This window comes from Dactylosporangium sp. NPDC000244 (genome assembly GCF_040300725.1).
In the GTDB taxonomy this organism is placed as follows: domain Bacteria; phylum Actinomycetota; class Actinomycetes; order Mycobacteriales; family Micromonosporaceae; genus Dactylosporangium.
On record NZ_JBEPEH010000002.1, the window covers coordinates 399,630 to 457,300 of the forward strand.

Consider the following 57,671-nt stretch of genomic DNA (forward strand, 5'->3'; position numbering starts at 1 on the left):
CACCTTCTTGAACATGTGCGAGAAGGTGACCCCGAACCCCTTCAGGGTTCCACCAATAGACACGTCAGTTCTCCTTGCCGGTCGGGACGGTTTCCCGCTCGACGATCACGCGCTTGGCCCGCGGGCTGGGCGGCACCTCGAGGTTCATCGGCGGCAGCGGGAAGCCGTTCGCTCCGCCGACGCGGCCGCCCGGGTGGACCTTCGGCAACTCGACGACGCTCCGGCGGGAGCGCTGCAGCGCGACGAGCGCCAGGACCAGCACCACCAGGACGACGATGCCGATGATCACGCCGGTGCGGGCGCCCGTGCTGATGCCGCCGTTCTGCAGCACCCGGATGCCGGACAGCGCCAGGATCCAGACCAGGTTGGCCGGGATGAGCACCTTCCAGCCGAAGCGCATGAACTGGTCGTAGCGCAGCCGGGGCAGGGTGCCGCGGAGCCAGACGAACACGAACAGCAGCAGCAGCACCTTGATCGTGAACCAGAGCACCGGCCACCACCCGTGGTTCGCGCCGTCCCACAGGGACAGCGGCCACGGGGCGCGCCAGCCGCCGAGGAAGAGCGTCGTGCACAGGCCGGAGACGGTGACCATGTTGACGTACTCGGCGAGGAAGAACAGCGCGAACTTCAGCGACGAGTACTCGGTGTGGAAGCCGCCCACCAGCTCGGACTCGGCCTCGGGGAGGTCGAACGGCGCCCGGTTGGTCTCACCGACCGCGGAGGTGAAGTAGATCAGGAAGCTCGGGATGAGCAGGACGCCGTACCAGGCCGGCAGGTGCCAGGTCATGCCGAAGACCTCGGCGGTGCCGTTGCCGGCCTGCGCCGCGACGATCTGCGAGGTGGACATCGTGCCCGAGACCAGGAAGACCGAGACGATCGACAGGCCCATCGCGACCTCGTAGGAGATCATCTGGGCGCTCGATCGCAGGCCGCCGAGCAGCGGGTACGTCGAGCCGGAGGCCCAGCCGCCGAGCACGATGCCGTAGATGCCCATCGAGGAGCAGGCGAGCACCAGCAGGACGGCCACCGGGATGTCGGTGAGCTGCAGCGGCGTGTGGTTGCCGAAGACCGAGACCACCGGGCCGAACGGGATCACCGAGAACGCGGTGAACGCGGTGATCGTCGAGATGACCGGTGCGAAGAAGAAGACGACCTTGTCCGCGAGGCGCGGCATGATGTCTTCCTTGAACGCGAGCTTGAGCCCGTCGGCCAGCGACTGCAGCAGACCGAACGGGCCGTTGCGGTTCGGGCCCGGCCGCACCTGCATGCGGGCGACGACGCGGCGCTCGTACCAGATGGCGAAGAGCGTCATGACGACCAGGAACGCGAAGATGATGACGACCTTCGCGAGCACCAGCCACCAGACGTCTTTGCCGAACTCGTCGAGGTTGCCTGCAGCGGATGTCATCGTGCGCTACCCCCAGTGCTGATCTCGACCAGCGCGCCCTCCGTGACGCCGAGCGTCCGGCGCAGGGTCGAGCCCGGTGAGTTCGTCGGGATCCACACGACCCCGTCGACCATGTCGGTGACGAGCGCCGGCAGGGTGATCGCACCCCGCTCGGTGCCGACGGTCACCGCGTCCCCGTCCACCACGCCGAGGTCGGCCGCGGTGCTCTTGGAGATCCGGACCACGGCGGGGCGAGCGGTCCCGGCCAGGTGGCCGTCCCCGTCCTGCAACGAGCCGCCGTCGATCAGGTGGTGCCAGGAGGCGAGGATCGCCTGGCCGCTCGCGGGCCGCGCGGGCGCGCCCGGGGCGACGTCCGGCGCGGTGCCGCGGACCAGGCTCGGGTTGCCCGCGCCCACGGTGCCGACCGCGACCGTGCCCGGCAGCGGCAGCTGCGCCAGGGCGGCCAGCTGGGCCCGAATCAAGGCTACGTCGCCGACGCCGAGCTGCACGCCGAGCTCGCGGCCCAGCGTGTCCAGCACGCGCGCGTCGGTCATGGCCTGCGTCTTGAGCACGGTGCCGAACGGGCGGACCCGGCCCTCCCAGTTGACGTAGGAGCCGGACTTCTCGACCGCCGGGGCGATCGGCAGGACGACGTCGGCGCGCTTGGCGACGGCGCTCATCCGCAGCTCCAGGCTGACCAGGAAGCCGACCTTGTCGAGGGCCTCCTCGGCCGCGGCCGGGTCGGCCAGGTCCGCGGGATCCACGGCGCCGACCACCAGCGCGCCGAGCCGGCCCTCGCGGGCGGCGGCGACGATGGCGTCGGTGTCGCGGCCGGAGGCGCTGGGCAGCACGCCCGCGTCCAGCCCCCACGCGGTGGCCACCTCGGCGCGGGCGGCCGGGTCGAAGACCTGGCGACCGCCGGGCAGCAGGGTCGGCAGCACGCCGGCCTCGACCGCGCCCCGGTCACCCGCGCGGCGGGGGACCCAGGCGAGGCGAGCGCCGGTGGACTCGGCCAGGCGCGCGGCGGCGGAGAGCCCGCCGGGCACGCTCGCCAGGCGCTCGCCGACGAACAGGAGCGCGCCCTCCTCCGACAGCGCGGTGCGCAGCTGCTCGGACTCGGCGAGCACCTCCGCCTCGGCGCCCGGGGTGGTGAGCAGGACCGTCGCGCCGAGCTTGGTGTAGCCGCGGCTCACGAACGGGGCGACCGCGTAGCTGGGCAGGGCCCGCTTGAGGTACGCCTTGCGCGCCCGCAGGAAGATGATCGGGCACTCTTCCTCGGGCTCCAGCCCGACGAAGACGACCGCGGGGGCCCGCTCGATGTCGGCGTAGGTGACCTCGGCCCGCCCGACGACGTTGGAGCCGAGGAACTCGGTCTCCTCCGTCGACAGCGGCCGGGCGCGGAAGTCGACGTCGTTGGTGCCGAGGGCGACGCGGGCGAACTTGGCGTACGCGTAGGCGTCCTCGACCGTGAGCCGTCCGCCGGCCAGCACGCCGACGCCGCCCTGCTCCTTCGCGGCGGCCAGGCCGGCCGCGGCGACGCTGAGCGCCTCGGGCCAGCTGGCGGTGCGCAGCTCGCCGGTCTTGCGGTCGCGCACGAGCGGCGTGGTCAGGCGGTCGGTGGCGGTGACGTACTGGAACGCGAAGCGCCCCTTGTCACAGTTCCACTCCTCGTTCACCGCCGGGTCGTCGCCGGCCAGGCGCCGCATGACCTTGCCGCGGCGGTGGTCCGCCCGCTGGTCGCAGCCCGCGGCGCAGTGCTCGCACGTGTTGGGCGTCGACACCAGGTCGAAGGGCCGGGCGCGGAATCGGTACTGCGAGCTGGTGAGCGCCCCGACCGGGCAGATCTGGATCGTGTTGCCGGAGAAGTAGCTGTTGAAGGGAGCGTCGTCCTCGGGCGACTCCGGGTTGCCCCGGAACACGCCGATCTGCTCGTTGCTCGAGCGCTCCATCAGGTCGATGAACTTGTCGCCGGCGATCTCGTCGGAGAACCGGGTGCAGCGCTGGCAGAGCACGCACCGCTCACGGTCGAGCAGCACCTGGGTGCTGATCGGCAGCGGCTTGGGGTACTCCCGCTTGTGCTCGACGAACCGGGACTCGGACTGGCCGTTGCTCATCGCCTGGTTCTGCAGCGGGCACTCGCCGCCCTTGTCGCAGACCGGGCAGTCGAGCGGGTGGTTGATCAGGAGGAACTCCATGATTCCCTCCTGGGCCTTCTTGGCCACTTCGGAGGTCATCTGGGTCTTGACCACCATGCCCTCGGCCACCGGCTGGGTGCACGAGGCGACCGGCTTGCGCTGGCCCTCGATGTCGACCAGGCACTGGCGGCAGGCGCCGGCCGGGGCGAGCAGCGGGTGGTCACAGAAGCGCGGGATCGAGATGCCCACCTGCTCGGCGGCCCGGATGACGAGCGCGCCCTTCGGCGCCTCGACCTCGATGCCGTCGATGGTGAGCTTGACGGTTTCGACCGCCGGCACTACGTCCGTCATCAGTGAGCTCCTACCAGCTCGCCGTGGAACATCGGCGCCTTGCGACCCTCGATGTAGTCCAGGTAGTCCTGCTTGAAGTACTTGATCGAGGACGTCACCGGGCTGGTCGCGCCGTCGCCGAGCGCGCAGAACGAGCGGCCCAGCAGGTTGTCGCAGGCGTCCAGGAGGGTGTCGAGGTCCTGGTGAGTGCCCTGGCCGGCCAGGATGCGGTGCAGGATGCGGACCATCCAGTAGTTGCCCTCGCGGCACGGCGTGCACTTGCCGCAGGACTCGTGGTGGTAGAAGGCGATCCAGCGGTACGTCGCGTAGACGATGTCGTCCTGGTCGGAGAAGACCTGCACGGCGGTGGTGCCGAGCATGGTCCCGACGCTCATCATGCCCTCGAAGTCCATCGGGGTGTCGAGGTGCTCGTCGGTCAGCATCGGCGTGGAGGAGCCGCCCGGCGTCCAGAACTTGAGCTGGTGGCCGTCCTGCATGCCGCCGGCCAGGTCGATGAGCTGCCGCAGCGTGACGCCGAGGCCGCACTCGAACTGGCCGGGGTGCTTGACCCGCCCGGAGATCGAGTAGATCTTCGGGCCGGGGGACTTCTCGGAGCCCATGCTGCGGAACCACGCCGAGCCGCCGAGCACGATGTACGGCACGCTGGCGATCGTCTCAACGTTGTTCACGACGGTCGGGGAGGCGTAGAGGCCGTGCGTCGCCGGGAAGGGCGGGCGGAGCCGGGGCTGGCCGCGGTAGCCCTCCAGCGAGTCCAGCAGCGCCGTCTCCTCGCCGCAGATGTAGGCGCCCGCGCCGCTGTGCACCACCAGGTCGAGCGAGAAGCCGCTGCCCAGGATGTTGTTGCCGAGGTAGCCCTTGGCGTAGGCCTGCTCGACCGCCGAGCGCAGCCGCCGGGCCGCGTGCACCGCCTCGCCGCGGATGTAGATCGCGGCGAAGTTCGCGCGGATCGCGTAGGAGGCGATGATGACGCCCTCGACCAGCGCGTGCGGGTCGGCCATCATCAGCGGCAGGTCCTTGCAGGTGCCCGGCTCGCCCTCGTCGGCGTTGACGACGAGGTAGTGCGGCTTGCCGTCGTTCTGCGGGATGAAGCCCCACTTCATGCCGGTCGGGAAGCCGGCGCCGCCGCGGCCGCGCAGCCCGGAGTCCTTGATCAGCTGGATCAGGTCGTCCGGGTGGGCCTTGAGCGCCTTGCGCAGGCCGGTGTAGCCGTCGAGCCGCTCGTACACGTCGATCTTCCACGCGTCCGGCGAGAGCCAGCGCTTGGTGAGCACCGGCGTGAGCTTCGACAGCGCCTCCTGCGAGGGCTGGTAGTCAACCGTCATGACTTCGCCTCGTCCTTCTTGGCGATGGGCGTCTCCGGGTCGAAGCCCGGCACCGAGATCCCGAAGCGCTCGGCGAGCCGGTTGCCCGCGAGGGTCGGCTCGCCGGCGGGGCCGTCGGCCATGACCTCGTCGCCGCGGTCGTCGGCGAAGCCCGCCAGCTGCACGGCCATCTCCTTGAGCGTGCAGAGCCGGGTGCCGCGCGAGGGCTGCGGGCGCTCTCCGTCCTGCAGCTGCTTGACCAGCTTCAGCGCGGTGTCGTCGCTCACCTGGTCGAAGAACTCGTAGTTGACCGTCATGACCGGCGCGTAGTCGCAGGCCGCGAGGCACTCGGCGTGCTCGAGGGTGATCTTGCCGTCGGCCGTGGTCTCGTCGTGCCCGACGCCCAGGTAGTCGCTCAGGGCCTCGTACGCCTTGTCGCCGCCGAGCACGCCGCACATCGTGTTGGTGCAGACGCTCACCAGCCAGTCGCCGGTCGGCTTGCGCTTGTACATGGTGTAGAACGTCGCGACCGCGCCGACCTGGGCCTTGGTGATCCCGAGGGTCTCGGCACAGAAGGCGATGCCGTCCGGCGAGACGTACCCCTCCTCCGACTGCACCAGGTGCAGCAGGGGCAGCAGCGCCGAGCGCGAGCGGCCCTCGGGGTAGCGCGCGATGATCTGACGCGCGCGTTCGCGCGTGAGCTCACTGAACACCATTAACGATCACACCCACCCATGACGGGGTCGAGCGAGGCGCCACCCACGATGACGTCGGCGAGCAGGCCGCCCTCCGCCATCGCCGGGATCGCCTGCAGGTTGACGAAGCTGGGCTCGCGGTAGTGCACCCGGAACGGGCGCGTGCCACCATCGGAGATCGCGTGCACGCCGAGCTCGCCGCGGGGCGCCTCGATCGGCACGTAGACCTGGCCGGGCGGCACCCGGAAGCCCTCGGTCACCAGCTTGAAGTGGTGGATCAGGGCCTCCATCGACTGGCCCATGATCTTCGCGACGTGCTCGAGCGAGTTGCCGAGGCCGTCGCCGCCGATCGCGAGCTGAGCCGGCCACGAGATCTTCTTGTCGGCGATCATGATCGGGCCCGGCTCGAGCCGGTCCATCGCCTGCTGAACGATCTTCAGCGACTCGCGCATCTCGTTGAGCCGCACCTTGTACCGGCCCCACGCGTCGGCGGTGTTCTCGGTCGGGACCTCGAAGTCGTAGGTCTCGTAGCCGCAGTAGGGCTGCTGCTTGCGGATGTCCCAGCCGAGGCCGGCCGAGCGCAGCACCGGCCCGGTGATGCCCAGGGCCAGGCAGCCGGTGACGTCGAGCACGGCGACACCCTGGGTCCGCTCGCGCCAGATCGTGTTGCCGGAGAGCAGGTCCTCGTACATGTCGATGCGGTCCGGCATCCAGCCGAGCAGCTCGCGGATCTTGACGATGGCCTCGTCGTTGAGGTCCTGGGCGAGTCCGCCCGGGCGCACGTAGGCCATGTTCATCCGCAGGCCGGAGACCAGCTCGAAGATGTCGAGGATGTACTCACGCTCGCGGAAGCCGTAGATCATCATCGACAGGGCGCCGAGCTCCATGCCGGTTGTGGCGAGCCAGACCAGGTGCGAGGAGATCCGGTTGAGCTCCATCATCAGCACGCGGATCGTCTTGGCGCGCTGGGTGATCTGGTCCTCGATGCCGAGGAGCTTCTCGACCGCCATGCAGTAGCCGGTCTCGTTGAAGATCGGCGCCAGGTAGTCCATGCGGGTCACGAACGTCGTGCCCTGGGTCCAGTTGCGGAACTCCAGGTTCTTCTCGATGCCCGTGTGGAGGTAGCCGATGACGGTCCGCGCCTCGGTGACCGTCTCACCCTCGAGCTCGAGGACCAGGCGGAGCACTCCGTGGGTGGACGGGTGCTGCGGGCCCATGTTGACGACGATGCGCTCTTCGGAGCCGGCCTCGTTGACGACCGTGTCCCAGTCCCCGCCCGTGACGGTGAAGACCTTGCCCTCGGTGGTCTCGCGAGCGGCCGCGTAGTCGGTGGTCACTGGTAACTCCTCCGCTGGTCCGGCGGCGGGATCTCCGCACCCTTGTACTCGACCGGCACGCCGCCGAGCGGGTAGTCCTTCCGCTGCGGGAAGCCCTCCCAGTCGTCCGGCATGAGGATCCGGGTCAGGTTCGGGTGGCCGTCGAAGATGATGCCGAACATGTCGTAGGTCTCCCGCTCCTGCCAGTCGGCGGTCGGGTAGACCTGGGTGACGCTCGGCAGGTGCGGGTCCTCGGCGGTCACGGCGGCCTCGAGGCGGATCCGGCGGCGGAACGTCATCGACGTGAGGTGGTAGACCGCGTGCAGCCGGCGGCCGTCGCTGCCCAGGTAGTCCACGCCGGAGACCGAGGAGCACAGCTCGTAGCGCAGCGCGTGGTCGTCCCGCATCGCCTGGCAGACCTCGGCGATGCGCTCCGGCACGATGTGCAGCGTCAGCTCGCCGCGGTCGACGACGATCCGCTCGATCGCGTCGTGGAAGCCCGGGTAGGCCTCCTCGAGGGCGTCCACGACCTCGTCGTGCTCGCCGCCGAAGGGCCGCGGCGAGTCGAGGTCGCCCGTGCGACGGCGGCGCAGACCGCCGAAGCCGGAGGTGTCGCCGGTGCCCTGCACGCCGAACATGCCGCGCCCGGCGCCGCCCGCGGGCGGGGTCTGGGCGGCGGACCCGAGCTGGGCGCCGACCGGCTCTACATCAGTCACTTCATGCCCCCTTGTTCCCGGGGTTCGCCAGGCTCGCCCGCTCTTCCATCCACTTCTGGATGCGCAGCTGCTCCTCGTTGCCCGCGGCCACGGCCTTGGTCCACTCGGCGCGCTTGACCTTGTCGTAGCGGTAGCTCGACGGCATCGCGCCCGGCGCCACCACCGGCGCGCCGTCGCGCTCGACCCGGGCCTCGATCATGCGGCGGCGCCGGTCACCCAGCGGCTCGGCCATGACCTTCTCGTGCAGGCGCAGGATGGCGTCGATGAGCATCTCCGGCCGCGGCGGGCAGCCCGGCAGGTACATGTCCACGGGCACGACGTGATCGACGCCCTGGACGATCGCGTAGTTGTTGAACATGCCGCCGCTGGAGGCGCAGACGCCCATCGAGAGCACCCAGCGGGGCTCCGGCATCTGGTCGTAGATCTGGCGCAGGACCGGGGCCATCTTCTGGCTCACCCGGCCGGCCACGATCATCAGGTCGGCCTGGCGGGGGCTGGCCCGGAAGACCTCCATACCGAAGCGCGCCAGGTCGTAGCGGGCGGCGCCGGTCGCCATCATCTCGATGGCGCAGCAGGCCAGGCCGAACGTGGCCGGCCAGAAGCTCGCCTTGCGAGACCAGTTGACCAGCTTCTCGACCGTCGTCAGCAGGACGCCGGTCGGAACCTTTTCCTCGATGCCCATGGCTCAGTCCCAATCCAGCCCGCCGCGACGCCAGACATAGGCGAACGCGACGAACACGGTGACGATGAACAGCACCATCTCCACGAACCCGAAGAGGCCGAGCGCGTTGAAGTTCACGGCCCACGGGTAGAGGAAGATGATCTCGATGTCGAAGACGATGAACAGCATCGCGGTCAGATAGAACTTGACCGGGAAGCGGCCACCGCCCACGGGCTGCGGAGTCGGCTCGATGCCGCACTCGTAGGCGTCGAGCTTCGCGCGGTTGTACCGGCGGGGGCCGACGAACGGGGCGGCCGCCACCGAGAACAAGGCGAATGCGGCGGCGAGGGCGAAGAGCCCAAGAATCGGTACGTACGGCGCGAGCGACATCGTGCTGCTCCGTCCTTTCGGCGAGCCCGAGGGGCATTCAGCCCCGGGGGACCACTCAAGCTGTATGCGGTTTAACACTATTCGGTGAGCCCTGGACGGCTTCGTCCGGGGCACCCCAAATGCGGCTTTGGCCAGTGCCTTTGGGGTTCAGGCAGCCGGCGCGAGCCGGGTCATCGCGTTGATCACGCGGTCCATGGCGTCTCCGCCTCGCGGGTCCGTGAGGTTGGCGAGGAGCTTGAGCACGAACCGCATGAGGGTCGGGTGGGGCATGCCGTGCTTGGTGGCGATCCGCATGACCTGTGGATTGCCGATGAGCTTCACGAACACGTTCCCGAGCCGGTAATACCCGCCGTAGCGGGCCTTGAGCTCGGTCGGGTAGTTGGCGAGCACCCGCTCGCGCGCGGTGCCCTGCGGCCGGGCCAGCGCCTGGACGGCGATCTCCGCCGCCAGCTCGCCGGACTCCATGGCGTAGGCGATCCCTTCGCCGTTGAAGGGGTTGACCATGCCGCCGGTGTCGCCGACGAGGAGCACGCCCCGGGAGTAGTGCGGCACCCGGTTGAAGCCCATCGGCAGCGCCGCCCCCTGGGCCTTGCCGTCGGCATTCGCCGGGTCGGACAGGCCCCAGTCGGCCGGCGTGTTGTCCAGCCAGTCGGCGAGCAGCGTCTTGTAGTTGGTCTTGCCGTAGGCGACGCTGCTGTTGAGCACGCCCAGGCCGACGTTGACCCGGCCGTCACCGAGGCCGAAGATCCAGCCGTAGCCCGGCAGGAGCTTGTCGCCGGACTCGCGGCTGCGCAGCTCCAGCCAGGACTCCAGGTAGTCGTCGTCGTGGCGGGTCTCGCTGCGGAAATACTGCCGGACGGCCACGCCCATCGGCCGGTCGTCGCGCTTGGTGATGCCCAGCGCGAGCGCGAACCGCCCGGAGACGCCGTCGGCCGCGATGACCAGGGGCGCGCGATACTCCCGCGGCTCCCGGTCCGGCCCGACGGCAGTGACGCCCACCACTCGGCCGGTCCGGTCGAGGATCGGCCCGGTCACGTTCGTGCCACTGCGCAGCTCGGCGCCGGCGTCGGTCGCGGCCGTGGCCAGCATGTGGTCGAAGTCCATGCGGGTGCGGGTCAGCCCGTAGTCGGGGAAGCTCGCGAGCTCCGGCCAGTCCAGCTCCAGGCGCACGCCGCCACCGATGACGCGCAGGCCGCGGTTGCGCAGCCAGCCCTTCTCCTCGGTGGTGTCGATGCCCATCTTGACCAGCTGCTTCACCGCGCGCGGGGTGAGGCCGTCGCCACACACCTTCTCGCGCGGGAACTCGGTCTTCTCCAGCAGCAGGACCTTCAGTCCGTGCCGGGCGAGATGAAACGCCGCGGCCGACCCGCCCGGTCCGGCGCCAACGACGATGACATCCGCGTCTTTTCCGGTGTCGGTCACAGCCGTCACACCTCCAACCGTTCTGCTTCTGCCCGGCTCGTGAAAGTCTTCACAAAGTCATCCGTGGAGCAGTCTAGAACCGTGAAGTGCGCCGCTGTCGGTAAGGCGACCCTAATTTTTCACCCGGTCGGGGGGACGCTTGACCGGTCCACCCGACGCGCGTTTCGTGATCCACTGACCCAGCTTGTCGCCGACAGCAAGTAGCCGCACGGTTATTGTGAGTAACCGCGCGGCGTGAACGTGAAAGAATTCAGATCCGGAAGCCGCGGTGGAGCGCCACCACGCCGCCGGTGAGGTTGCGCCAGGCGACCTTGCGCCAGCCGTTGTCGGCGATCTTCGCGGACAGCCCCGCCTGATCCGGCCACGCCTTGATCGACTCGGCCAGGTAGACGTAGGCGTCCGGGTTGGACGAGACCCGCTTGGCGATCGGCGGGATCGCGCCCACCAGGTAGCCCTGGTAGACGGCCCGGAACGGCCGCCACGTCGGGGTCGAGAACTCGCAGATCACCAGGCGCCCGCCCGGCTTGGTCACGCGGGCCATCTCGGCCAGCGCGGCGTCGGTGTCCGCGATGTTGCGCAGCGCGAAGGAGATCGTGACCGCGTCGAACGTCTGGTCGGCGAACGGCAGGTGCAGCGCGTCGGCGGCCAGCAGCGGCACCTCGGGGCGCTTGGCCTGCCCGGCCTGCAGCATGCCGACCGAGATGTCGGCGCCCACCGCGTAGGCGCCTGAGCGGCTCAGCTCCAGCGTCGAGACCCCGGTGCCGGCGCCGAGGTCGAGCACCTTCTCGCCCGGCTTGAGCCCCAGCGCCAGCCGGGTCTCCTTGCGCCACATGCGGTCGCGGCCGCCCGAGAGGACCGTGTTGGTCAGGTCGTAACGGCGGGCCACGCCGTCGAACATCGCCGCAACCTCGTGCGGCTCCTTGTCCAGGCTGGCGCGCGTCATGAGTTCACCGGAGTCAGAGGAAGGCTGCGGCCCGTGCCGCCGCCGGGGATGGCGATGGAGGAGAAGTGCGACTGGACCCGCTCGTCGGTCGGGTCGTCCGCCTCGGTCCAGTGGACCTGCAGGTGGCGGTACTGCGTGTCCCGCTGCGCCGGGATGCGATCGGCCCCGCGGATCATCTGCACGAGCTCGGTCAGCCGCGAGCGGTGCCGGGCGCCGGCCGAGGAGATCACGTTCTCCTCCAGCATGATCGAGCCCAGGTCGTCGACGCCCAGGTGCAGCGACAACTGGCCGACGTCCTTGCCGGTGGTCAGCCACGACGACTGCAGGTGCGGGATGTTGTCCATGAACAGCCGGGCGACCGCGACGAGCCGCAGGTATTCCATGCTCGTGGCCTGCGTGCGCCCCTTGAGGTGGTTGTTCTCCGGCTGGTAGGTCCACGGGATGAAGGAGCGGAACCCGCCCACCGTCCCGGCGAGGTCGGCCTCGACGGAGTAGCCGTTGGCGACCGCCTTGTCCTGCACCTCGCGGATCAGCCGCAGGTGCTCGATGCGCTCGGCGTTGGTCTCGCCGGTGCCCATCATCATGGTCGCGGTCGAGGACACGCCGAGGCGGTGCGCGACGGTCATGACCTCCAGCCAGCGGGCGCCGGACTCCTTGAGCGGCGCGATCGCCTTGCGGGGCCGCTCGGGCAGCATCTCCGCGCCGGCGCCGGCGATCGAGGCCAGGCCCGCCGCCTTGATGCGCAGGATCGCCTCCTCGATCGTGGTGCCCGAGACCTTCGCCATGTGCAGCACCTCGGACGGGCCGATCGAGTGCACGACCAGGCCGGGGAAGGCCTCGTGGACGGCGGAGAAGAGCTCCTCGTAGTACTCGACGCCGTAGTCGGGGTGGTGCCCGCCCTGCAACATCACCTGCGTCGCGCCGAGCTCGACCGCCTCCGCGCAGCGGCGCAGGATCTCCTCGGTGCTGTGCGTCCAGCCCTCGGCGTGCTTCGGCGCCCGGAAGAAGGCGCAGAACTTGCAGGCCGTGACGCACACGTTGGTGTAGTTGATGTTGCGGTCGATGATGTAGGTGACGATGTTGTCCGGGTAACGGCGGCGGCGCACCGTGTCTGCGGCCTCGCCCAGCGCGTGGAAGGGCGCCTCCGTGTAGAGCAGGAGCGCCTCGTCCGGGCCGATCCGCCCGCCGTCGGCGGCACGCTGCAGAATCTCGCTGATCACCGGAGCAGTCACACCCAGAGCGTACCCAGCTCGCCCGGCCGGTCGAGCAGGCGTGCCTAGGATCATAGGAGTGACTGATATGCGCTACCGGCGCCTCGGGCGCTCCGGGCTCACCGTCTCCGTGGTCGGCATCGGCTGCAACCAGTTCGGCCGGATCGACGCCGCGAGCAGCGCGGAGGTCGTCGGGGCGGCCCTCGACCACGGCATCACCCTGTTCGACACCGCCGACATCTACGGCGCCATGCCCGGCGCGTCCGAGGAGGCGCTCGGCGCGGCCCTCGGCAAGCACCGCGACGAGGTGGTCGTGGCCACCAAGTTCGGCATGGACGCCCGCGGGCTGCACGGGCCGGACTGGGGCGCCCGCGGCGGCCGCCGCTACATCGTGCGCGCCGCCGAGGCCTCGCTGCGCCGGCTCGGCACCGACTACATCGACCTCTACCAGCTGCACCAGCCGGACCCTGCCACCCCGATCGAGGAGACCCTGGCCGCGCTGGACGACCTGGTCCGCTCGGGCAAGGTCCGCTACATCGGGCACTCGAACTTCTCCGGCTGGCAGACCGCCGACGCGGCCTGGGTCGCCGAGACCGGGCGCCTGACCCCGTTCGTGAGCGCCCAGAACCGGTACTCGCTGCTCGACCGCTCGGTCGAGGCCGAGCTCGTGCCGGCCCTGGAGCGCTTCGGACTCGGCCTGCTGCCGTTCTTCCCGCTCGAGATGGGCCTGCTCACGGGCAAGTACCGGCGCGGCGACGCCCCGCCGGCGGGCACCCGCCTGGCCCGCGAAGGCATGGAGCGCGTGCTCGCCGAGGCGCCCTGGGACCGCATCGAGCGGTTGGCCGCGTTCGGCGCCGAGCGCGGGCTGGACCCGCTGACCGTCGCGATCGGCGGTCTCGCCGCCAAGCCGGCCGTGACCAGCGTCATCGCCGGGGCGACCCGGGCCGAGCAGGTCGCGGCGAACGCCGCCGCGGCGGACTGGCAGCCCACCGCGGACGACATGGCCGAGCTAGCGCAGATCTAGCTTCCCGACGACCTCGGTCGGGGTCTTGGACCCGCCCTTCGGTTCCTTGCTCAGACCGAAGGTCGGGGCCAGACCCCGGATGTAGAAGCGGCCACTGCCCGACTCCGTCAGGCCGACCGGACGAGCCGTGGCGTCGATCATCCACAGCTGGTACGAGCCCTTCGGCGGCTTGAGGTCGGACAACAGCGCCACCGCCGCGTCGTGGGACGGCGAGATGATCATCGTGATCCTCCCGCCCTCGACATCCTGGGTGACCGCGCGGGCGTCGGCCGCCGCCAGCACCGCGTCGACCTGCGAGGTCTGGTTGATGAAGTGCTGCCGCGTGATCGCCCATGTGCCGGTGCCCACGCCGCCGGCGAACAGGACGGCGGCCGCGACGGAGGCGACCCAGGCCCACCGGCGGCCGGGCTCCGCGCGCCGCCCCGCCGGCTGCTTCGGACGCTCCTGCGGCGTGTGCGCGACCCGCGCCAGCACCGAGTCCCGCAGTCGCGGCGGCGGCGCCTCGGCGACCGGCTCCGCCAGCCGGGCCGCGGTCTCACGCAGCTCGGCGACCTCGGCCGCGCAGGTCGGGCAGTTGCGCAGGTGCCGCTCGAACGCGACCCGCTCGAGATCGTCGACGGCGTCGAGGGCGTACGCGCCGACGAGCGAGTGAATGTCCACGGCGGTCATGCGAGCGTCACCCCCAGGCAGTCGCGCATGCGGATGAGTCCGTCGCGCATTCGGGTCTTGATCGTCGGCAGGGCCGTACCCAGGAGATCCGCGACCTCCCGATAGCTGTTCCCGCCGTAGTAGGCCAGCGTGATCGCCTCGCGCTGCAGCTCCGTCAGCGTGCCGAGGCACCGGCGCACCTGCTGCTGCTCGATGCGGGCGGTCGCGGCCTCGACCACGTCGTCGTAGGGCGTCTCGGCGCTGACCGCGGCGGCCCGCCGGACCCGCTCGACCCCGGCCTGCTCGGAGCGCACACGGTCCACGGCCCGGCGGTGCGCGATGGTGAAGACCCAGGCGGTGGCCGAGCCGCGCCCGGGGTCGTAGCGGGCGGCGTTGCGCCAGACCTCGACCATCACCTCCTGGGCGACCTCCTCGGACTGGGCCGGGTCCCGCAGCACCCGGCGGATCAGGCCGAAGACCCGCGCGGACACCAGGTCGTAGAGCTCGGCGAAGGCCCGCTCGTCGCCGCGGGCCACCCGGGCCAGCAGCTCGTTCGCGTCCGGCCCGCGAACTTGGGGCGGGGGCACCGCGACGAGCCGCTGCGTGGGCAGCTCCTGTTCCGGTCTCATGCCGCTCATTCGGGGCGGCGGTCGACGCGGATGGGTGTGACTCCCGTCATACGTCGAAGTCGACCACGACCCGGTCGGTGATCGGCATCGCCTGACAGGTCAGGACATATCCGGCGGCGATCTCGTCGGGTTCCAGCGCGAAGTTGCGCGCCATCTCGACCCGGCCCTCGATCACCTTGGCGCGGCAGGTCGAGCAGACGCCGCCCTTGCACGCGTAGGGCAGCTCGGGCCGCGCCCGCAGCGCCGCGTCGAGCACCCGCTCGTCGTGCGCCATCGTGAACGTCGTCGCGCGCCCGTCGAGCACGATGCCGACCTCCGCGCGCTCCGCGGTGTCCTCGGGGGCCGCGGCGGGGCGGGCCGCCGGGGGCGCGTCGTCCACGTGAAAGAGCTCAGTGTGTACCGCCGAATCATCGACGTCCCGCGTGGACAGCGCGACCTTCGCGTCCAGCACCATGCCGTGCGGCCCGCAGAGGAACCACTCGTCGACCGTCCCGGCCGGCAGGAGCGCGTCGAGGACGGCGCCGATGCGCGCCTCGTCGAGCCGGCCGGACAGCAGCGGCGACTCCTGCGCTTCCCGGGACAGCACGTGCACCACGTGCAGCCGCTCCCGATACCGGTCCTTGAGGTCGGCCAGCTCCTCGGCGAACATCACCGTGCCGGCCGCCCGGTTGCCGTAGACCACGGTGACCCGGCTGTCCGGCTCGGTCTCCAGGGCCGTCGCGGCCAGCGAGAGCACCGGGGTGATGCCGGAGCCGGCCGCGATCGCCGCGTAGTGCCGGGCCCGGGCCGGGTCGAACGCGGTCGTGAAGTGCCCGAGCGGGGGCAGCACGTCGACCTCGTCGCCGGGGGCGAGCCCGGACAGCGCGTAGGTCGAGAACGCCCCGCCGACGACCCGCTTGATGCCGACCCGTAGCTCGCCCTCGTCGCGCAGGCGGGACGGGGTGGAGCAGATGGAGTACGACCGGCGGATCTCCTCCCCCGACTCGGCGTGCCGCCGGACGGTGAGGTGCTGGCCGGCCCGGAACGCGAACAGCTCCCGCAGCGCGACCGGCACCGCGAAGGTGACGGCCACGGCGTCGTCGGTCAGCCGCTCGACGTCGAGCACGGCGAGGCGGTGGAACATGGGCCGCCGCTTTACCGGCCGCCGGATCTCGGAAACGGTCATCGGCTCAGATCGCCTTCACGCGCTCGAACGGTTCGCGGCAGGCCCGGCAGCGCCAGAGCGCCTTGCAGGCCGTGGCGCCGAAGCGGGACAGCTCCTCGGTCTCGGGCGACCCGCAACGGGGGCAGCGCACGGTCAGCGTCAGGCGCGTTCTCGTCGAGCTGGGCGGCGCGATCCCGGCCGCGGCCAGCTTCTCGAGGCCCGCGGGCGTGATCCAGTCCGTGGTCCACGGCTCGGTCAGCGTGGTGTCGACCTGCACGTCGCCGTACCCGTCGGCGTGCAGGGCCGCGGTGATGTCGGCGCGGATCGCGTCCATCGCGGGGCAGCCGGAGTACGTCGGCGTGATCGTGACCGTCACACGCCCGTCCCGCTCGGCGACATCACGCAGGATGCCGAGCTCCTCGATGGTGACGACGGGCAGCTCCGGGTCGAGCACCGCGGCCACCGTCGAGCGCGCGCTCACCAGGTCGCCCCGGGGTGTGCGCGGTGCAGGACCTGCATCTCGGCGAGCAGTTTGGACAGAGCCTCCGTGTGTACTCCACGCCGCCCGCCCGAGGGCGCCCAGCCGTCGGCCGGCCGGCTCAGCGTCGCCTTCCGCAGCACCTCGGTGATCTCGGCCACCCAGGCATCCCGCAGGCTCGCCGCCTCGCCCTCGAACAGCTCGTGCGTGTAGGGCCACAGCGCGTCGACCGCGGACTGCATGCGCCGGTGCGACTCCTCCGTGCCGTCGCCGAGGCGCACGGTCCAGAGGGCGGCGTGCTCGGCGTGGTAGAGGGACTCCTTGCGCGCCTTGGCCCCGATCTCGGCCAGCCGCTCGTCCTCTCCGGCGGCCAGGCGCTCGTAGCGCAGGCGCTGGTACACCGCCAGGAACAGCAGCTTGCCGATGGTCACCGCGAAGTCGCCGTTGTCCAGCTCGACCAGCAGCGCGTTGCGGAACTCGCGGTCCTCGCGCAGGAACGCCAGGTCGTCCTCGGTCCGGTTCTGGAACTCGCCGGCGTAGGTGAGCAGGAGCCGGGCCGCGCCGAGCTGGTCGAGGGCGATGTTGGCCAGCGCGATGTCCTCCTCCATCTCGGGCGCGCGCGAGCACCACTCGGCGAGGCGCTGGGCCGCGATGAGCGCGTCGTCGCCGAGTTCGAGGGCGATGTCCGGGCTAGTCATAGGGCTGGTCATATGTGTTCCGCACCCTCGGGGACGGCGTAGAAGGTCGGATGGCGGTACACCTTGTCGGCCGCCGGCTCGAAGAACGCGTCCTTCTCGTCGGGGCTGCTCGCGGTGATGGCCGTCGCCGGCACCACCCAGATCGACACCCCCTCCTGGCGGCGGGTGTAGACGTCGCGGGCGTTGCGCAGGGCCATCTCGGCGTCAGGCGCGTGCAGGGAGCCGACGTGCGCGTGCGACAGCCCGCGGCGCGGCCGGACGAACACTTCCCAGAGCGGCTCAGACACCGACGGCCCTCTTCTCGGCGTGCTTTCTCGCGGCTTCACGGACCCATGCGCCCTCTTCGTAGGCGCGCCGGCGGTGATCCATCCGCTGACGGTTGCAGGGACCCTCGCCCTTGATGACGCGCATCAGCTCGTCGTAGTCGGGCTGGGTGTAGTCGTACCTGTTCTCCTGCTCGTTCCACCGCAGGTCGGGGTCGGGCAGGCGCAGGCCCAGGATCTCGGCCTGCTGGACGCACATGTCCACGAACCGCTGCCGGAGCTCGTCGTTGGAGAAGCGCTTGATCTTCCAGGCCATCGAGCGCTCGGAGTGCGTGGAGTCGCCGTCGGGCGGGCCGAACATGGCCAGCGACGGATACCACCAGCGGTCGACGGCGTCCTGGGCCATGGCCTTCTGCGCCTCGGTGCCGTGCGAGAGCGTGTGCAGGATCTCGTACCCCTGCCGCTGGTGGAACGACTCCTCCTTGCAGATGCGGATCATGGCGCGCGCGTAGGGCCCGTAGGAGCAGCGGCACAGCGGGACCTGGTTCACGATCGCGGCCCCGTCCACGAGCCAGCCGATCGCCCCGATGTCGGCCCAGGTCAGCGTCGGGTAGTTGAAGATCGAGCTGTACTTCTGGCGCCCCTCGACCAGCATCTCGACCAGCTCCTCGCGGGACACGCCGAGGGTCTCGGCGGCCGCGTAGAGATACAGCCCGTGCCCGGCCTCGTCCTGCACCTTGGCCAGCAGGATCGCCTTGCGCTTGAGCGTGGGCGCGCGCGAGATCCAGTTGCCCTCGGGCTGCATGCCGATGATCTCGGAGTGGGCGTGCTGGGCGATCTGCCGGATCAGCGTCTTGCGGTACGCCTCCGGCATCCAGTCCCGCGGCTCGATCTTCTGGTCGGCCGCCACGATCGCGTCGAAGTACTCCTGCAGGTCGCCGTCCTTGACCAGGACCCGCTCGTTCGTCAGCTCGCGCTCGGCGCTGTCGACCTCGTCGTCGTACACCCCTTCAGTGTTACAGCTTCCGACACGAGCGGCAAGAAGGTGTCACATCGCATCGAGCCAACTACCAGGGACTTTTGAGCGCGTCCGGGCTGCGGGTGATTCGGTTGAACGACAGGATGAGTGGGCAATAGCCCACGCCGGGTGAACATTCCGTTCGCTTACGTCGTGTTAACACCGGGAACACCTGTTCATGACCGGCGGTCGATGGAATTCGATCTCACGCACCGCCAGGGAGGGACTACCGACTCATGCGCAAGCGTGTCGGACTGACCGCATTCGTACTGTTCGCGGCGGCGCTGCTGGTCGGCGTGCCCTTCGTGTGGGGCAGCGACCTGCTCGGCGCCACCGCCGACTACGCGGCACCGGCGGCTCCGGCCGTCGAGAGCCCGGCGGCCAGCGAGGTGCCCACGCGCAAGGCGGCCCCGGCCCCGCCGACCGCCCCGGCGCTCCCGCCCGCCCTGCTCCATCCGGCGACCGTCGCCGTCGACGCGACCGGCTTCTGGTCGTGGACCGTGCTGGACCGCCGCACGGGCGCGATGGCCGGCTCGGACAACGCGAACTCCGCGCAGCGCACCGCCTCGATGATCAAGGCCTGGCTCGCGTCGGACTACCTGCGCCGCAACCCCAATCCGAGCAAGTCGAACCTGTCCGAGCTCAGCGAGATGATCCGCAACAGCGACAACGACGCGGCCTCGTACTTCTGGGGCCTCGACGGCAAGAACGCCAGCATCACGCGGCTGATTCAGACCTGCGGGCTGACGGACTCGAAGGCGTACATCGACTGGGCCTCGACCCTCGTGTCGGCACGTGATGCCGCTCGGATGGGCGCGTGCATCGGCGACGGGCGCGCGGCCGGGCCGAAGTGGACGGACTGGCTGCTCAACGAGATGCGCAATGTCGCCAAGGATCAGAAGTTCGGGATCACGCCGGCGCTGCCCGCTTCGGAGCAGGCGGGGACGGCGGTGAAGAACGGGTGGATCGCGCGCAGCGACGGGAAGTGGCACGTGAACTGCCTGGCCATCGGGGGCGACTGGGTGCTGAGCGTGCTGACGGTGTACCCGGCCTCGAAGGGGCAGGGCTACGGCGAGAACATCTGCTCCAGCGTGACCAAGCAGTTGCAGGCTTGATGCGGGCGCTCGGCGTTGGCGCGATATGTCGGGCGCTGCGCGCCACGACATATCGGACTTATCGCCTGTCGGGTTATATATCGGAGAAGTCGCGATGCGGAGCGCCCGACTTTTCGCAAAGCGCACTTTTCGGGCGCCGTGAGCACCGAATCCGCCTTCAAACACCGGGCCGCCTGCGCCGGGTCAGCCCCGAAGAGCGCCAGGCCGAGGGAGAGCAGCGCGAACTCGCGCCCGCCCGCACCGCGAGTCAGCCCGCGAAGAGAAACGCGGAGCAGCGGGACGGCAGCGTCAACAACACTCGCCCCGCGAACGCGGCCGCCCGCGCCCCCGGGTCAGCCCTCGGAGAACGCCGGGCCGCCGGAGAGCAGCGCCGGCAACGCTCGCCGCGCGAACCCGCGGCCGCCCGCGCCAAGTCAGCCCCCAGAAGGGCAGCGCGGCCCCGGTCAGCCCTCGAAGAACGCCGGGCCGCCGGACGGCAGCGCCGGCACCGCCCCACGCTCCGCCGCCCGCCGCGCGAACTCGCGCACGCCCGCGACCTGGCGCTCGCCCAGCGAGAAGTCCAGCACGCGGAAGTAGGTCGCCAGCGTCTCGGCCGACAGCGTCTCCCAGCGCGCCGCCGCCGCCGCGACCTCGTCCAGCTCGGTCAGGCACAGCTCCCGAGACCGGAGGAACGCCTCGTGCACGTCCTTGACCAGGCCCGGGTGCGCCTCGGCGAAGTCCTTGCGCACGGCCCAGGCCGCGAAGACCATCGGCAGCCCGGTCCACTCGCGCCAGGCCTGACCGAGGTCGGTGACCCGCCAGCCCTGCTGAGGCGCGTCGTGCATGGCGCGCAGGGCCACGTCGCCGATGATCACCGCGGCGTCGGCCTCGTCGAGCATGCGGGCGAGGTCGGGCGGGCTGTTGAAGTACGTGGGGCGGACGCCGACGTGCGACTCGAGGTACATCTGCGCGAGCATCACACCGGTGCGCGAGGTGGCGCCGAGCGCGACCCGGCGGCCGTCCAGCGACTCCAGCGGCACCGTGGACACGAGGTTCACGGACAGGACCGGGCCGTCGCTGCCCACCGCGAGATCGGGCAGCAGGAGCAGGTCGTCGGCGTTTCGGAGGTACTCCACCAGCGAGATCGGCCCGATGTCGAGATCGCCCGCGACCAGCGCCGCGTTGAGCCGCTCCGGAGAGTCCTTGAACAGGTCGACGTCGATCAGCGCACCCGATCGCATCAGGCCCCAGTAGATAGGAAGGCAGTTCAGGAACTGGATGTGGCCGACGCGGGGCCGCTGCAATGCAGGCACAACGCCCATGTTGCCCCAACGGCCGGGCGGCACACGGGCAGGGCGGCGATTCTCACAGCGGATACCCTCATCTGATGCGACGCCCCCTCGCTGTGCTCGCACTCGTCCTGGTCACCGCGACCGGGTGCTCGGTCAACGCCACGCCGAAGGCCACGGGCAGCCACGTCCCCGCCGCCGCCGACACCTCTGAGTCGCCGGTCGCCGAGCCCAGCGCCGCCCCGAGCACGGCGCCGAGCGGGCCGCTGTTCACGCCGACCCAGCCGGTCACCATGAACGTCAAGGGGTTCTGGTCGTGGGCCTACTACGACCACAAGACGGATCAGATGTACGGCTCCACGCCCTACACCACCAGCGACACGGCATCGATGGCCAAGGCCTGGGTCGCCGCGGACTGGCTGCGGCGCCAGGCGGAGTCCAACAAGCAGCCCGGAAGCGCCGCGCTGAACGAGTTGAGCCGCATGATCCGCGATTCCGAGACCGAGAACACGTTCAAGTACCACGTGCAGAACGGCAATCTCACGTCGATCAAGCGCATGATCTCGCTCTGCGGCCTGACCGAGACCAAGGGCACCCAGAACTCGTGGAGCCTGACCCAGATGTCGGCCCGCGACGTGGCGCGCCTGGCCAAGTGCATCGGCGACGGGCGCGCGGCCGGCCCGAAGTGGACGGGCTGGCTGCTCAACGAGATGCGCAGCGTGCGCGGGCCGGGGCGGTTCGGGCCGATCGAGGTGCTGCCGGCCGACGCGCAGAAGACCACGGCGATCAAGAACGGCTGGCTGGCCCGCGACGACGGCCAGTGGCACATCGCGTGCATGGCGCTCGGCGACGGGTGGAGCATGGCGGTCATGGCGCATTACCCGAGCTCGCTGGGCAAGGACTACGGGGTCAAAACCTGCCGCGAGGTCACGAAGCAGCTGCTGACCCAGCACTGAGCGGCCGCCCGGTAACGCCAGGGATTCACGTGAAACGGTCCCTTCAGACGATCAAGAACATCTGACGTTTTGCTTACCCTGCTTCCGTGCGAGTACGAGGCTATGCGCCCGCGACGCCCTGCTGGTCGGTGCTGACCAGCCCCGACCCGGCCGCCGCGGCCGCGTTCTACGCCGGCCTGTTCGGCTGGACGACGAGCGAGGCCGAGGACGGGACCACGCTGCTCCTGCTGCGCGACCTGGTCGTGGCGGGCGTCGCCGCCGGCGATCGGGCGGCGTGGCTCACGTACGTGGCAACCCTGGACACCGATGGGACCGCGCGCGCGGTCCTCGACGCGGGCGGCACCGTGCTCGGGCAGTCGGCCTCGGGCCTCGGCCGCGCGGCCCTGTTCGCCGACCCGGCCGGCGCGGTCTTCGGCGCCTGGCAGAAGGAGCGCTTCGCCGGCGCCCAGGTCCACAACGAGCCGGGCTCGATCTGCTGGAGCGAGGTGGTGACCCGCGACATCGCGGCGACGGCCGCCTTCTACGGCAAGGTCTTCGGCTGGGTCGACCAGCAGGGCGCCTCTCCGGGAACGATCCACGAGTACCACGAGTGGATCTCCAACAACCGCGTGGTCGGCGGCCTGAGCATCATGGACGCGAACTACCCGCCGGCGACCCCGCACCACTGGCGCACGATCTTCTCGATCGACGACTGCCTCGGCTTCATCGCGCGCGCCGGGGAGCTGGGCGGGCGCGTGCTGGCGGGGCCGGTGGACGCGGGCATCGGCCAGGCCTGCCAGATCCTCGACCCGACGGGCGGCCCGTTCCTGGCCATCGAGGTCATCCCCGAACTCCGCGACCTGATGGGCTGACCCACCGGCCGTCACCGTCGACGCAACAGCGCTCGCGTCTCGATCTCGATGGCGAAGGGCCCGTCCGCGGTGAGCGTCTCGCCGTCCTTCGCCACCGCGTGCTCGACGTAGTGGTGGCCGTCGAGCCGGAGCAGCCGCAATGTGATCGAGCCCGTCTGCTCCGGCTCGACGAGCAGATACCACTCGATCCGCGCGGCCGCGTAAAGCTGCATCTTGAGCACGCGATCGGCACCCGCATTGCCCGGCGAGACCACCTCGCCGACCAGGACCACGTCAGCAGCATCGAAGACCGTGGCGTTCTCGACCGGCGTCACCACCAGATCGGGAATGAAGATCCGCCCACTGGCGAGACGAACGTTCACCGCCTCGTAGACCCACAGATCGAGCGCATCCGCTGCCTCATCGATCAGACCCGCCAGCCGCCGGGAAATGTGCTGATGCCGCGAGGTCGGCGCCGGGCTCACCAGCAGACTCCCATCGAACAACTCGATTCGATTCGAGGTCTCGCCGAGGGCGAGATACTCGTCTTCGGTCCATGGGCCGACGTGTTCCAGCACGGCCACGCTCATCGGCGACTCACCTCCTGACGGATCCTTCCATAAGGTTGCCACGCCCACCGCCCTGAATCTGCGGAAAACTCGGTGGACAGGCCGAGAAGATCGCGTAGGATGAATGGCCGCTTGACGGCCGCGGTGAGACAGCCACCGCAGCGGACGTCCCCAGGCGCCGGGTGGAGCAAGGCCCCGGATACGCGAGCGAGCCGAACGCGACCTCGAAGAGGATCACCGTGCCCTCACTCGAAACGGAGCTCGCCCAGGAGCGAGCGCACCTCGACGCCTCCCGGCTGGCGCTCAAGCGCATGCGCGAGCGCGCCGAGGACCTGTTCGCGACCGGAGATCAGGTCGCGGGAGATCCGTTCGCGGCCGAGACGCTCGGGCGGGCACTCGCGCGGAGGATCGCCGATCTCGCCGACAACCCCGACACCCCGCTGTTCTTCGGGCGGCTCGACATCGACGAGCACCAGTACCACGTCGGCCGGCGGCACGTCACCGACGCCGTCGGGGAGCCGATGGTGCTCGACTGGCGCGCGCCTATCAGCCGCAAGTTCTACCAGGCCAGCGCCGTCGACCCCCAGGACGTCGAGGTGCGGCGGCGCTTCGGGTTCGTCAAGGGCGAGCTCACCAGCTTCGAGGACGAGCACCTGGGCCGGGGCGAGGAGCAGGGGACCAGCCAGATCCTGCTCGACGAGATCGAGCGGCCGCGCGTCGGGCCGATGCGCGACATCGTCGCCACCATCCAGCCGGAGCAGGACGCGCTCGTGCGCGCCGAGCTCGACGAGTCCATCTGCGTGCAGGGCGCGCCCGGCACCGGGAAGACGGCCGTGGGGCTGCACCGCGCCGCGTACCTGCTGTATCTGCACCGCGAGCGCCTCCGCCGCGCCGGCGTGCTCATCGTGGGGCCCAACTCGGCGTTCCTGCAGTACATCGCGAGCGTTCTGCCCACCCTCGGGGAGCTCGAGGTGCGCCAGTCCACGATCGACGGCCTGCTCACCACGCCGGTCCGCGGCACCGATTCCGAGGCCGCCGCCGAGGTCAAGAACCAGGAAAAGATGGCAGCCGTACTGCAGCGGCGCCTGCTGGCCAAGATCGGGCGCCCCGAGGAGTCGCTCACGGTGTCGGACGGCTCGTACCGCTGGCGGATCTCGGCCGACGCGCTCCGGCGGGTCGTCGACGACGTGCGGCGGGAGGCGCCGCCCTACGGCATCGGCCGCGAGCGCGTCCGCGCCCGGATCGTGAGCCTGCTCATGCGCCAGTCCGAGGCCCGCCGCGGCGACTCCCCCAGCGAGGGCTGGCAGCGCCGGATGGGCAAGGCCACCCCGGTGACCGACGTGCTCGACGCGGTCTGGCCCGCGGTCACGCCGGAGCAGCTCGTGTTCGAGGTCCTGACCGACCCTAGCGACGACGAGCTGGACGAGGCCGAGCGCGCGGCGCTCACGTGGGCCAAGCCGCCGAAGACGGCGAAGTCGGCGCGCTGGAGCCTGGCCGACTCGGTGCTCATCGACGAGGCCGCCGGACTGATCGACCGGGTGGCGAGCTTCGGGCACGTGGTCGTCGACGAGGCGCAGGACCTCTCCCCGATGCAGGCCCGCGTGATCGCGCGGCGCAGCGAGCACGGCTCGATCACGCTGCTCGGCGACCTCGCGCAGGGCACGGCGCCGTGGGCCGCGCGGGACTGGCGGGTGCTGCTGGCGCACCTCGGCAAGCCGGAGGCCCGGGTGGTACCGCTGACCACCGGTTTCCGGGTGCCCGCGGCCGTCATCGCGCTCGCCAACCGCCTGCTGCCCGCGCTCGGGGTGCAGGTGCCCGAGGCGCGCTCGCTGCGGACGGATGGGGCGCTCACGGTCAGTACCGTTGCCGCCGTCGAGGAATCCGTCGTGGACGCCACCCTCGCCGCGCTCGGCCACCTCGGCTCGGTCGGGGTCATCGCCGCCGACGCGACCGTCGACCTGCTGGCCGAGTCGCTGCGCAAGGCCGGCGTGGCACTCGCCGACGACGACCCCGAGGCCCGGGTGACGGTACTGCCCGCGACCCTGGCCAAGGGCCTCGAGTACGACCATGTGATCGTGGTCGAGCCGGCCGACATCGTGTCCGCCGAGCCCCGCGGCCTCAACCGGCTCTTCGTGGTGCTGACGCGCGCCGTCTCCCGGCTCGATGTGCTGCACTCCCGCCCGCTGCCTACCGCGTTGGAGGGCTCCGCCGTCTGATGACACCATCTCGCCATGCGAATTCGGGGTTATGCGCCGGGCACGCCGTGCTGGGCGGAGCTGGTCAGCCCTGACCCGGCCGCGGCCGAACACTTCTACGGGGAGCTGTTCGGCTGGGCGCGCAACGCCGACGGGCACTTCACGCTGGGCGGGCGGGCCGCGGCCGGCCTGCGCGCCGGGCGCCCGGGCGGCTCGGCGGCCTGGCTGATCTCGATCTCCACGGACGACCCCTCGGGCACCGCGGAGGCCGTCGAGCGCTCCGGCGGGGCCGTGCGCGTCCCGCCGGCCAGCGTGCGTGATCTCGGTACCGCCGCCACCTTCTCCGACCCCGGCGGAGCGCTCTTCGGCACCTGGCTGCGCAGCCGGTTCGGCGGGGCCCAGGTGTCCTTCGAGCCCGGCGCGATCTGCTGGTACGAGCTGGCGGCCCACGACCTCGACCGGACCGGCGCCTTCTACAAGGAGGTGTTCGGCTGGCACACCGTCGAGGCGCCCAGCGACGGTCAGCCGTACTTCGAACTGCACCACCACAACGACACCGTCGGCGGCCTGCTGCCGATCGACGGCCGCTTCCCGCCCGGCATCCCCGACCACTGGACGGTCTGCTTCATGGTCGAGGACGCGGCCGCCGCATGCGCACGGGCCACCGAGCTCGGCGGCTCGGTGGCCCGTGCGGCTGAACCGGCCTCGGCCGGCCGCTATGCGCGCCTGGCCGACCCGACCGGCGGGCACTTCGCGGTCATCGAGTTCACCGAGGACTGGGGGCTGTAGCGCACAGCTGCTGCTTGCCGATCACGCGGTACGCGCAGTCCGCGTACTCGGCGAGCGTCAGGCTGGCGTCCCTGTTGCGGGCGGTCTGCGCGTCGATGACGCTCGCGGGCGGGTAGAAGCCGCCCTTGGACGGCGAGTTCGGGTACATCTCGAACGTGAACGCCCAGACGCCCTGGGTCGCCCAGAGCCAGTCGATGATCGAGCCGTCGGTGATGTACAGGCTGCTGGACTGCTCGGGCGTGTACCCGTTGCTCCGGGCGAACGCGTGGCCCAGGGCCGAGAAGGTCTTCTGCTGGTCCGAGCCGAGCCCCGCGGCCGTGGTGTTCATCGTGTACCCGTACGGCCAGAGGATCAGCTCGGAGTACGTGTGGAAATCGATGGCCGCCTTGATCTGCTGCACCCCGCCGACCCGGCGGCTCAGCACGAAGTCGCGCAGCCGCTGGGTCTCGGGAGCGGAGAACGCCTGCGGGCCGTGGTAGGTCTCCGACGACAGCGACGAGCTCGACCCGTTGCAGCAGGCGAACTTGTAGCCCCAGTTGCGGTTGAGGTCGACGCCCTTGTAGCCGCCGCCGACGGGCTGACGGTTCTTGCGCCAGTCGTGGTACTTGCCGCCGGTGAGGTCGTACTCGCCGCCGTCCGGGTTCATGTCCGGCACGATCCAGATCTCGCGGGTGTCGACGAGCCTGGTGATGCGCGGGTCCTTGCCGTAGCCCTCGGTGAACATCCTCACCAGGTAGAGCGCCATCTCGACGGTGAGGTGCTCCCGGGCGTGCTGGTGGGCGTCGTAGAGGATCTCGGGCTCGTCCTCGTCCTTCGCCACGTTGTCCGAGATCTTGATCAGCGGCAGGTCCCGGCCCTCGTACGACTTGCCGAGGCTGAGCTTCTGCATGATCTTCGGGTACGCCTTGGCCGCCCTGTCGAGCTCGGCCTGCATCTCGGCGTAGTCGTGGTATCCGGAGTCGGCGGCCGGGAAGCCCTCGGTCCGGGTCCGGCTGATGCTGAACCCGAGCCGCTCGATCTGCCTCGCCTCGTCCGGCGTGGCCGTCACGGTGGCCGCGCCGTTCTCGATGCTGTCGATGCTGGCCCCGGTACCGCCGACACGGTTGCGATCCGCGGCGCTGTCGACACCGCGGACGACGTAGGGTCCGGACTTCTGCTGATATTTCGGACTAGCCGGGCTCGCGTCGGCCGGGTTGACCGCGAAGAGCGTCACCACCCCGACGACTGCGAAGGACACCACCGACACGAACCTGCGACCCATCAAGCCCCCTGGAGTGACTAAGCGCCATCCAAGGCTTAAGTGGTTTTAGTCCGATTTGGTGGCGCTTTCACCCCCATCATCATCCCCGTTGAGGGCGGCACGCAGCCGTTCCTTGTTATCGGAGCGCTTCTGCGCCATGCCGACGGCCTGCACGGAGGCCTCCTCGCGGAGCCCGCGGAGCAGGAAGAACGCGGCCACGGCCGAGACGATCACGGCGATCATGAGCTTGAGGAGCACGCTGACGTCGAGCGGAATGGAGAGCATCACGAGCGCGGCGAGCCCGAAGAGGCCGAGCCGCGCGAGCGTGTACTTCAGAAACGGTGACATGGTGACCCCAGCCTAGCCTCAGGCCCAGACCTTCTGCGGTTCGCTGCGGCGCTCGGCCAGGGGCGTCGGCCTGTCGTACTCGCGCACGACCTCGTATTTCGTGTTGCGCTCGACCGGCTGGAAGCCCGCGTCCCAGATGAGGTGCAGCAGGTCCTCGCGGTGCATGGTGTTCGGCGTGCCGTAGCTGTCCGCGTCGTGCGTGATCTTGTACTCGACCACGGAGCCGTCGAGGTCGTCCACGCCGAAGTTCAGCGACAGCTGGGCGACCGAGAGCCCGTGCATGACCCAGAAGCACTTCACGTGCGGCACGTTGTCGAACATCAGGCGCGACACCGCGAAGGTCTTCAGGCTCTCCGCCGGCGAGGCCATCTTCGTGCGGGCCTGCAGCCGGTTGCGGATCTTGCCGTCGGCGGAGTCGACGAAGTCGTGCTGGTAGCGCAGCGGGATGAAGACGCTGAAGCCGCCGGTCTCGTCCTGCAGCTCACGCAGGCGCATGACGTGGTCGACGCGGTGGCGGGGCTCCTCGATGTGGCCGTACAGCATCGTCGAGGGGGTCCGCAGGCCCTTGCTGTGGGCCAGCCGGTGGATGCGCGACCAGTCCTCCCAGTGCGTCGCGTGATCGACGATGTGCTGGCGGATCTCCCAGTCGAAGATCTCCGCGCCGCCGCCGGTCAGCGACTCCAGGCCGGCGTCGATGAGCTCGTCGAGGATCTCGTCGGCGGGCAGGCCGGAGATCTTCTCGAACCACTGGATCTCGGTCGCCGTGAACGCCTTCAGGTTCACGCCGGGCAGGGCGCTCTTGAGCTCGCGCAGGACCTTCGGGTAGTACTTCCACGGCAGCGTCGGGTGCAGGCCGTTGACGATGTGCAGCTCCGTGAGCTGCTCACCCTCCATCTCCTTGGCCTTCTCGACGGCCTCGTGGATGCGCATGGTGTACGCGTCCTTCTCGCCCGGCTTGCGCTGGAAAGAGCAGTACGCGCAGCTCGCCGAGCACACGTTCGTCAGGTTGAGGTGCCGGTTGACGTTGAACATCACCCGGTCGCCGTTCTTCTCGGTGCGCACCTGGTGCGCGAGCCGGCCGAGCCAGACCAGGTCGTCGGACTCGTAGAGCGCGACACCGTCCTCCCGGCTCAACCGCTCACCGGCGGTGACCTTGGCCTCGAGTTCGCGCTTCAACCCTGCATCCACGGCCGCCAGCCTACGTCGGACCGCTCGTTACCCCTGCATTCACCTCGCGACGACGAAGCTGACATTGATCGCCACTCGACGCATGTCGCTTCGTACGGTAAACAAAAGTGGGCAGGAACACGGTCGGGCGGCAGACCGGCTGATCGATCGGTGACGATCGACCATGTGGCATGGCTAACCGACTGGGGACGGTGGCGATGAGCGGGTTGGTACTGAGGGCTGCGTATCCGGGCGAGATCCCGGCAACGCCTTCGGTTGAAAAGGCGCGTCCACCTGCGGTTTTGCGGCAACGCACCCGCATGCGGCCGGGACCGGTGAGGACCGCGGTCGTGGTGTGCGGGATGCTCTGCGCCCTCATCGCGCGCCCCGCCTACGCCGACCCGGGAAGCGACATTCCGGACACCGGCTCGCGGCCGGTCGCCTCCGGCGAGCTCCTCCTGCCGGGCGCCTCCGGTGCGGCCACCCTGCCGCCGGCCACCACGACCACCCAGCGCGGGCCCAAGGCCGCCGAGCTCGCCCAGCTCGAGCTGACCGTCGCCCAGCTCGGGGAGAAACGCAACCGGGCCTCGACCGACCTCGACACCGCGCGCAACACGCTGGCCGACGCCCAGGTCAAGCTCACCGAGGCGGGCAAGCGCGTCGAGGAGCAGCGGCAGCGGGCCGACGACGCCGCGGCCGAGGCGTACAAGCGCGCCCAGCAGCTCGGACCGCTGAACGGCTACGCCAACGATCTGCACCAGTTCGGGCTGATCGCGCCCGGGCTCGGCGGGCAGCCGGGCGGCCAGGGGGCGGCCCGCGACCTGCTGCGTGCCCAGGAGGCCGAGTCGGCCGCACGCCAGGAGGTCCAGGCGGCCCAGGACGCGATGCAGGCCGCGCAGGGCACCTACACGCCGGTCGACACCGAGTTCCAGGCCAAGAACACCGAATACGTCAACCTGCGCGCCCAGAACGACCAGCTCGTCCTCCAGCTCGAGGCCGAGCAGGACGCGGCCGAGCAGGCGCTGAGCCCCAACCTGGCCGACAACCCGAACATCGACGGGATGGTCGCCAACCCGAAGGCCGTCCAGGCGCTGAACTACGCGCTGAGCAAGGTCAACATCGCCTGGTACGTCTGGGGCGACGAGGGCCCCGACACGTTCGACTGCTCCGGTCTCGCCTACTGGGCGTACGGCAAGGTCGGCGTCCGCGTCCCGCGCGTCGCCGCCGACATGTACCACGGCACCCACGCCATCCAGGTGACCAAGAACAGCCTCGGCGACCAGCTGCTCCCCGGCGACCTCGTGTACTTCGCCACCGACAAGAGCGACTGGCGCTCGATCTACCACATGGGCATCTACATCGGCGGCGGCAAGATGGTCAACGCCCCGACGAGCGGCCAAAAGGTCAAGATCGCCGAGGTACGCTGGTCGAAGCTGTACGGCGCGACCCGGATCTTCGACGCGGTCCCCGGCCCCGGCGCGAACCCGACGACCTCCGCACCGCCGACCAACGGTGGCGGCGGCGGGACGAACCCGTCGAACTCGGCCTCGCCGACGCCGTCCAACTCGACGTCGCCGTCGCCGACGCAGAGCACCTCGCCCTCGCCGTCGACCGAGCCGTCTTCGTCGGCGCCGCCCTCACCCACGGCCAGCCCGTCGGAGAGCCCGTCGGTGAATGAGTCGGAGCCGCCGAAGACGCCGACCAAGCCCTCCGCGGGGGCGGCGTCCTCGCAGCCGGCCACGGCCCAGTCCTCGGCGGCCGGCGCGAGCACGGAGGCCAAGACGTCGGCGAGCGCCTCGGGAAGCTGACCCCTTTCCGGGGGTTGTGATGCGAACCCTTGCTAAGGGTTGTGATCCAAAACCCGACGGACTCCGATCCAGCGCTGCGTGACTCGATGTGGCACCGTGGACCCGTTGACTGACGGACGGGGAGCCCGTCGGGCACGTAATGATGCCCGTCTCATGGAGGCAGCGATGGACGATCGGGAGACTCGGGACGGAACACGCGGCGAGGCGGCTCGCAGCGGCCCGCCGCCGGGCGACGGCGCCGACCTGCCGCCGTTGCCGCCCCCGCCCCCCGTGGGCGCGGAGCTGCCGCCGGAGCCCTCGGACGAGGAACTGCCCGACCAGGCGTACGAGCCGCCGCCGACCCCGGTGGACGGCGCGCTCTGGCCAGGGGCGAACCCGTTCGAGTCGGCGGGTGGCCAGGAGGAGGACGACCCGGAGCTGGCCGCGATGATGGCCGCCTTCGGCGACACCTCGGCCCCTGCGGCCCCTGCGCCTGCGGCCCCTGCCCCTTCAGCGGCGGCCCCTGAGTCGGCCCCGTCCGCGTGGGACCCGTTCGCGCCGTCGTCCGCACCCCCCGCGTCCTCTTGGGATGCGTTCGCCCCACAGGCTCCGGCGCCCTACTCGGTGCCGACCTCGGAGCCTTTTGCGGGTGGACAGCAGGGAGCCCACGCCGACGAGCCGAGCTCCGCGCCACCGGCTTCCGCGCCACCGGCCTATGAGCCGCCGGCTTACGCGCCCTCCTCGGCGCCTCCGTCTTACGAGCCGCCGGCTTACACGCCCTCCTCGGCTCCTCCCGCCTACGAGCCGCCGCCCTTCGCGTCCTCCTCGGCACCACCGGCCTACGAGCCGCCGGCTTACGCGCCCTCCTCGGCTCCTCCCGCCTACCAGCCTGGTGCCTATGAGCCCGACGCCTACGCGCCCCGCTCCTCGTCGCCGGCCCCCGATCCCGACTCCGAGGTGATCTCGGCCGCGGTCGACGACTCCCCGGCGTTCCAGCTGCCGAGCCTGAACCCGTCCGCCGGCGTGTACGGGCCGCCCCCGACCGACCCGACGCCACCGCCCCCGTCGGCCCCTGAGCCCTACGCCGCGGACGAACCTTCGGACGGCCTGGCTCCCCCATTCGCCCCGACGCCGCTGGAGGGCTTCGCCCCGGCGGCCGAGGAGTCGGACTCATCGGACATTTCTGGCTCGTCGACCCCGCTGACCCCGATGGTGGGCCGCGCCACAGTGGCGGGCATCACGTCCCCGAACGCGGACTACGAGGAGATGCGGCACGAGGCCGGCACGTACCGCGCCACCGTCTACTCCTCCTCCGAGCCCGAGCCCCCGGCCTCTACTTCGGCGGAGCCGCCGCCCTACCAGCCCTTCGGCACGTCCTCGGCCGAGCCGGACGCCTCGTCGGAGCCGCCGCCCTACCAGCCCTTCGGCGCGACCCCCGCAGAGCCGGACGCCCCTTCGTCGGCGCCCGCCGAGGAGGAGCAGCCGCCGCTGCCGAGCCGCTCGCGCGCCCCTCGCCCCGCAGTGGAGTCGTCGTGGGACGCGTTCGCACGCCCGTGGAAGGCTCCCGAGCAGCCGGCCGCCGAGGCCGAGCCCCCGGCCTACAACCAACCGGCCGACCCGGCCCCGTCTTACGGCCCGCCGAGCGACCCGGCCCCGGCATACGGCGCGTCCAACGACCCCGCACCGTCATACGGCCCGCCGAGCGACCCCGCACCCGCCTACGGCCAGAGCGGTGACCCGGCCCCGTCCTACACGCCGGGCGAGTCGGCACCGTCCTCCGCGCCTCCCGCGTATGACCCGTTCAACGACCCCGCACCGGCATACGGCCAGGCCGCCGAGCCCGCGCCGTCGTACAGCCCACCGGGCGAATCGGCCCCGTCCCACTTCCCGCCCGGCGAATCGGCCCCGTCCTACTCACCGCCCGGCGAGCCGGCGCCCGCGTATGGGCAGGCCGACGAGCCGGCTCCCGCGTTCGGTCAGGTGAGCGAGCCGGCGCCGGTGGTCCACCCGTTCGCGATTCAGCGGTCGCAGGTGCCCCCGGCCGATGCGCCGAGCGACGGTCTCCCCAACGCCGGTTCGCCGTTCGCCGGAGCCGGAGCCGGAGCCGGGGCTGGTGCCGCGGTCGCTGGGGCTGCTGTCGCGGCCGCGCGGGCCAGCGCTTCGGTGCCGGGCCTGCACACGGTCAGCGCCGAGGAAGCGGCTCAGGCGGCCCGGGGGTCGACGCCCACCGTGTATCGCGGTGGCGGCGCCGTCCCCACCGACCAGTCCGCCGCGAGCGATTCGCCGTCCGAGGACGAGCCCGCCGAGCCGATCCCCGGCCCGACGCCCTCACCGTTCCCGAGCCCGGAGCCGACCCCGCAGCCCGAGCCCTCGCCGTTCCCGCCGGCGCCGACTCCCGAGCCGATCCCGCACCCGTACCCGCCCGCGCCCGAGCCGGAGCCCATCCCCCAGCCGGAGCCCACGCCGCAGCCCGGCCCGGAGCCGGGGCCGTTCCCGCCGCCCCAGCCGCAGCCGCCGTTCCCCGGCCCGTCGCCGTTCCAGCCCGGCCCGTTCCAGCCCAGCCCGTTCCAGCCCGGCCCGTTCCAGGCCCCGGACGCACCCGACGCACCCGCCTACAACCCGCCCCCGATTCCGGGCACGCCGGACGCACCGGCGTACAACCCCCCGCCGATCCCGGGCCCCCCCGCCTACAACCCACCGCCGATCCCCGGCACGCCGGACGCACCGGCGTACAACCCGCCGCCGATCCCGGGCACCCCGGCCTACAACCCGGCGGGCTTCCCGCCCCCGATCCCCGGCACGCCCGACGCACCGGCGTACAACCCGCCACCCATTCCGACCACGCCCGACGCACCGGCCCCGGCGTACAACCCGCCGCCGATCCCGGGCGCCCCGGCGTACAACCCGGCGGGCTTCCCACCGCCGATCCCCGGCACGCCCGAGGCACCGGCCTACAACCCGGCCGGCTTCCCGCCGCCGATCCCGAGCACGCCGGGCTACCCGGGCGCGCCCGGCCTGTCGACGCCGCCCGAGCCGCCCGGCCCGCCGAGCTTCAGCCCGCCGCCGATCCCGGATGCCCCGGCCTACGGAGTCCCCGACTCGCAGCCCGGCCCGTCGTTCGGCGGAGCCAGCGCCCCGTCATCCGGCGCCCCGACCTACGGAGTGCCGGACTCCCAGCCCGGCCCGTCCTTCGGCGGAGCCAGCGCACCATCGTCCGGAGCCCCGTCCTTCGGCGCGGCCAGCGCGCCGTCGTCCGGCGCGCCCTCCTACGGAGTGCCCGACTCGCAGCCCGGCCCATCGTTCGGCGGAGCCAGCGCACCCTCATCCGGCGGGCCCTCCTATGGCGTCCCGGACTCGCAGCCGGCCTCGTCGTTCGGGCCCGGCGGCGGATCGGCGTACGGGCTGCCCGACAACAGCCCCGCCCCGCCCTTCGGCGGCGACCGAACCCCGCCGCCCGTCTCCAGCTCCCCGTTCTTGGTGGCCGAGGAGCCGCCCCCGCTGCCGGCCAACGCGGGCACGGACACGAGCAACGACGCCCAGCCCGCCGACGAAGGCAACCGGGGCGGCGCGGAGGGTGGCGGCCAGCCGCAGACGCCCGCGTACTCGATGCCCTCCGCGGAGCACCCGTGGGGCCAGAACGGCGAGGCGTCCGCAGAGCAGCCGCCGCCGGTGCAGCAGGGCTGGAACCGCCCCGGGTACGTCGCGCCGCTCCCCGGCCAGCAGAGCTGGGGCCCGCCGCCCGGCCAGCCCCCGCACGGCCAGCCACCGCACGGCCAGCCCCCGCACGGGCAGCCGCAGCCGGGCTGGCAGGGTCAGCCGCAGCCGCAGCCGCCCCAGCCCCAGCCGGGCCAGCCGGGCTGGCAGCCGCCGCAGCACCCGCCCCAGCAGCAGGGCTGGAACCCGCCCGGCCAGCAGCCCCCCGTCCAGGGCTGGCAGCCCCAGCCCGGGCAGCCCCAGCCGGGCTGGCAGGGTCAGCCGCAGCCGCCCCAGCCCCAGCCGGGCCAGCCGGGCTGGCGCCCACCGCAGCCCCAGCAGCCGGGCTGGCAGCAGCAACCGGGCTGGAACGCACCCCAGTCGGCCCCACCCGCGCAGCAGCCAGGCTGGAACCAGCCGCAGTCGGCCCCGCCCGCGCAGCACCCGGGCTGGAACCAGCCCCAGTCGGCCCCGCCGGCCCAGCAAGGCTGGAACCAGCCGCAGAGCGCACCCCCGGCCCAGCAGGGCTGGAACCCGCAGCAGCCGCCCCAGTACGGTCAGCAGCCCCCGCAGCAGTACGGGCAGCCTGCGTACGGGCAGCAGCCGCCACCCCAGTACGGACAACCGCAGTACGGCCAGCAGCAGCCGGGCTGGAACCCGCCCGGCCAGCCGCCCGCCTGGGCACCGCCGCCGGTGCCGGGCGCGCCGGGAACGGAGAGCGACGAACATGAGGTACAGCAGCAGAACTGGCCCGGCACCGGGGGCTATCCGCCGCCGGCCAACCGCGCGCCCGGCAGCGTCTACCCGTCCAGCGGCGCGCCTTCGCAGCACGGACCGGAGCACGGCCAGCCCCCGGCCATCCCTCCGCCCGACAAGGAGGGCGAATTAGCCGAGGATGAGGCGGAGTCCGAACAGGACGAAGCCGAAGTCGCGGAACCGGCCCCAGCGGCCGACAGCTACGGGAAGTGGGCCCGCAACGAACGGGCCTCCGCCGGCACGGTTTACGGCGGGAAGGGCGGCGCATCGCCGACGCTCCTCCCCGCCGTCGACGGCGAGGGCAGCTCGTTCGAGAACACCGGGTCACTCACCGGGCACATTCTGAGTCAGGGCACCGAGGAGTCGGACGACGACGAGGAGCCCCGCAAGTCCGGCGATCGCCGGGTGTGGATCATCATCGGAGTGTTGGTGGTCGTACTCCTGGTGGGCGGCTACTTCGCCGTCACGTTCGCCCACAACCTCATCGACGGCGTGAGCTCGCCCAAGTGAGGCGCGACACGGCGGCTGGGACCGTCCGGGGCAGATCGGATACTCTTAACCGTTCTCCAATCGGAAGGTCCCAGCTCCTTGCTGCTCGCTGACCCCAGCTCGTATCCCTCCCTCTTCGAATCGACCACCGAGCAAGAGCCGGCCACCGGGCCAGGGTTCGCGAGCCTCGGACTGCCGCACAAGCTGGTGCGGGCGCTGGCCAAAGAGGGCATCACTGAACCGTTCCCGATCCAGTCGGCGACCGTCCCCGACGTGCTCGCCGGCCGCGACGTGCTCGGCCGCGGCCGCACCGGCTCGGGCAAGACGCTCGCGTTCGGCCTGCCGCTGCTCGCCCGGCTCGCCGCCTCCGGCCGCTCCCGGCCGCACGCGCCCAAGGCCCTGGTCCTGGTGCCGACCCGCGAGCTCGCGATGCAGGTCAACGACGCGCTGACCCCGCTGGCCAAAGTGCTCGGCCTGTTCTGCAAGACCGCCGTGGGCGGCGTGCCGTACGACCGGCAGATCTGGTCCTTGGAACGCGGTGTCGATGTGCTGGTGGCGACGCCGGGCCGGCTCGGAGACCTCATCAAGCGGGGCGCCTGCCGCCTCGACGCGGTCGAGGTCACCGTGCTCGACGAGGCCGACCAGATGGCCGACATGGGCTTCCTGCCCGAGGTCACCGAGATCCTGGGCCAGACGCCCGCGACCGGGCAGCGGCTGCTGTTCTCCGCGACGCTGGACAACGACGTCGACGCGCTGGTGGCGAAGTTCCTGGTCGACCCGGTGACGCACTCGATCGAGCCGCCGGTGGCCTCGGTGGGGTCGATGGATCACCACGTGCTGCTGGTACCGCCGCATGACAAGGTGGCCATCGCCGCCTCCATCGCCGCTCGCAAGGGTCGCACGATCCTGTTCGTGAAGACCCAGCTGGCCGTGGACGAGCTGGTGGAGCAGTTCGCGCGGGTCGGCGTGCGGGCCGGGGCGCTGCACGGCGGCAAGACGCAGCGGGTGCGGACCCGCACGCTGGCCGAGTTCCGCGAGGGCTCGGTCGACGTGCTGGTCGCGACCGATGTGGCGGCGCGCGGGATTCACATCGACGATGTTTCTCTGGTCGTACACGTGGATCTCCCGCGGGACCAGAAGGACTATCTGCACCGGGCCGGCCGCACGGCTCGGGCCGGGGCCGCGGGCACGGTCGTCTCGCTGGTGCTGCCGCGGCAGCGACGGCGGGCGGCGGCGCTGCTGGCCAAGGCCGGCGTCACCCCCAACGAGCTGCGCGTTCGCGCGGGCGACCCGGCGCTGGCCGAGGTCACCGGCGCTCGCCAGCCGAGCGGGGTGCCGGTGCGCATCTCGTACAACGCGAACCCGGCCGCTCACGCGGGAGCGCCCGGCCGCCGGCGCATGAACGACCGGCGCCCGCCCCGCAATCGATAACCCTCGGTAGCGAGGCCCACACGAACGCTCGCGGTCGAGTACGGTCCGGGGATGACCGTGCTACCGCGGGCGTTCGCCTGGCAGCGGACCGACACCGTCGGCGGAGAGTTCGTCACCCTGGACGACAGGCGGGGCCTGCACGCCAAGGGGGTCGCGTTCGCGGCGGACAACGCGCTGTACACCTGCCGCTACGACCTGCACACCGACGAGTCGTGGGCGAGCACCCGGCTGGAGGTCGCCGTCGAGGGCGCCGGCTGGCTGCGGACCCTGCGCATGGAGCGGGCCGCCGGGCGCTGGCGGGTCACCACCAGCGAGCAGGGCAACCTCGAGCGGGTCCTCCCGACCGCGGCGATGTCGGGCATCGAGGAGCCGGATCGGCTGCACCCGGTGCTCGACGTGGACCTGCACAACTCGCCCCTGACCAACACGCTGCCGATTCGGCGCCTGGGGCTGCACCGCGCCGAGCCCGGCACCAAGGTCGAGATCGAGGCGGCGTGGGTCCTGCTGCCGAGCCTGGCCGTCCTGCCCTATGCGCAGAGTTACGAGGTCGTGGCGAAGAGCCGGATACGGTACCGCTCTGAGAACTTCGTCGCCGACCTCGACATCACCGACGAGGGTTACGTCGCCGAATATTCGGGCCTGGCGACGCTCGCATGAACGGTTCAGCCGGCCGGCCGGATCCGCCCCTCCCATTTCGTGGAAAGCGCGACGGTGGTGCGGGTCCGGGCCACGCCCCTGACGCGGTTCAGGTCCACGATGAGCCGTTCGAGATCACCGATCGTTTTCACCCGCGCCTTGCACAGAAACGATTCCTCGCCGGCCATGAAGTAGCACGACTCGATCTCTTCGCGTTCGCGCAGGGCTTCGAGAACGGCGTCGGTGTCACCGCTGCTGTCCTGCACGATTCCGATCACGGCGGTCAGCGGCAGGCCCAGCGTCTCGGGCTCGACCTCGGCCCGGTAGCCGCGGATGACGCCGGAGGACTCGAGCTTCCCGACGCGTTCGTGCACGGCCGGGGCGGAGAGGCCGACCTTCCGGGCGAGCTCCGCATATGGAAGCCGGGCGTTGTCCCGCAGGAGGTCGATGAGTTGTCGGTCGATCGCATCCATCGCGACAAGCCTAACGGTCCGGCTTTTAACACAGCTAAATACCCAGAAGTGCGTTTTCCTCGTTTCCCGGACACGGCACGTGAGCGGTGCTGTAATGGGCGTACATCCCAGGATGACTCGCGCTTTCAGACTCGCAGCATGGGGGTGCGCGAGCCCGGCGAGCCACCCAGGGTAAAGGAGGGGCCGTGGAGACGGGAGATCGTCTGCTGACGCCCGGTGAGGTCGCTGCCTTGTTTCGCGTCGATCCGAAGACGGTGACACGTTGGGCCGCGGCCGGCCGGATCAGCAGCATCCGAACCCCGGGTGGACACCGGCGGTTCCGGGAATCCGAGGTGAGGGCGTTGCTCGAAGGGGACGACGCTCTTGATGACACCTCTAACGGGAATGGCCGAGCTCACCCGACCAACGAGTGAACAGGCTGTGCGATACGGCGACGGCGTCGAGAACTTTGCCGGCGACGAAATCGACCAGCTGAGCGGCCGTGGCCGCGGCACCGGCGGCATAGAAGCCGGGGCTCGCGGGCAGGATCACCGCACCCGCGTCGTGTAATGCGATGAGGTGCTCCAGGTGACTGCGTGTCACCGGGGTCTCGCGTGGCACGACCACGACCGGGCGGCGTTCCTTGAGGTTCACCTCAGCGGCGCGCTGAAGGAGGTCCTTGGACAAACCGATGGCGATACCGGCACATGCGGCCGTGCTCGCCGGCACTACCAGCATGCCCTTGACCGGGTATGAACCGCTGCTCGGCCCGGCCGCCAGGTCACCGGCCGGCCAGTAGGCGACGTCGGCGCTCTCGAGCGTCCGGCCGAGCCAGGCGGCGAGATCGTCCTTCCAGTGCGCGTCCCGGAAGGACACTCGGGTCTCGTCGAGGATCGTGAGCCGCGCCGCGCGGGACACGACGAGGTCGACGGCCTCGCCGGCGTCGAGCAACGCCCGGATCACGGCCGCCGCATACGGCGTGCCGGACGCCCCGGACACCCCGACGACCCACGGCCTGCGCTGATACACGCGACAACTCTGCCACGGCGGCTGCGAAAGGCCGGGCAGGGAGGGGCGCCGACGAAAATGTCGTACCCGGTTGCGAGGATGCAGGCATGGCTCGCGGATTTCCCTATGCAGACCTCAACGAGTTTTTGGCCGCCCTGCAGAAGGCGGGAGAGCTGCATCGGGTCGCGGCGCCGGTCGACCCGCACCTGGAGATCAGCGAGATCGTCACCCGCACCGTGCGGGCCGGTGGTCCCGCCCTGCTCTTCGACAAGCCGACCCGCGGCGACATGCCGGTGGCGATCAACCTGTTCGGCACCGAGCGGCGCACGGCGATGGCGCTCGGCGTCGAGCACCTCAACGAGGTCGGGGTCCGCATCGGCGAGCTGGTCAAGCCCGAGCTGCCGGTCGGCTGGGCGGGCATCCGCGACGGCATCGGCAAGCTCATGCAGCTCAAGTCGGTGCCGCCGAAGCACGTCAAGACCGCGCCCTGCCAGGAGGTCGTCTACAAGGGCGACCAGGTCGACCTCAACAGGCTGCCCGGCCTGCAGGTGTGGCCCGACGACGGCGGGATCTACCACAACTTCGGCCTGACCCACACCCGGCACCCGGAGACCGGCAAGCGCAACCTCGGGCTCTACCGCCTCCAGCAGCACAGCCACAACACGATCGGCATGCACTGGCAGATCCACAAGGACTCCACGGCGCACCACGCGGTCGCGGAGCGGCTCGGCCAGCGGCTGCCGGTGGCGGTCGCGATCGGGGCCGACCCCGTGGTCTGCTACACCGCGAGCGCGCCGCTGCCCTCCGACATCGACGAATACCTGTTCGCGGGCTTCCTGCGCGGCGAGCGGGTCGAGATGGTCGACTGCCTCACGGTGCCGCTGCAGGTGCCGGCCAACGCGCAGATCGTGCTGGAGGGCTACCTCGAGCCCGGCGAGCGGCTGCCCGAGGGCCCGTTCGGCGACCACACCGGCTTCTACACGCCGGTCGAGGACTTTCCGGTGCTGCACGTGACGTGCATGACGACCCGGAAGCAGCCGATCTACCACTCGATCATCACCTCGAAGCCGCCGCAGGAGGACCACGGCCTGGGCAAGGCGACCGAGCGCATCTTCCTGCCGCTGCTCAAGCTGCTGATCCCGGACATCGTGGACTACGACCTGCCGGCCGCCGGGGTGTTCCACAACTGCGTGATCGTCTCCATCCGCAAGCGATACCCGAAGCACGCGCAGAAGGTGATGAGCGCCGTCTGGGGCGCCCACCTGCTGTCGCTGTCCAAGCTCATCGTGGTCGTGGACGACGACTGCGACGTGCACGACTACGCCGAGGTCGCCTTCCGCGCGTTCGGCAACGTCGACTACAAGCACGACCTGCTGCTGACCGAGGGCCCCGTCGACCACCTCGACCACGCGTCCTACCAGCAGTTCTGGGGCGGCAAGGCGGGGCTGGACGCCACGCGGAAGACGCCGGCCGAGGGCTACCATCGCGGCTGGCCGGAAGAGATGATCATGTCGCCCGAGGTCGTGGCGCGGGTCGACAAGCGCTGGAGAGAGTATGGGTTCAAGTGACGATCGCTGAGGCACCCCCTAGCCGGGTCAAGGCGTTCCTTCGGCTGGTCGCGATCGAGCACTCGGTGTTCGCGCTGCCGTTCGCCTACCTGGCCGCCCTGACGGTGATGACCACCACCGGCGGCGACCGGCCCCGCGTCGGCTGGCTCGACCTGCTGCTGGTCACGATCGCGATGGTCGGCGCGCGCACGTTCGCGATGGCCGCCAACCGGATCATCGACCGGCACATCGACGCGCGGAACCCCCGCACGGCCCGGCGCGAGCTCGTGACCGGCGCGGTGAGCGTGCGCACGGCGTGGACGGGCGCGATCGTCGCCATCGTCGTGTTTCTGGGGGCCGCGGCCCTGCTCAACCCGCTCTGCCTCGCCCTGGCGCCGCTGGCGGTGGTGCCCCTGATCGTGTACCCGTACGGCAAACGCTTCACCAACTGGCCCCACGCCATCCTGGGCATCGCGCAGCTGGTCGGGCCGGTCGGCGCCTGGCTCGCGGTCACCGGCGACCTGCGCGGCTCCGGCCCGGCGTGGGTGCTCGGCGCCGCGGTCGGGCTCTGGATCGGCGGCTTCGACCTGATCTACGCCTGTCAGGACACCGAGGTCGACCGGGAGATCGGCGTGCACTCGGTGCCGGCCCGCTTCGGCGTGCCCTTCGCCCTGCGGCTGTCGAGCATCGCCCACGTCGTCACGTTCGGCCTGTTTGTCTGGTTCGGCCAGCTCGTCGGCCTTGGCTGGCTGTGGTGGATCGGCCTCGCGATCACGGCCGTGGCCTTCGTCTACGAGCACGCGATCGTGCGCCCGAGCGACCTGTCCCGCGTGAACCGCGCCTTCTTCACGGCGAACGGGTTCGTGGGGATCGCCCTGTTCGTGTTCGCGCTGCTCGACCTCGTGGTCCGCGGCGGGCTACGAATCTGACGATGGGCGCCTCTACGATGCCGCAGATGGCCGACGACCCCGAGGACCGCTCAAGCACCCACCCGTCCCCCGCGCGGGCTGGGGCTGCCGCCGCGGGACCGTCGTCGGCCGCGGAGTCGACGTCCCCCGCACGGGCTGGGGCGCCCGCCAGCGGACTGTCGTCGGCCGCGGAGTCGCTCGCCGCCGCTCGTCCCCGCACCGCCCCGGACACGGCAGAGTCTCCCTCTATCGCCGAGTCGCTTCCCACCGCATCTCCCGCGGCTGGGTCCTCCGCAGCTGTGTCTTCCACGGCTGGGTCCTCTGCGGGTGTATCGTCCGCCGCCGTGTCCGAACGGCTGCCGGCGGCGCTCACGCGGTCGACGGCCGACCAGACGGCGGGGCCGGGCCGGGCAGCGACGGGCGCGGTGGCGGACGGACGGGCCTCCCTGGAAGCGGCGCCGGACGACGAAGTGCCGACGGGGCCGAAGAGCAGCGCGACTGCGGGCGGGGATCGGCCGTGGCGGCGGGCATTGCTCGCCGGATTCGGGATCTTCGCCGCCAGCAAGATCGCGCTCGCGGTCGTCACGGCGTTCTCGTGGATCGGGGAGAAGCGGCCCAACGTCACGACGACGTACATCGCGGCGCAGTGGGCCTCGCAGTGGGACTCGAAGTGGTTCATCGACATCGCGCAGCGCGGGTACTACCCGGATCCGGACAAGGCGCCCGCCGCGTTCTTCCCGATGTACCCGATGCTCATCCGCGCGCTCACCCCGCTCTGCCTCGGCAAGCCGTGGGTGGCCGCGTTGCTCGTCGCCAACCTCGCGTCGTTCGGGGCGCTGGTGGTGCTCTACCGGCTCACCGAGCGCGAGCTCGATCGCGTCGTGGCCGGCCGCACGGTGCTCTACCTGGTGGCGTTCCCGACCGCGTTCTTCCTGACCGCGGGCTACAACGAGGGGCTGTTCATCGGGCTCATGCTTGCGTCGCTGTACTGCCTGCGCCAGCAGCACTGGTGGTGGGCCGGCGCGTTCGGCGGGCTCGCGGTCTTCACCCGGTCCGCCGGGGTGCTGCTGGCGGCGGCGTTCGTGTGGGAGTACGTCCGCGTCAATCGCTTCAAACTGCGCAGTAGCGCGCTCGCGGTGCTGCTCGTCCCGGTCGGGGTGGCCGGCGTCGCGGCGTTCTCGATGAACGCGTACGGGGAGCCGTTCGCGTTCCTGAAGGCCCAGCGCTACTGGGGACGGCACCTGGACTGGCCGTGGGCGCCGGTCTGGCGCGGGTTCCAGTCGCTGCACAGCGGGTTCGGCCTGCGCTTCGGCTTCAGCGACGTGTGGGTGCACAACCTGCTGGAGCTGGCGACCGCGCTCGCGTGCATCGCGCTGCTCGTGCTGTGCTTCGTCGGGCCGTGGCGGCTGCGGCGCGACCAGTGGGTGCTGCCCCTGGTCGGCATCGGGCTCACGCTGCTCATGATCAGCTTCCCGTCGTCGCACATGCCATATCCGCTGTACTCGGCCTCGCGCTTCGGTCTCGAGGTCTTCCCGGCGTTCATGATCCTGGCGCGCATCGGGGCGTGGCCTTGGCTCGATCGGATCGTGATCGCCCTCTTCTTCATGCTGCAGGCGATTCTGGCCGCTTACTTCGTGCGGGGCGGCTGGGTCGCGTAATCGTAGGGATGTGCGGATGCGCAGCGGTGCCTTCTCCGAGCAGCCCGCCGCCGATGAGCCGGACGGCCCCGAGCCGACGACCATGCGGTGGCGGGTCTCGCCCGGCTTCACGGCCCTCAAGTGCGCGGTCACGGTCGCGCTCGCACTCGGCGCCGCGTTCCTCGCCGAGGACCGACCGGCCCTGAGCGCGGCCATCGTCGCGGCCATCGTCGCCGGGGCCTACGCGCTGCGCGACCTCCTCGCGCCCGTCCGCCTCGCCGCGGACCCCGACGGCGTGACGGTCGTGTCGGGCTACGCGGGCCACCGCCACCTGGCCTGGCCCGAGATCGAGCGCGTCCGGCTCGAGTCGCGCACCCGCGCGGGCCTGCGCAGCGAGTTCCTGGAGATCGACACGGGCGACAACCTGCACCTGCTCAGCACGTACGACCTGAACGCCCGCCCGGCCGACGTCGCCGTCGCCCTGGACCGCATCCGGGCCGCCAGTGGCGCCACCGGCTGACCCGAGCCCGCCTCCGCCCGCGACTCCGACGACGGAGCCGCCGGGCGAGCCGAGCACGACGAACCCGACGCTCAACCCGAGCGCGGCGGGGGCAGCGACGGCGACCCAGCCGAACGCCGGGCAGACGGCGGCAGCGGCCCGCCCGAGCGCGGCCGAGACGATGACGGCGGCCCAGCCGAACGCGGCACAGACGGAGACGGCGACCCAGCCGAACGCGGCACAGACGGAGACGGCGACCCAGCCGAACGCGGCCGAGACGGCGGCGGCGACCCAGCCCGGCGCATCGACGGCCGCGCACCATAGGCGCCGGAAGGCTCCCGGTCAGAGGCGGCCGACCAGCGCCGGTAGCGAACCGGACGCGGCCGGGGACCGTCCTTGGCGGCGGGCGGCACTCGTCGGCGGCGGAGCCTTCGCCGCGAGCCGGGCCGGCCTCGCGGCCGTCTCCGTGTTCGCGTGGATCGGCGACCAGCAGCCGCACAGGACGCCCAGCCAGGTGGCCCGGCTGTGGGCGTCGCAGTGGGACTCCAAGTGGTTCGTCGCGATCGCCGAGCACGGCTACCAGCCCACGCCCGACGCCTCGCCTGCGGCCTTCTTCCCGCTCTACCCGCTCCTCATCCGAGCCGCCACGCCCCTGTGCCTCGGCCGGGCCTGGGTCGCGGCGCTGCTCGTCGCCAACGGAGCCCTGCTGGCCGCGCTCATCCTCTTGTACCGCCTCACAGACCTCGAACTCGGCCGAGCCGCCGCCGCCCGCGCGACGTTCTACCTCGTCGCGTTCCCGACCGGCTTCTTCCTGAGCGCCGCCTACAACGAGGGCCTGTTCCTCGCGCTCATGCTCGCGACCGTGTACTGCCTGCGCCGCCGCCTCTGGTGGTCCGCCGCCGCGCTGGGCGCCCTGGCCGCGACCACCCGCTCGGCGGGAATCCTGCTCGCGGCGGCCTTCGCGTTCGAGTACGTGCGGGTGCACCGCGGCATCCCCGCCTTCCGGCTCGGGGCCGCCGAAAAGCTCAGCACCACCGAAAGGCTCAACGCCGCCGAGAAGCTCGAGGGCGCCGGAAAGCTCAACGCTGCCGAAAAGCTCAGCGCCACCGCCAAGCGCAGGGGCGCCGGAAAGCTCAGAGGCACCGGAAATCTGCGGCACTGGTCTGAAATATGCGCTTTTATCGGCATCCCGTGCGGGCTCGGCGCGGTGATGATCGTGAACCAGAAGGCGTACGGCGACCCGCTCGCGTTCTCCCACACCCAGGCCGCGCACTGGGGCCGCCACCTGACCTGGCCCTGGGTGGCACCCATGAACGCCGCCCGGCACGCCGGCCCGTGGTTCACGGAGATCTGGGCCCACAACGTCCTCGAACTCACAACGGTCGCGACCCTCGCCGTGTTGCTGATCCCCTGGCTGAGACGAACGCTGGACCAGGCGATCTACCCGATGCTCGGCCTGGCGCTGGTGGCGTTCATGGTGAGCTTTCCCAGCCGGTACACGAGCGATATCCCGTATCCGCTCTACTCCGCGTCCCGCATCGGGCTCGAGGTGTTCCCCGCGTTCATGGCCCTCGGCGCGCTCGGGCGGCGCCCCTGGCTGGACCGCGCCGTGCTCGCCACGTTCCTGAGCACACAGGGCGTGCTCGCCGCCCACTTTCTGCACTCCGGCTGGGTGGCCTGAACGACGACCGTGTGACAAACCACCGCGGATAAGAAGATTAGGGCGAAAAACGGCACAAACGTGACAGTTGGCCACGAAAGGCGCTAAAAGCCAGCAAAGCGGGGAGCGCGCCGACGAAGCGGGGGGGTAACGGGGGCACGTCCGCGAGTCGGAAGCACGCCAGCGAAGCGGGAAACGCGCCGGTGAAGCGGCGAACGCGCGGGCGAAGCGGCGGAAAGCGCGGGCGAAGCGGCGGAAAGCGTCAGGCGTCGTTACGCACCGCGAAGATGGCGATGTCGTCCCGCGGGATCTCCGGCGAATAGCTCAGCGTCCGCGCCCGCAGCCGCGCCGCCACCACGTCCGCCGGGAAGCCGGCCAGGTTCGCCGCCTCCTCGCGCAGCCGTTCGACCCCGAACAGGTCGATGCCGCGGCGCCGCTCGGTAACCCCGTCGGTGAAGAAGATCAGCGTGTCGCCGGGGTCGAGCAGGACCTGGCTGCGCGGGGTGTTGATGGTGTCGAGCAGGCCCAGGGCAGTGCCGCAGGCGCCGACCAGCTCCGTGCTGCCGTCGGCGCGCAGCAGAACCGGCTGGTCGTGCCCGGCGAGGTGGAGCGTCACGTCGAGCCGGTTGTCCCCGCGGCGCAGGATCTGGGCCAGGCAGAGCGTGCAGAACCGCCCGCCGCCGCGCTCGAGCAGGGTCTCGTTCAGCCGTACGAGCACCTCGGGCAGCGGCCGCCCGTCGCGGACGAGGACCCTGGTCACGTCGCGGACCAGGCCGGTCACGGTCGCGGCCTGCACGCCCTTGCCGGAGACGTCGCCGACGACGACCATCCAGCGGCGGGCGGAGAGCGACACCACGTCGTAGAAGTCGCCGCCGACGTCGACGCCCTCGCCCGTGGGCACGTACTCGGCGCCGAACTCGACCCCCTCGGCCTTCGGCAGCTGGGGAGGCAGCAGCGAGCGCTGGAGGGTCTGGGCCACGCGGCGGCGCTCGGCGTGGATGTTGGCGTTGTCGATGGCGAGCGCGGCGCGGCGGGCGACGTCCTCGACGACGGCCACCTCCTCGGCGCGCTGCCAGGTGTCCCCCTTGCCGCCGACCACCAGCGTGCCGAGGTGCTGGTTGCGGGCGATGAGCGCGACGATGTAGCCCTCCAGGGGAGCACCGAGCGGCACCACGGCGTCGGTCCCCATCGCCTCCTTGAGCTGCGGCGCGGCCTGGGCGAGGGCGTCGAGGAGGCCGGCGACCTGGGACTCGTCGGCGTGCGTGGCCGCGGCCAGGCGCAGCTCGCCCCCGGCGTCCACGGCGTGGATGGCGGACCACTGCCCGAGCCGCGGCACCACCAGCCGCGGGATCAGCGCCAGCGTGAGCTCGACGTCCAGGGACTGGGCCAGCAGCTCGCTCGCGTCGGCGAGGAACGTCAGCCACGTCCGGCGATCGGCGTCGACGCGGCGCAGCCGGTGGTTCTCGACCAGCAGCGTGAGCCGGTCGGCGGCCAGGGCGGTGAGCGGCAGCGCATAGGGGCTGTTCACTCCCCCGGCTACGAACAGCTCGGCGCGCCACGGGCGGGCCACGCGCAGCGGCACCCGGCGGCCAGATCCGCCGCCGGCCGACTGGGTCTCGCCGCCGACGCGACCGTACGCCGTGACGGTGTGCGGCCCGTCGCCCTCGTCCACGGTGAGCGCCGCGCCCTGGGCCCCGATCGCCCGGCACAGCCGCTGCAGCAGCTCCTCGGCGAGCTCCTCCAGCGAGACGCCGGTGCCGGACCAGATCAGCGAGTCCACGGCGGAGGGCAGGTCGAACGAGGGCACGTCGGGGAGATCGACCGGCGTGACGTCGAGGCGGAACCAGACGCCCTTGCCGCCGGAGAAGTGCACGGTGCCCCAGGCCGTGGCCATCTGCTCGACGAGGAGCAGGCCGCGCCCGCGCTCAGGCAGCTCGCCGCCGGTCTCCAAGGATCTTGGCGTGACGACGCCGGGGCTGAAGTCCAGCACGGCGACGGTGAGCGAGGTGTCGCTCGCGGTGATCTCTAGGTCGACCTCGGTCCCGGCGTGCACGACACTGTTGGTGGTGAGCTCGGTGACGAGCAGCAAGGCCTCGTCGAGCACCGGGAGGAGGTCCCGTTCGTGCGCGATCGTCCGGATCGCCTCGCGGGCCAGACCGGGAGAGCTATGGTCGGCCGGGAGCCTGAGCCTCCGGACGGTCTGGGTTGTCACATCTCGCAGTCTCCACTGAACGGTGGTAACAATCCAACCTGAAGGACGACGATGGGTGGACACCGCCTGCCCCCGAGACCGGTGGAGACGCCATGACCACAGTCGACGAAGTCACCCGGAAGAGTCCGGAAACGCTGCTCCTCGAGGAGCTGTCCAAGGCGCTTGACCAGATGCTGTCCGGCAACCTGAAGATCAGGTTGAGCCGGCGCGACGGGCTGCCGGGCGAGGTGGTCGAGCGCTTCAACAGGCTCGCCGAGACCAAGCAGCGCCAAAATCGCGAGCTGCTGCGGATCAGCCGGGTCGTCGGCCGCGAGGGCCGGATGACCGAGCGGCTCGACGAGGAGGGCTTCGAGGGGGCGTGGCTCGACCACATCCGCGCGGTCAACTCGCTCATCGACGACCTCGGCCGCCCGACCACCGAGATCGCCCGCGTGATCGTGGCGGTGGCCGAGGGTGACCTGTCGCAGCAACTGGCCCTGGAGATCGACGGGCGGCCGCTGCGGGGCGAGTTCCTCACCATCGGCCGCACCGTGAACACGATGGTCGACCAGCTCTCGTCGTTCGCCGACGAGGTCACGCGGGTGGCCCGCGAGGTCGGCACCGAAGGCAAGCTGGGCGGCCAGGCCCAGGTCACCGGCGTCGCCGGCACCTGGCGGGACCTCACGGACTCGGTGAACTCGATGGCCGCCAACCTCACGGGGCAGGTGCGGTCGATCTCGACGGCGGCGACGGCGGTGGCCCGCGGCGACCTGTCGCAGAAGATCACGGTGAGCGCGAAGGGCGAGATCGCCGAGCTGTCGGAGACGATCAACTCCCTGGTCGACACGCTGCGGATCTTCGCCGAGCAGGTGACCCGGGTGGCCCGCGAGGTCGGCACCGAGGGCAACCTGGGCGGCCAGGCGGAGGTGCCCGGCGTGGCCGGCACCTGGAAGGACCTGACCGACAACGTCAACTCGATGGCGTCCAACCTGACCAGCCAGGTCCGCAACATCGCCCAGGTCGCGACCGCGGTGGCCCGGGGCGACCTCTCTCAGAAGATCACGGTGGCCGCCCAGGGCGAGATCCTGGAGCTCAAGGACACCGTGAACACGATGGTCGACCAGCTCTCGTCGTTCGCCGACGAGGTCACGCGTGTGGCCCGCGAGGTCGGCACCGAAGGCAAGCTGGGCGGCCAGGCCCAGGTCACCGGCGTCGCCGGCACCTGGCGGGACCTCACCGACAACGTCAACTTCATGGCCTCGAACCTGACCAGCCAGGTGCGGAACATCGCCCAGGTGTCCACGGCGGTCGCGCGGGGCGACCTCTCACAGAAGATCACGGTCGACGCCCGCGGCGAGATCCTCGAGCTCAAGAGCACCGTGAACACGATGGTCGACCAGCTCTCCTCGTTCGCCGACGAGGTCACCCGCGTGGCCCGCGAGGTCGGCACCGAAGGCAAACTCGGCGGCCAGGCCCAGGTCACCGGCGTCGCCGGCACCTGGCGCGACCTCACCGACAACGTCAACTTCATGGCCTCGAACCTGACCAGCCAGGTCCGCAACATCGCCCAGGTCGCGACCGCGGTGGCCCGCGGCGACCTCTCGCAGAAGATCACGGTCGACGCCCGCGGCGAGATCCTGGAGCTGAAGTCGACCGTCAACACGATGGTCGACCAGCTCTCGTCCTTCGCCGACGAGGTCACCCGCGTGGCCCGCGAGGTCGGCACCGAAGGCAAGCTCGGCGGTCAGGCCCAGGTGCGCGGGGTGGCCGGCACCTGGCGCGACCTGACCGACAACGTGAACTTCATGGGCTCGAACCTCACCGCCCAGGTCCGCAACATCTCGCAGGTCGCGACGGCCGTGGCCCGGGGCGACCTGTCGCAGAAGATCACGGTCGACGCCCAGGGCGAGATCCTGGAGCTGAAGTCGACCGTCAACACCATGGTCGACCAGCTCTCGTCCTTCGCCGACGAGGTCACCCGCGTGGCCCGCGAGGTCGGCACCGAGGGCAAGCTCGGCGGCCAGGCCCAGGTGAAGGGCGTCTCCGGCACCTGGCGCGACCTCACCGACAACGTCAACTCGATGGCGTCCAACCTGACCAGCCAGGTCCGCAACATCGCCCAGGTGACGACGGCCGTGGCCCGCGGCGACCTGTCGCAGAAGATCACCGTCGACGCGCACGGCGAGATCCTGGAGCTGAAGTCGACCGTCAACACCATGGTCGACCAGCTCTCGTCCTTCGCCGACGAGGTCACCCGCGTGGCCCGCGAGGTCGGCTCGGAGGGCAAGCTCGGCGGCCAGGCCCAGGTGAAGGGCGTCTCCGGCACCTGGCGGGACCTGACCGAGAACGTGAACCAGCTCGCCTCGACGCTGACCACGCAGCTGCGCGCCATCTCGCAGGTGTCCACCGCGGTGACCCGCGGCGACCTGACCCAGCGGATCGCGGTCGAGGCGCTCGGCGAGGTGGCCGAGCTCAAGGACAACATCAACCAGATGATCGTCACGCTCCGCGAGACCACGAAGAAGAACGCGGAGCAGGGCTGGCTGGACTCCAACCTGGCCCGCGTCGGCGGCCTGCTGCAGGGCCAGCGCGACCTCGGCGAGGTCTGCCGCATGATCATGGCCGAGGTGACGCCCCTGGTCGACGCCCAGATCGGCGCGTTCTTCCTGTCCGGCGCCGACCCGGAGATCGGGCTGCGGCTGCGCCTCGAGGCCTCGTACGGCTACGTCGCCCCCGGCGCCGACATCAGCTTCGCGCCCGGCGAGGGCCTCATCGGCCAGGCGTCGCTGTCCCGCCGGGCGATCCGCATGCAGGCCGCGCCCGAGGCGCGCCTGCGGGTGCGCTCCGGCGTGACCGAGACGGCCCCGGCCGACCTCGTCGTGCTGCCGGTGCTCTTCGAGGGCGAGCCGCTCGGCGTGATCGAGTTCGGCAGCGTCTCGCCGTTCAGCGACCTGCACCTGTCCTTCCTCGACCGGCTCGTGGTCACCATCGGCGTCGCGCTCAAGACGATCCTGGCCAACCGGCGCACGGAGGAGCTGCTGTCCCAGTCGCAGCGGCTCACCGAGGAGCTGCAGGACCAGTCGGCCGAGCTGCAGCGAACCAACGCCGAGCTGGAGGAGAAGGCGACGCTGCTGTCAGAGCAGAAGGGCAACATCGAGAAGCAGAACCGCGAGATCGAGATGGCGCGGCTCGGCCTGGAGGAGAAGGCGCAGCAGCTCGCGCAGGCGTCGCAGTACAAGTCGGAGTTCCTGGCCAACATGAGCCACGAGCTGCGGACCCCGCTCAACTCGATGCTGCTGCTGTCCCGGCTGCTGGCCGACAACCCGGACACCAACCTGACCGCACGGCAGATCGAGTTCGCGGCGACGATCCACAACGCCGGCTCCGACCTGCTCGCGCTCATCGACGACATCCTCGACCTGTCCAAGATCGAGGCGGGCCGGATGGACGTCGAGCCGGGTGAGGTCTCGTTCGATGAGATCCGGGCGTACGTCGAGCAGGCCTTCGCCCCGCAGGCCGAGGACAAGGGCCTGGACTTCACCGTGGCCACCGACATCGCGCTGCCCCCGGCCATCGTCACCGACCCGCAGCGGCTCCAGCAGATCCTGCGCAACCTGGTCTCCAACGCCGTCAAGTTCACCGACCACGGCACGGTGACGCTGGCCATCGGGGTCGCCCCGGCCGGCCTGGACTTCCAGGCGCCGACGCTCGCCGGGGCCCGCCGAGTGATCCAGTTCGCCGTCTCCGACACCGGCATCGGCATCTCGGACGACAAGGTGGCGCTCATCTTCGAGGCGTTCCAGCAGGCGGACGGGACGACCAGCCGGAAGTACGGCGGAACCGGTCTCGGCCTGTCGATCAGCCGCGAGCTCGCCCGCCTGCTCGGCGGCGCGATCGGGGTGACCTCGCAGGTCGGGCACGGTGCGACGTTCACGCTCTACCTGCCCGACGTCATCGCGACCGAGGTCACGCCGACCCTGCACCAGCAGCTGCACCAGTCGCTGCACCCGTCGCTGCCGATCCAGTCGCAGGCGCTGCCGCCGGCGAACCGGCCGATGCCCTCGGCCCCGCCGATGCTGCGCTCGCTGCCGTCGGCGGATCGCCGCTCGACCACCGCCGCGGCCCACCAGCTCGACGGCGCCACCGTGCTCATCGTCGACGACGACGTGCGCAACGTCTTCGCCCTCACCAGCGCGCTGGAGCTGCACGGGATGACGGTGCTCTACGCGGACAACGGCGCCGACGGCGTGCGCATCCTCTCCGAGCACCCCGACGTCGACATCGTGCTGATGGACGCGATGATGCCCGACCAGGACGGCAACGAGACGACCCGCGCGATCCGCCGCAACCGCCGCTTCGCGGAGCTGCCGGTGGTGTTCCTGACCGCCAAGGCGATGCCGGGCGACCGCGAGTCGTCCCTCGCCGCGGGGGCCAGCGACTACATCACCAAGCCGGTCGATCTGGACGAGTTGCTCGACGTCATGGCCGCGTGGGTGAACGGGGAGGGGCGGGCCGTCTGAGGCCTGTATCGAAGTGGAGGTCGGACGGGGTCAGCCGCTGCCCGACCATCCACCCCGACCCAGCCGCTGGGTGTAGGTTGCTGTGGTGACTGGACCGGACCGGCCCGCGAAGGTGCTGCTCGTCGACGACCGGCGGGACAACCTGCTGGCCCTCGAGGCGATCCTGCAGGGCCTTCCGGTGCAGACGGTCGGGGCGGACAGCGGCGAGGACGCGCTCAAGCGGCTGCTCGTGGACGACTTCGCGCTGATCCTGCTCGACGCCCAGATGCCCACGATGGACGGCTTCGAGACCGCCCGCCACATCAAGCGCCGCGAGAAGACCCGGCACGTGCCGATCATCTTCCTCACGGCCGCCGACCGGGACTCTCACCTCGCCCTGCGCGGCTACGCGGCCGGGGCCGTGGACTACCTCACGAAGCCGTTCGACCCGTGGGTGCTGCGCGCCAAGGTCTCCGTCTTCGTCGAGCTCTGGACGATGACGCAGCAGCTCGCGGCCCAGTCGGAGCTCGTGCGGGTGCGCGAGGCCGAGCTGCGCGCGGCCGGCCTGGCCGTGGACGAGGCCACCGCGCTGCTCAAGGGCGCGCTGGCGGCCGACGGCGAGCTCGGCCGGGAGCAGGTGGAGAAGGCGATGGCCGCGCTGGCGAAGACGCGCGCGCGGTTCTAGACCTCCTGGATCATCAGCGCGTTGCGCAGCCCGGTGATGTCCAGCACCCGGATCAGGAACGCGCCCACGTTGACCAGCACCAGGTAGCTCTGCGCCAGGGTGGCCTTGCGGCTCAGCACCACCAGCGTCCCGAGGCCCTGGGAGTCACAGAACGTCACGCCCGCCATGTCGAGCACTACGCGCGCCGGCGGCTCGTTCAGCACGTCGTCCACGGCCGCGGCCAGGCGGGGAACGGTCGACATGTCGATCTCACCGGTCAGCGACACGACGGTCTCGCTCGGTGCACGGCGCACGGATACGGAGAGATCGGGTCGATCCACGACACCAGCCTATATCTGATCAGGCCTGGCAGTGGTGTCGGGCACACGGGCCCGAGGGCCGCGCGTCGCACGCCCGGAGCGGCTGTCAGAATGGGCAGGCTGTGACCGATATTGACACCGCCGGTCTCGGCCCGTTTTCGGGCGACGCGCCGGCCTCGCAGGCCCTGTTCGACCGTGCCCAGGCCATCGTGCCGGGTGGGGTGAATTCACCTGTCCGGGCCTTCCGGGCGGTCGGGGGCACCCCGCGCTTCATGGTCGGCGGCTCCGGCTGCTGGCTCACCGACGCCGACGGCCGGCGCTACCTGGACCTCGTCTGCTCGTGGGGGCCGCTGATCCTCGGCCACGCCCACCCCGAGGTCATCGCCGCCATCACCGAGGCCGCCGCGCGCGGCACCAGCTTCGGCACCCCGACGCCCGGCGAGGTCGCCCTCGCCGAGGAGATCGTCGCCCGGACCCCGATCGACCAGGTGCGCCTGGTCAACTCGGGCACCGAGGCGACGATGAGCGCCCTGCGCCTGGCGCGCGGGTTCACCGGGCGGCCCAAGGTGATCAAGTTCGCCGGTTGCTACCACGGGCACGTCGACGCGCTGCTCGTCGCGGCCGGGTCCGGGGTGGCCACGCTGGCCCTGCCGGACTCGCCCGGCGTCACGGGTGCGGCCGCGGGCGACACGATCGTCCTGCCGTACAACGACGTCGCCGCGCTCGAGGAGGCCTTCGCGGCCCACGGGGACCAGATCGCCGCGGTGATCACCGAGGCCGCCGCCGGCAACATGGGCGTGGTCGCGCCCCGCGACGGGTTCAACGCGAAGCTCGCCGAGCTCGCGCACCGCCACGGCGCCCTGCTCATCCTCGACGAGGTCATGACCGGGTTCCGGGTCAGCCGCGGCGGCTGGGCCGGGCTCGAGCCCGTGGACGCCGACCTCTACACGTTCGGCAAGGTCATGGGCGGCGGCATGCCGGCCGCGGCGTTCGGCGGACGGACCGAGATCATGTCGCGGCTCGCCCCGGCCGGCCCGGTGTACCAAGCCGGAACCCTCTCCGGCAATCCGCTGGCGTGCGCGGCGGGCCTCGCGACCCTCCGGCTGGCGACCCCGGACGTCTACGAGCGCCTGGACGCCACCGCCGCGACGGTGTCGAAGCTGGCCTCCGATGCCCTGGCCGCTGCGGGTGTACCGCACGTGCTGTCCACGGCCGGCAGCATGTTCTCGATCTTCTTCACCGACCGGCCGGTGCACTCGTTCGCCGAGGCGCAGACGCAGGACGTGGCCGCGTTCCGGGCCTTCTTCCACGAGATGCTCTCGCGCGGCGTCTACCTGCCGCCGAGCGCGTACGAGTCCTGGTTCGTCTCCACCGCGATCGACGACGAGGCGCTCGGCGTGCTCGAGGCGGCCCTGCCGCACGCGGCCCGGGCGGCGGCGCGGGTGGCGGCATGAAGACGATCGTCCACGTGCTGCGCCACGGTGAGGTCTACAACCCGACGAAGATCCTCTACGGGCGCCTGCCCGGCTTCCGGCTCTCCGAGCTCGGCGTGCAGATGGCCAAGGCCGCGGCCGAGTCGCTGGCCGGCCACGACATCACGCACCTGGTCGCGAGCCCGCTGGAGCGCGCGCAGCAGACCGCCGAGCCGTTCGCCGAGCAGCTCGGGCTGCCGGTGGCGGTCGACGAGCGGCTGATCGAGAGCGCGAACTTCTTCGAGGGCAAGCAGGTCGGCGTCGGCGACGGTTCGCTCAAGGACCCGCGCAACTGGTGGGTGCTGCGTGACCCGAGGACCCCGTCCTGGGGCGAGCCCTACAACGTCATCGCGGCGCGGATGTATCAGGCCATCCTCACCGCCCGCGAGGCGGCGGATGGGCACGAGGCCGTGTGCGTCTCGCACCAGCTGCCGATCTGGACGCTACGCCGGCACGTCGAGAAGAAGCGGCTCTGGCACGACCCGCGGCGCCGCGAGTGCTCGCTGGCCAGCCTCACCAGCTTCCACTTCGACGACACGAAGATCGTCGGCATCGCCTACTCGGAGCCGGCCGCGCACCTGGTCGCCCTGTCGGCCTCGGCCCGCAACGCCAAGGGCGCCTGAGATGCGCCGGGCCCTCGTGCTGGTGCTCGTGCTGTTCCTGGCCGCCTGCACCAGCAGCACACCAAAGAACGCCCTCGGCAGCCGCAAGATCGACGTGGCCAAGCGGGTCGCGGCGCCCACCATGGGCGGCGAGCTCATGGACGGCTCCGGCCGGTTCGAGCTGGCCCAGCACAAGGGCCAGGTCGTGGTCGTGAACTTCTGGGCCTCGTACTGCCCGCCCTGCCGCTCCGAGGCCCCCGAGCTGGAGAAGGTGCTCGCGGCGACCAAGTCCCAGGGCGTCACCTTCATCGGGGTCAACATCCGCGACCAGCGCGACCCGGCCGAGGCGTACCTGGCCGACATCAAGCCGACGTACGGCAGCATCTTCGACCCGTCCGGATCGCTCGCGCTCAACTTCGACGTGCCGCCGAACTCGATCCCCGCCACGCTGGTGATCGACAAGGCCGGGCGCATCGCGGCCGTCATGCGCTCCGAGGTCGACCAGGCGCTGCTCGAACCGGTCGTTCGCGACCTGCTGGCCGAGAAGGCCTGATGGACGCCGGCTCGGTCGCCGCGAGCGGTCCCCTGCTGCTGGCCATCGGGGTGGCCGCGCTCGCCGGGTTGGTCAGCTTCCTGTCGCCGTGCATCCTGCCGCTCGTGCCGGGCTACCTGTCCTACGTCACCGGCCTGGCCGGCGCGGACCTCGACTCCGGCAAGCGCCGCGGCCGGGTGCTCGCCGGCGTGGGCCTGTTCGTCGCGGGCTTCGGCGTGGTGTTCGTCGGGCTGATCGTGCTCGCCACCCAGGCCGCGATGACGATGGTCGTGCACCGCCGGACGATCGAGATCGTGGTCGGCGTCGCCGTGATCGTGCTCGGCCTGGCCTTCATGGGCCTGGTGCCGGGCCTGGAGCGGCAGTGGCGCATCCAGCGGCTGCCCTCCGCGGGCCTGGTCGGCGCGCCCGTGCTCGGCGTGGTCTTCGCGCTGTCGTGGGCGCCGTGCACCGGCCCGACCCTCGGCGCGATGATCGCGCTCGGCTCGACCAGCGGCTCGCAGGCCCGGGCGGTCACGCTCGCGGTCGCGTACTCGCTCGGCCTCGGAATCCCGTTCATCGCGATGGGGCTGGGCTTCCAGCGGCTCATCGGGGTCGTGAAGTTCATCCGGCGCAACAGCCGCTGGGTGACCCGCATCGGCGGCGCCCTGCTCGTGCTGATCGGCCTCGCCCTGGTCACCGGCGTCTGGAGCTACCTCATGACCGCCCTGCAGGCGAACATCGGCCCGGCCGGAACGGTGCCGATCTGATGCGCTGGCTCTACCACACCGCCGTCGCCGTAAGCCGCCGCGCCTGGCGTCAGCTGACCAGCATGCGCACCGCCCTGGTGCTGCTGTTCCTGCTCGCCGTGGCCGCGATCCCGGGCTCGGTGCTGCCGCAGCGCAACGTGTCGCCGGAGAAGGTCGACACCTATCTCGACACGCACAAGCAGTGGGGGCCGACGCTCGACCGGCTCTCGTTCTTCGACGTGTACGGCTCGCCCTGGTTCTCGGCGATCTACCTGCTGCTGTTCGTCTCGCTCGTCGGGTGCCTGGTGCCGCGGTTCCGGCAGCACTTCGTCGCGCTGGTGAAGGTACCGCCGAAAGCTCCCGCTCGTTTCGAGCGGCTGCCGCAGCACGCCGTGCTCGCCGGGTCGGGGACCGCCGAGGACGCCGACCGCATCCGTCGCGTGCTGCGCAAGCGCCGCTTCCGCACCACGGTGCGCAAGGACGGCGAGGTGCTGGAGATCTCGGCCGAGAAGGGCTACCTGAAGGAGACCGGCAACCTGGTCTTCCACTCCGCCCTGCTGTCGCTGCTCTTCGGCGTCGCGTTCGGCTCGTGGTTCGGCTGGCACGGCAACCGCCTGCTGGTGGAGGGCGACGACTTCGCCTTCTGCAACACGCTGCTCAACTACGACGAGCACGCGCTGGGCGCCCAGGTCGGCGAGAACGACCTGCCCCGGTTCTGCCTGCGGCTGGACAAGTTCACCGCGAGCTACCTCGACAACGGGCAGCCGGTGACGTACAAGGCCGACGTCCACGTGACCGAGAACGGCAAGTCTTCCGAGCGCCGACTGCAGGTCAACGACCCGTTGCGCCTCGACGGGGCGAACGTGTCGCTGCTCGGGCACGGGTACGCGCCGATCCTGCGGTACACCGACAAGTACGGCAAGACCTCGGAGAACGTGTCGAACTTCCTGCCCTCGGACGGCCTGCTCACCAGCCAGGGCGTGGCCACGTTCCCGGACGTGAACATCAACCCGGAGACGCACACCCGCGACGACAAGGCGCAGATCGGATTCTCGGGCATCTACCTGCCCACGGTCCCGTCCGACCCGTCCGTCAACTCCTCCGCGTTCCCGGCCGAGAACGATCCCCGCCTCATGTTGCAGCCGTACCGCGGAGTGCTCGGCTTCGACGCGGGCGCCCCCTTGTCCGTCTACACCCTCGACACCCGCCAGATCGAGGCCGGACGGCTCGCGAAG

48 protein-coding genes and 3 pseudogenes (2 of these 51 cut by a window edge) are annotated in these 57,671 nt (G+C 71.2%); 23 read left to right on the forward strand and 28 right to left on the reverse strand.

Annotation, left to right across the window (positions count from 1 at the left end):
• The 12 genes and pseudogenes from nuoI to mqnC form a co-directional block, all read right to left on the reverse strand.
• A pseudogene (nuoI, locus tag ABT369_RS04255) lies at positions 1-15 on the reverse strand (NADH-quinone oxidoreductase subunit NuoI) (its annotated part extends 538 nt beyond the left edge of the window); the annotation flags it as partial.
• Between the two features lie 49 nt (positions 16-64).
• Positions 65-1,408 carry an NADH-quinone oxidoreductase subunit NuoH gene (gene nuoH / locus ABT369_RS04260; protein ID WP_350610226.1) on the reverse strand — a complete coding sequence of 448 codons (1,344 nt, stop codon included), beginning with the start codon at positions 1,406-1,408 and terminating at the stop codon, positions 65-67.
• Positions 1,405-3,873, reverse strand: a complete 2,469-nt coding sequence (locus tag ABT369_RS04265; protein WP_350610227.1) for an NADH-quinone oxidoreductase subunit G — start codon at positions 3,871-3,873, stop codon at positions 1,405-1,407. Before ABT369_RS04265 ends, nuoH begins: the two co-directional genes overlap by 4 nt.
• Complete coding sequence (nuoF, locus tag ABT369_RS04270; protein ID WP_350610228.1) at positions 3,873-5,195, reverse strand: NADH-quinone oxidoreductase subunit NuoF; 1,323 nt, start codon at positions 5,193-5,195, stop codon at positions 3,873-3,875. The genes ABT369_RS04265 and nuoF overlap by 1 nt, the downstream gene beginning before the upstream one ends.
• A 5-nt stretch (positions 5,196-5,200) precedes the next feature.
• Positions 5,201-5,890, reverse strand: a pseudogene (gene nuoE / locus ABT369_RS04275) (NADH-quinone oxidoreductase subunit NuoE); the annotation flags it as partial.
• Complete coding sequence (locus ABT369_RS04280; protein ID WP_350610229.1) at positions 5,890-7,206, reverse strand: NADH-quinone oxidoreductase subunit D; 1,317 nt, start codon at positions 7,204-7,206, stop codon at positions 5,890-5,892. The gene ABT369_RS04280 and the pseudogene nuoE, both read right to left, overlap by 1 nt.
• Positions 7,203-7,823, reverse strand: a complete 621-nt coding sequence (locus ABT369_RS04285) for an NADH-quinone oxidoreductase subunit C (RefSeq protein ID WP_350610334.1) — start codon at positions 7,821-7,823, stop codon at positions 7,203-7,205. The genes ABT369_RS04280 and ABT369_RS04285 overlap by 4 nt, the downstream gene beginning before the upstream one ends.
• Positions 7,824-7,902: 79 nt before the next feature.
• The gene (locus tag ABT369_RS04290; RefSeq protein WP_350610230.1) at positions 7,903-8,583 is read right to left on the reverse strand and encodes a NuoB/complex I 20 kDa subunit family protein; all 681 of its coding nucleotides are present in this window, start codon (positions 8,581-8,583) and stop codon (positions 7,903-7,905) included.
• A 3-nt stretch (positions 8,584-8,586) separates the two neighbouring features.
• Positions 8,587-8,952 carry an NADH-quinone oxidoreductase subunit A gene (locus tag ABT369_RS04295; RefSeq protein ID WP_350610231.1) on the reverse strand — a complete coding sequence of 122 codons (366 nt, stop codon included), beginning with the start codon at positions 8,950-8,952 and terminating at the stop codon, positions 8,587-8,589.
• A gap of 147 nt (positions 8,953-9,099) precedes the next feature.
• Positions 9,100-10,374 (reverse strand): geranylgeranyl reductase family protein, encoded by a 1,275-nt coding sequence (locus ABT369_RS04300; protein WP_350610335.1) that lies wholly within the window; start codon positions 10,372-10,374, stop codon positions 9,100-9,102.
• A 250-nt stretch (positions 10,375-10,624) separates the two neighbouring features.
• Positions 10,625-11,317 (reverse strand): demethylmenaquinone methyltransferase, encoded by a 693-nt coding sequence (locus tag ABT369_RS04305; protein WP_350610232.1) that lies wholly within the window; start codon positions 11,315-11,317, stop codon positions 10,625-10,627.
• Positions 11,314-12,549 carry a cyclic dehypoxanthinyl futalosine synthase gene (gene mqnC / locus ABT369_RS04310; protein WP_350610233.1) on the reverse strand — a complete coding sequence of 412 codons (1,236 nt, stop codon included), beginning with the start codon at positions 12,547-12,549 and terminating at the stop codon, positions 11,314-11,316. The genes ABT369_RS04305 and mqnC overlap by 4 nt, the downstream gene beginning before the upstream one ends.
• A gap of 67 nt (positions 12,550-12,616) precedes the next feature.
• Between mqnC and ABT369_RS04315 the strand changes: the two genes are divergently transcribed.
• Positions 12,617-13,552 (forward strand): aldo/keto reductase, encoded by a 936-nt coding sequence (locus tag ABT369_RS04315; protein ID WP_350610336.1) that lies wholly within the window; start codon positions 12,617-12,619, stop codon positions 13,550-13,552.
• Here ABT369_RS04315 and ABT369_RS04320 read toward each other — a convergent pair.
• From ABT369_RS04320 to paaA, 7 genes are read right to left on the reverse strand one after another with little or no spacing between them, the layout of a single operon-like run.
• Entirely contained in the window at positions 13,538-14,221 is a 684-nt protein-coding gene (locus ABT369_RS04320) for an anti-sigma factor (protein WP_350610234.1), read from the reverse strand. The two genes, ABT369_RS04315 and ABT369_RS04320, sit on opposite strands and share 15 nt — an antisense overlap.
• Entirely contained in the window at positions 14,218-14,829 is a 612-nt protein-coding gene (locus ABT369_RS04325; protein ID WP_350610235.1) for a sigma-70 family RNA polymerase sigma factor, read from the reverse strand. Before ABT369_RS04325 ends, ABT369_RS04320 begins: the two co-directional genes overlap by 4 nt.
• A 46-nt stretch (positions 14,830-14,875) precedes the next feature.
• Positions 14,876-15,994, reverse strand: coding sequence for a 1,2-phenylacetyl-CoA epoxidase subunit PaaE (gene paaE / locus ABT369_RS04330; protein ID WP_350610236.1), 1,119 nt, complete (start codon positions 15,992-15,994; stop codon positions 14,876-14,878).
• 4 nt (positions 15,995-15,998) lie between these two features.
• Positions 15,999-16,457: a 1,2-phenylacetyl-CoA epoxidase subunit PaaD gene (gene paaD, locus ABT369_RS04335; protein ID WP_350610337.1), complete on the reverse strand. Its 459-nt coding sequence runs from the start codon at positions 16,455-16,457 to the stop codon at positions 15,999-16,001.
• Positions 16,451-17,149 (reverse strand): 1,2-phenylacetyl-CoA epoxidase subunit PaaC, encoded by a 699-nt coding sequence (gene paaC / locus ABT369_RS04340; protein WP_350610237.1) that lies wholly within the window; start codon positions 17,147-17,149, stop codon positions 16,451-16,453. Before paaC ends, paaD begins: the two co-directional genes overlap by 7 nt.
• Positions 17,150-17,157: 8 nt before the next feature.
• On the reverse strand, positions 17,158-17,475 hold the full coding sequence (gene paaB, locus ABT369_RS04345; RefSeq protein WP_502891696.1) for a 1,2-phenylacetyl-CoA epoxidase subunit PaaB: 318 nt from the start codon (positions 17,473-17,475) through the stop codon (positions 17,158-17,160).
• A complete protein-coding gene (paaA, locus tag ABT369_RS04350) occupies positions 17,429-18,418 on the reverse strand; it encodes a 1,2-phenylacetyl-CoA epoxidase subunit PaaA (RefSeq protein ID WP_350610239.1) in 990 nt (329 codons plus the stop codon). The genes paaB and paaA overlap by 47 nt, the downstream gene beginning before the upstream one ends.
• A 248-nt stretch (positions 18,419-18,666) precedes the next feature.
• On the opposite strand from paaA, the gene ABT369_RS04355 reads away from it, so the two are divergent.
• A complete protein-coding gene (locus ABT369_RS04355; protein ID WP_350610240.1) occupies positions 18,667-19,545 on the forward strand; it encodes a serine hydrolase in 879 nt (292 codons plus the stop codon).
• A gap of 443 nt (positions 19,546-19,988) precedes the next feature.
• Here the strand turns inward: ABT369_RS04355 and ABT369_RS04360 are convergent, their stop codons facing one another.
• A complete protein-coding gene (locus ABT369_RS04360; RefSeq protein ID WP_497979512.1) occupies positions 19,989-20,837 on the reverse strand; it encodes an MqnA/MqnD/SBP family protein in 849 nt (282 codons plus the stop codon).
• Positions 20,838-20,911: 74 nt separating this feature from the next.
• Here ABT369_RS04360 and ABT369_RS04365 point away from each other — a divergent pair, with 74 nt between their 5' ends.
• Both ABT369_RS04365 and ABT369_RS04370 read left to right on the forward strand, forming a co-directional pair.
• Positions 20,912-21,769 (forward strand): hypothetical protein, encoded by an 858-nt coding sequence (locus ABT369_RS04365; protein ID WP_350610242.1) that lies wholly within the window; start codon positions 20,912-20,914, stop codon positions 21,767-21,769.
• An 86-nt stretch (positions 21,770-21,855) separates the two neighbouring features.
• Complete coding sequence (locus tag ABT369_RS04370) at positions 21,856-22,620, forward strand: VOC family protein (protein ID WP_350610243.1); 765 nt, start codon at positions 21,856-21,858, stop codon at positions 22,618-22,620.
• Positions 22,621-22,631: 11 nt separating this feature from the next.
• Here ABT369_RS04370 and ABT369_RS04375 read toward each other — a convergent pair whose 3' ends face one another.
• A complete protein-coding gene (locus ABT369_RS04375; RefSeq protein WP_350610244.1) occupies positions 22,632-23,189 on the reverse strand; it encodes a Uma2 family endonuclease in 558 nt (185 codons plus the stop codon).
• Between the two features lie 212 nt (positions 23,190-23,401).
• Here ABT369_RS04375 and ABT369_RS04380 point away from each other — a divergent pair, with 212 nt between their 5' ends.
• Both ABT369_RS04380 and ABT369_RS04385 read left to right on the forward strand, forming a co-directional pair.
• Complete coding sequence (locus ABT369_RS04380) at positions 23,402-25,384, forward strand: HelD family protein (RefSeq protein WP_350610338.1); 1,983 nt, start codon at positions 23,402-23,404, stop codon at positions 25,382-25,384.
• Between the two features lie 15 nt (positions 25,385-25,399).
• Positions 25,400-26,152 (forward strand): VOC family protein, encoded by a 753-nt coding sequence (locus ABT369_RS04385; protein ID WP_350610245.1) that lies wholly within the window; start codon positions 25,400-25,402, stop codon positions 26,150-26,152.
• Here the strand turns inward: ABT369_RS04385 and ABT369_RS04390 are convergent.
• The 3 genes from ABT369_RS04390 to mqnE form a co-directional block, all read right to left on the reverse strand.
• A complete protein-coding gene (locus ABT369_RS04390; RefSeq protein WP_350610246.1) occupies positions 26,130-27,392 on the reverse strand; it encodes a M14 family metallopeptidase in 1,263 nt (420 codons plus the stop codon). The two genes, ABT369_RS04385 and ABT369_RS04390, sit on opposite strands and share 23 nt — an antisense overlap.
• A gap of 66 nt (positions 27,393-27,458) precedes the next feature.
• Positions 27,459-27,740, reverse strand: a complete 282-nt coding sequence (locus ABT369_RS04395) for a DUF4229 domain-containing protein (protein ID WP_350610247.1) — start codon at positions 27,738-27,740, stop codon at positions 27,459-27,461.
• A gap of 18 nt (positions 27,741-27,758) precedes the next feature.
• Positions 27,759-28,928, reverse strand: coding sequence for an aminofutalosine synthase MqnE (mqnE, locus tag ABT369_RS04400; RefSeq protein ID WP_350610248.1), 1,170 nt, complete (start codon positions 28,926-28,928; stop codon positions 27,759-27,761).
• Positions 28,929-29,242: 314 nt separating this feature from the next.
• On the opposite strand from mqnE, the gene ABT369_RS04405 reads away from it, so the two are divergent.
• From ABT369_RS04405 to ABT369_RS04420, 4 genes and pseudogenes are all read left to right on the forward strand, one after another.
• On the forward strand, positions 29,243-30,715 hold the full coding sequence (locus ABT369_RS04405) for a C40 family peptidase (RefSeq protein WP_350610249.1): 1,473 nt from the start codon (positions 29,243-29,245) through the stop codon (positions 30,713-30,715).
• A 165-nt stretch (positions 30,716-30,880) separates the two neighbouring features.
• Entirely contained in the window at positions 30,881-35,653 is a 4,773-nt protein-coding gene (locus ABT369_RS04410) for a hypothetical protein (protein ID WP_350610250.1), read from the forward strand.
• Positions 35,654-35,824: 171 nt separating this feature from the next.
• Positions 35,825-37,042: pseudogene (locus ABT369_RS04415) on the forward strand (DEAD/DEAH box helicase); the annotation flags it as partial.
• 72 nt (positions 37,043-37,114) lie between these two features.
• Positions 37,115-37,720, forward strand: coding sequence for a putative glycolipid-binding domain-containing protein (locus tag ABT369_RS04420; RefSeq protein ID WP_350610251.1), 606 nt, complete (start codon positions 37,115-37,117; stop codon positions 37,718-37,720).
• Positions 37,721-37,725: 5 nt separating this feature from the next.
• Here ABT369_RS04420 and ABT369_RS04425 read toward each other — a convergent pair whose 3' ends face one another.
• The gene (locus ABT369_RS04425; protein WP_350610252.1) at positions 37,726-38,172 is read right to left on the reverse strand and encodes an Lrp/AsnC family transcriptional regulator; all 447 of its coding nucleotides are present in this window, start codon (positions 38,170-38,172) and stop codon (positions 37,726-37,728) included.
• Positions 38,173-38,357: 185 nt separating this feature from the next.
• Here ABT369_RS04425 and ABT369_RS04430 point away from each other — a divergent pair, with 185 nt between their 5' ends.
• Positions 38,358-38,585 (forward strand): BldC family transcriptional regulator, encoded by a 228-nt coding sequence (locus ABT369_RS04430; RefSeq protein WP_350610253.1) that lies wholly within the window; start codon positions 38,358-38,360, stop codon positions 38,583-38,585.
• Here the strand turns inward: ABT369_RS04430 and ABT369_RS04435 are convergent.
• Positions 38,548-39,180, reverse strand: a complete 633-nt coding sequence (locus tag ABT369_RS04435) for a UbiX family flavin prenyltransferase (protein ID WP_350610254.1) — start codon at positions 39,178-39,180, stop codon at positions 38,548-38,550. The two genes, ABT369_RS04430 and ABT369_RS04435, sit on opposite strands and share 38 nt — an antisense overlap.
• An 86-nt stretch (positions 39,181-39,266) precedes the next feature.
• Here ABT369_RS04435 and ABT369_RS04440 point away from each other — a divergent pair, with 86 nt between their 5' ends.
• From ABT369_RS04440 to ABT369_RS04460, 5 genes are all read left to right on the forward strand, one after another.
• A complete protein-coding gene (locus ABT369_RS04440) occupies positions 39,267-40,727 on the forward strand; it encodes a menaquinone biosynthesis decarboxylase (protein WP_350610255.1) in 1,461 nt (486 codons plus the stop codon).
• On the forward strand, positions 40,724-41,635 hold the full coding sequence (gene mqnP, locus ABT369_RS04445; RefSeq protein WP_350610256.1) for a menaquinone biosynthesis prenyltransferase MqnP: 912 nt from the start codon (positions 40,724-40,726) through the stop codon (positions 41,633-41,635). The genes ABT369_RS04440 and mqnP overlap by 4 nt, the downstream gene beginning before the upstream one ends.
• Before the next feature lie 323 nt (positions 41,636-41,958).
• Positions 41,959-43,272: a glycosyltransferase 87 family protein gene (locus ABT369_RS04450; protein WP_350610257.1), complete on the forward strand. Its 1,314-nt coding sequence runs from the start codon at positions 41,959-41,961 to the stop codon at positions 43,270-43,272.
• A gap of 16 nt (positions 43,273-43,288) precedes the next feature.
• On the forward strand, positions 43,289-43,771 hold the full coding sequence (locus tag ABT369_RS04455) for a PH domain-containing protein (RefSeq protein ID WP_350610258.1): 483 nt from the start codon (positions 43,289-43,291) through the stop codon (positions 43,769-43,771).
• The gene (locus ABT369_RS04460; protein ID WP_350610259.1) at positions 43,755-45,431 is read left to right on the forward strand and encodes a mannosyltransferase family protein; all 1,677 of its coding nucleotides are present in this window, start codon (positions 43,755-43,757) and stop codon (positions 45,429-45,431) included. Before ABT369_RS04455 ends, ABT369_RS04460 begins: the two co-directional genes overlap by 17 nt.
• A gap of 241 nt (positions 45,432-45,672) precedes the next feature.
• Here ABT369_RS04460 and ABT369_RS04465 read toward each other — a convergent pair whose 3' ends face one another.
• Positions 45,673-47,622 carry a SpoIIE family protein phosphatase gene (locus tag ABT369_RS04465; RefSeq protein WP_350610260.1) on the reverse strand — a complete coding sequence of 650 codons (1,950 nt, stop codon included), beginning with the start codon at positions 47,620-47,622 and terminating at the stop codon, positions 45,673-45,675.
• Between the two features lie 92 nt (positions 47,623-47,714).
• Here ABT369_RS04465 and ABT369_RS04470 point away from each other — a divergent pair, with 92 nt between their 5' ends.
• Together ABT369_RS04470 and ABT369_RS04475 are read left to right on the forward strand one after the other, a co-directional pair.
• The gene (locus tag ABT369_RS04470; protein WP_350610261.1) at positions 47,715-52,121 is read left to right on the forward strand and encodes a HAMP domain-containing protein; all 4,407 of its coding nucleotides are present in this window, start codon (positions 47,715-47,717) and stop codon (positions 52,119-52,121) included.
• Between the two features lie 85 nt (positions 52,122-52,206).
• Positions 52,207-52,785: a response regulator gene (locus ABT369_RS04475; RefSeq protein WP_350610262.1), complete on the forward strand. Its 579-nt coding sequence runs from the start codon at positions 52,207-52,209 to the stop codon at positions 52,783-52,785.
• Here the strand turns inward: ABT369_RS04475 and ABT369_RS04480 are convergent.
• Positions 52,782-53,105, reverse strand: a complete 324-nt coding sequence (locus tag ABT369_RS04480; RefSeq protein WP_223100440.1) for an STAS domain-containing protein — start codon at positions 53,103-53,105, stop codon at positions 52,782-52,784. The genes ABT369_RS04475 and ABT369_RS04480 overlap by 4 nt on opposite strands.
• A gap of 101 nt (positions 53,106-53,206) precedes the next feature.
• On the opposite strand from ABT369_RS04480, the gene hemL reads away from it, so the two are divergent.
• The 5 genes in view from hemL to resB are tightly spaced (at most 1 nt apart) and all read left to right on the forward strand, a layout consistent with a single transcriptional unit that may run on beyond the window.
• Positions 53,207-54,538 (forward strand): glutamate-1-semialdehyde 2,1-aminomutase, encoded by a 1,332-nt coding sequence (gene hemL, locus ABT369_RS04485; RefSeq protein WP_350610263.1) that lies wholly within the window; start codon positions 53,207-53,209, stop codon positions 54,536-54,538.
• Entirely contained in the window at positions 54,535-55,179 is a 645-nt protein-coding gene (locus ABT369_RS04490) for a histidine phosphatase family protein (RefSeq protein WP_350610264.1), read from the forward strand. Before hemL ends, ABT369_RS04490 begins: the two co-directional genes overlap by 4 nt.
• Position 55,180: 1 nt before the next feature.
• A complete protein-coding gene (locus tag ABT369_RS04495; RefSeq protein WP_350610265.1) occupies positions 55,181-55,711 on the forward strand; it encodes a TlpA family protein disulfide reductase in 531 nt (176 codons plus the stop codon).
• Positions 55,711-56,457 (forward strand): cytochrome c biogenesis CcdA family protein, encoded by a 747-nt coding sequence (locus ABT369_RS04500; RefSeq protein WP_350610266.1) that lies wholly within the window; start codon positions 55,711-55,713, stop codon positions 56,455-56,457. Before ABT369_RS04495 ends, ABT369_RS04500 begins: the two co-directional genes overlap by 1 nt.
• Positions 56,394-57,671: the 5' portion of a cytochrome c biogenesis protein ResB gene (gene resB / locus ABT369_RS04505; RefSeq protein WP_502891701.1), read on the forward strand. 357 nt of this gene lie beyond the right edge of the window; 1,278 of the gene's 1,635 nt are visible here — the first part of the coding sequence; its start codon is at positions 56,394-56,396; its stop codon lies off the right edge, out of view. The genes ABT369_RS04500 and resB overlap by 64 nt, the downstream gene beginning before the upstream one ends.

Excerpts from the sequence above, each read along its gene's own strand:
- ABT369_RS04295 (WP_350610231.1), bottom strand. The coding sequence starts at position 8,952 with ATGTCGCTCGCGCCGTACGTACCGATTCTTGGGCTCTTCGCCCTCGCC.
- nuoF (WP_350610228.1), bottom strand. The coding sequence starts at position 5,195 with ATGACGGTTGACTACCAGCCCTCGCAGGAGGCGCTGTCGAAGCTCACG.
- ABT369_RS04320 (WP_350610234.1), bottom strand. The coding sequence starts at position 14,221 with ATGACCGCCGTGGACATTCACTCGCTCGTCGGCGCGTACGCCCTCGAC.
- ABT369_RS04420 (WP_350610251.1), top strand. The coding sequence starts at position 37,115 with ATGACCGTGCTACCGCGGGCGTTCGCCTGGCAGCGGACCGACACCGTC.
- ABT369_RS04495 (WP_350610265.1), top strand. The coding sequence starts at position 55,181 with ATGCGCCGGGCCCTCGTGCTGGTGCTCGTGCTGTTCCTGGCCGCCTGC.
- ABT369_RS04470 (WP_350610261.1), top strand. The coding sequence starts at position 47,715 with ATGACCACAGTCGACGAAGTCACCCGGAAGAGTCCGGAAACGCTGCTC.
- ABT369_RS04325 (WP_350610235.1), bottom strand. The coding sequence starts at position 14,829 with ATGAGACCGGAACAGGAGCTGCCCACGCAGCGGCTCGTCGCGGTGCCC.
- ABT369_RS04285 (WP_350610334.1), bottom strand. The coding sequence starts at position 7,823 with ATGTTCGGCGTGCAGGGCACCGGCGACACCTCCGGCTTCGGCGGTCTG.
- ABT369_RS04305 (WP_350610232.1), bottom strand. The coding sequence starts at position 11,317 with ATGACGCGCGCCAGCCTGGACAAGGAGCCGCACGAGGTTGCGGCGATG.
- nuoH (WP_350610226.1), bottom strand. The coding sequence starts at position 1,408 with ATGACATCCGCTGCAGGCAACCTCGACGAGTTCGGCAAAGACGTCTGG.
- ABT369_RS04500 (WP_350610266.1), top strand. The coding sequence starts at position 55,711 with ATGGACGCCGGCTCGGTCGCCGCGAGCGGTCCCCTGCTGCTGGCCATC.
- ABT369_RS04385 (WP_350610245.1), top strand. The coding sequence starts at position 25,400 with ATGCGAATTCGGGGTTATGCGCCGGGCACGCCGTGCTGGGCGGAGCTG.
- ABT369_RS04315 (WP_350610336.1), top strand. The coding sequence starts at position 12,617 with ATGCGCTACCGGCGCCTCGGGCGCTCCGGGCTCACCGTCTCCGTGGTC.
- ABT369_RS04455 (WP_350610258.1), top strand. The coding sequence starts at position 43,289 with ATGCGCAGCGGTGCCTTCTCCGAGCAGCCCGCCGCCGATGAGCCGGAC.
- ABT369_RS04265 (WP_350610227.1), bottom strand. The coding sequence starts at position 3,873 with ATGACGGACGTAGTGCCGGCGGTCGAAACCGTCAAGCTCACCATCGAC.
- ABT369_RS04290 (WP_350610230.1), bottom strand. The coding sequence starts at position 8,583 with ATGGGCATCGAGGAAAAGGTTCCGACCGGCGTCCTGCTGACGACGGTC.
- ABT369_RS04375 (WP_350610244.1), bottom strand. The coding sequence starts at position 23,189 with ATGAGCGTGGCCGTGCTGGAACACGTCGGCCCATGGACCGAAGACGAG.
- ABT369_RS04365 (WP_350610242.1), top strand. The coding sequence starts at position 20,912 with ATGCGACGCCCCCTCGCTGTGCTCGCACTCGTCCTGGTCACCGCGACC.
- ABT369_RS04410 (WP_350610250.1), top strand. The coding sequence starts at position 30,881 with ATGGACGATCGGGAGACTCGGGACGGAACACGCGGCGAGGCGGCTCGC.
- ABT369_RS04355 (WP_350610240.1), top strand. The coding sequence starts at position 18,667 with ATGCGCAAGCGTGTCGGACTGACCGCATTCGTACTGTTCGCGGCGGCG.
- ABT369_RS04395 (WP_350610247.1), bottom strand. The coding sequence starts at position 27,740 with ATGTCACCGTTTCTGAAGTACACGCTCGCGCGGCTCGGCCTCTTCGGG.
- paaE (WP_350610236.1), bottom strand. The coding sequence starts at position 15,994 with ATGACCGTTTCCGAGATCCGGCGGCCGGTAAAGCGGCGGCCCATGTTC.
- ABT369_RS04425 (WP_350610252.1), bottom strand. The coding sequence starts at position 38,172 with ATGGATGCGATCGACCGACAACTCATCGACCTCCTGCGGGACAACGCC.
- ABT369_RS04440 (WP_350610255.1), top strand. The coding sequence starts at position 39,267 with ATGGCTCGCGGATTTCCCTATGCAGACCTCAACGAGTTTTTGGCCGCC.
- ABT369_RS04490 (WP_350610264.1), top strand. The coding sequence starts at position 54,535 with ATGAAGACGATCGTCCACGTGCTGCGCCACGGTGAGGTCTACAACCCG.
- paaC (WP_350610237.1), bottom strand. The coding sequence starts at position 17,149 with ATGACTAGCCCGGACATCGCCCTCGAACTCGGCGACGACGCGCTCATC.